General features: G+C 66.3%; 42 protein-coding genes and 3 pseudogenes (2 of these 45 only partly in view). 21 read left to right on the top strand and 24 right to left on the bottom strand.

The window, feature by feature from the left end:
• The 4 genes in view from OU419_RS13080 to lpdA are tightly spaced (at most 17 nt apart) and all read left to right on the top strand, a layout consistent with a single transcriptional unit that may run on beyond the window.
• On the top strand, positions 1–531 hold the 3' end of the coding sequence (locus OU419_RS13080) for a 3-methyl-2-oxobutanoate dehydrogenase (2-methylpropanoyl-transferring) subunit alpha (protein ID WP_254474559.1). Its footprint begins 702 nt before the window's first position; the window shows 531 of its 1,233 coding nt (coding positions 703–1,233); the start codon falls outside the window, past its left edge; its stop codon occupies positions 529–531.
• Positions 528–1,580 carry an alpha-ketoacid dehydrogenase subunit beta gene (locus OU419_RS13075; protein WP_254474560.1) on the top strand — a complete coding sequence of 351 codons (1,053 nt, stop codon included), beginning with the start codon at positions 528–530 and terminating at the stop codon, positions 1,578–1,580. Before OU419_RS13080 ends, OU419_RS13075 begins: the two co-directional genes overlap by 4 nt.
• Positions 1,581–2,876 (top strand): dihydrolipoamide acetyltransferase family protein, encoded by a 1,296-nt coding sequence (locus OU419_RS13070; protein WP_254474562.1) that lies wholly within the window; start codon positions 1,581–1,583, stop codon positions 2,874–2,876.
• A gap of 17 nt (positions 2,877–2,893) precedes the next feature.
• On the top strand, positions 2,894–4,300 hold the full coding sequence (lpdA, locus tag OU419_RS13065) for a dihydrolipoyl dehydrogenase (protein WP_254474564.1): 1,407 nt from the start codon (positions 2,894–2,896) through the stop codon (positions 4,298–4,300).
• A 48-nt stretch (positions 4,301–4,348) separates the two neighbouring features.
• Here lpdA and OU419_RS13060 read toward each other — a convergent pair whose 3' ends face one another.
• From OU419_RS13060 to OU419_RS13050, 3 genes are all read right to left on the bottom strand, one after another.
• Entirely contained in the window at positions 4,349–4,762 is a 414-nt protein-coding gene (locus tag OU419_RS13060) for a cupin domain-containing protein (RefSeq protein WP_254474565.1), read from the bottom strand.
• Between the two features lie 174 nt (positions 4,763–4,936).
• Positions 4,937–5,821 (bottom strand): Dyp-type peroxidase, encoded by an 885-nt coding sequence (locus tag OU419_RS13055; RefSeq protein ID WP_254474566.1) that lies wholly within the window; start codon positions 5,819–5,821, stop codon positions 4,937–4,939.
• 78 nt (positions 5,822–5,899) lie between these two features.
• Complete coding sequence (locus OU419_RS13050; RefSeq protein WP_254474567.1) at positions 5,900–6,496, bottom strand: DedA family protein; 597 nt, start codon at positions 6,494–6,496, stop codon at positions 5,900–5,902.
• A gap of 380 nt (positions 6,497–6,876) precedes the next feature.
• On the opposite strand from OU419_RS13050, the gene OU419_RS13045 reads away from it, so the two are divergent.
• The 6 genes from OU419_RS13045 (at position 6,877) to lysA (ending at position 16,211) form a co-directional block, all read left to right on the top strand.
• Positions 6,877–8,325, top strand: coding sequence for a sodium:solute symporter family protein (locus tag OU419_RS13045; protein ID WP_254474569.1), 1,449 nt, complete (start codon positions 6,877–6,879; stop codon positions 8,323–8,325).
• 347 nt (positions 8,326–8,672) lie between these two features.
• Complete coding sequence (gene imuA, locus OU419_RS13040) at positions 8,673–9,287, top strand: translesion DNA synthesis-associated protein ImuA (protein WP_254474570.1); 615 nt, start codon at positions 8,673–8,675, stop codon at positions 9,285–9,287.
• 7 nt (positions 9,288–9,294) lie between these two features.
• Complete coding sequence (locus tag OU419_RS13035; RefSeq protein ID WP_254474571.1) at positions 9,295–10,704, top strand: Y-family DNA polymerase; 1,410 nt, start codon at positions 9,295–9,297, stop codon at positions 10,702–10,704.
• Positions 10,701–13,790: an error-prone DNA polymerase gene (locus OU419_RS13030; RefSeq protein WP_254474572.1), complete on the top strand. Its 3,090-nt coding sequence runs from the start codon at positions 10,701–10,703 to the stop codon at positions 13,788–13,790. The genes OU419_RS13035 and OU419_RS13030 overlap by 4 nt, the downstream gene beginning before the upstream one ends.
• Positions 13,791–13,951: 161 nt before the next feature.
• A complete protein-coding gene (locus OU419_RS13025; RefSeq protein ID WP_254474574.1) occupies positions 13,952–14,887 on the top strand; it encodes a LysR family transcriptional regulator in 936 nt (311 codons plus the stop codon).
• Positions 14,888–14,966: 79 nt separating this feature from the next.
• Complete coding sequence (gene lysA / locus OU419_RS13020) at positions 14,967–16,211, top strand: diaminopimelate decarboxylase (protein ID WP_254474575.1); 1,245 nt, start codon at positions 14,967–14,969, stop codon at positions 16,209–16,211.
• 58 nt (positions 16,212–16,269) lie between these two features.
• Here lysA and fusA read toward each other — a convergent pair whose 3' ends face one another.
• A complete protein-coding gene (fusA, locus tag OU419_RS13015; RefSeq protein WP_254474576.1) occupies positions 16,270–18,378 on the bottom strand; it encodes an elongation factor G in 2,109 nt (702 codons plus the stop codon).
• Positions 18,379–18,938: 560 nt separating this feature from the next.
• Here fusA and OU419_RS13010 point away from each other — a divergent pair.
• Positions 18,939–19,598, top strand: coding sequence for a DsbA family oxidoreductase (locus tag OU419_RS13010; RefSeq protein ID WP_254474577.1), 660 nt, complete (start codon positions 18,939–18,941; stop codon positions 19,596–19,598).
• A 63-nt stretch (positions 19,599–19,661) separates the two neighbouring features.
• Here OU419_RS13010 and OU419_RS13005 read toward each other — a convergent pair whose 3' ends face one another.
• A complete protein-coding gene (locus OU419_RS13005; protein ID WP_254474578.1) occupies positions 19,662–19,997 on the bottom strand; it encodes a ribonuclease E inhibitor RraB in 336 nt (111 codons plus the stop codon).
• Between the two features lies 1 nt (position 19,998).
• The gene (locus tag OU419_RS13000) at positions 19,999–20,121 is read right to left on the bottom strand and encodes a hypothetical protein (protein ID WP_268173358.1); all 123 of its coding nucleotides are present in this window, start codon (positions 20,119–20,121) and stop codon (positions 19,999–20,001) included.
• Between the two features lie 37 nt (positions 20,122–20,158).
• Between OU419_RS13000 and ptrC the strand changes: the two genes are divergently transcribed.
• Positions 20,159–20,401: a type III secretion system co-regulatory protein PtrC gene (gene ptrC, locus OU419_RS12995; RefSeq protein WP_254500622.1), complete on the top strand. Its 243-nt coding sequence runs from the start codon at positions 20,159–20,161 to the stop codon at positions 20,399–20,401.
• A gap of 44 nt (positions 20,402–20,445) precedes the next feature.
• Here the strand turns inward: ptrC and OU419_RS12990 are convergent, their stop codons facing one another.
• From OU419_RS12990 to OU419_RS12965, 6 genes and pseudogenes are all read right to left on the bottom strand, one after another.
• A complete protein-coding gene (locus OU419_RS12990) occupies positions 20,446–22,689 on the bottom strand; it encodes a xanthine dehydrogenase family protein molybdopterin-binding subunit (RefSeq protein ID WP_326494075.1) in 2,244 nt (747 codons plus the stop codon).
• An 11-nt stretch (positions 22,690–22,700) separates the two neighbouring features.
• Entirely contained in the window at positions 22,701–23,159 is a 459-nt protein-coding gene (locus OU419_RS12985; protein ID WP_254474580.1) for a (2Fe-2S)-binding protein, read from the bottom strand.
• A 257-nt stretch (positions 23,160–23,416) separates the two neighbouring features.
• Positions 23,417–26,128, bottom strand: a pseudogene (mgtA, locus tag OU419_RS12980) (magnesium-translocating P-type ATPase); the annotation flags it as partial.
• 139 nt (positions 26,129–26,267) lie between these two features.
• The gene (locus OU419_RS12975; RefSeq protein WP_254474581.1) at positions 26,268–29,933 is read right to left on the bottom strand and encodes a translocation/assembly module TamB domain-containing protein; all 3,666 of its coding nucleotides are present in this window, start codon (positions 29,931–29,933) and stop codon (positions 26,268–26,270) included.
• 14 nt (positions 29,934–29,947) lie between these two features.
• Positions 29,948–31,684 carry an autotransporter assembly complex protein TamA gene (locus OU419_RS12970; protein WP_254474582.1) on the bottom strand — a complete coding sequence of 579 codons (1,737 nt, stop codon included), beginning with the start codon at positions 31,682–31,684 and terminating at the stop codon, positions 29,948–29,950.
• 57 nt (positions 31,685–31,741) lie between these two features.
• A complete protein-coding gene (locus tag OU419_RS12965) occupies positions 31,742–32,389 on the bottom strand; it encodes a GNAT family N-acetyltransferase (protein WP_254474584.1) in 648 nt (215 codons plus the stop codon).
• Between the two features lie 129 nt (positions 32,390–32,518).
• Here OU419_RS12965 and xthA point away from each other — a divergent pair, with 129 nt between their 5' ends.
• Entirely contained in the window at positions 32,519–33,331 is an 813-nt protein-coding gene (gene xthA / locus OU419_RS12960; RefSeq protein WP_254474585.1) for an exodeoxyribonuclease III, read from the top strand.
• Positions 33,332–33,397: 66 nt separating this feature from the next.
• On the opposite strand, the gene OU419_RS12955 is transcribed toward xthA, so the two are convergent.
• Complete coding sequence (locus OU419_RS12955; RefSeq protein ID WP_254474586.1) at positions 33,398–33,673, bottom strand: hypothetical protein; 276 nt, start codon at positions 33,671–33,673, stop codon at positions 33,398–33,400.
• 1,072 nt (positions 33,674–34,745) lie between these two features.
• Between OU419_RS12955 and OU419_RS12950 the strand changes: the two genes are divergently transcribed.
• The 3 genes from OU419_RS12950 (at position 34,746) to OU419_RS12940 (ending at position 37,752) form a co-directional block, all read left to right on the top strand.
• Positions 34,746–36,128, top strand: coding sequence for a substrate-binding domain-containing protein (locus OU419_RS12950; protein ID WP_254474587.1), 1,383 nt, complete (start codon positions 34,746–34,748; stop codon positions 36,126–36,128).
• A gap of 414 nt (positions 36,129–36,542) precedes the next feature.
• Positions 36,543–37,586 carry a TerC family protein gene (locus OU419_RS12945; protein WP_254474588.1) on the top strand — a complete coding sequence of 348 codons (1,044 nt, stop codon included), beginning with the start codon at positions 36,543–36,545 and terminating at the stop codon, positions 37,584–37,586.
• Entirely contained in the window at positions 37,552–37,752 is a 201-nt protein-coding gene (locus tag OU419_RS12940; RefSeq protein WP_254474589.1) for a hypothetical protein, read from the top strand. Before OU419_RS12945 ends, OU419_RS12940 begins: the two co-directional genes overlap by 35 nt.
• Before the next feature lie 680 nt (positions 37,753–38,432).
• Here OU419_RS12940 and OU419_RS12935 read toward each other — a convergent pair.
• Positions 38,433–39,662: an acyl-CoA dehydrogenase gene (locus OU419_RS12935; protein ID WP_254474590.1), complete on the bottom strand. Its 1,230-nt coding sequence runs from the start codon at positions 39,660–39,662 to the stop codon at positions 38,433–38,435.
• A gap of 171 nt (positions 39,663–39,833) precedes the next feature.
• Here OU419_RS12935 and OU419_RS12930 point away from each other — a divergent pair, with 171 nt between their 5' ends.
• Positions 39,834–40,766 carry a LysR family transcriptional regulator gene (locus OU419_RS12930; protein ID WP_254474591.1) on the top strand — a complete coding sequence of 311 codons (933 nt, stop codon included), beginning with the start codon at positions 39,834–39,836 and terminating at the stop codon, positions 40,764–40,766.
• 719 nt (positions 40,767–41,485) lie between these two features.
• Here the strand turns inward: OU419_RS12930 and OU419_RS12925 are convergent.
• The 8 genes and pseudogenes from OU419_RS12925 to OU419_RS12895 all read right to left on the bottom strand — a co-directional run bounded on the left by OU419_RS12925 (position 41,486) and on the right by OU419_RS12895 (position 51,685).
• Positions 41,486–42,613: an acyl-CoA dehydrogenase family protein gene (locus OU419_RS12925; protein ID WP_254474592.1), complete on the bottom strand. Its 1,128-nt coding sequence runs from the start codon at positions 42,611–42,613 to the stop codon at positions 41,486–41,488.
• Positions 42,614–42,633: 20 nt separating this feature from the next.
• On the bottom strand, positions 42,634–43,818 hold the full coding sequence (locus OU419_RS12920) for an acetyl-CoA C-acyltransferase (RefSeq protein WP_254474593.1): 1,185 nt from the start codon (positions 43,816–43,818) through the stop codon (positions 42,634–42,636).
• A 157-nt stretch (positions 43,819–43,975) separates the two neighbouring features.
• Positions 43,976–44,746, bottom strand: a complete 771-nt coding sequence (locus tag OU419_RS12915) for a 3-hydroxyacyl-CoA dehydrogenase (RefSeq protein WP_254474594.1) — start codon at positions 44,744–44,746, stop codon at positions 43,976–43,978.
• Positions 44,747–44,765: 19 nt separating this feature from the next.
• On the bottom strand, positions 44,766–46,430 hold the full coding sequence (locus tag OU419_RS12910; protein ID WP_254474596.1) for an acyl-CoA synthetase: 1,665 nt from the start codon (positions 46,428–46,430) through the stop codon (positions 44,766–44,768).
• 293 nt (positions 46,431–46,723) lie between these two features.
• Positions 46,724–47,236 (bottom strand): annotated as a pseudogene (locus OU419_RS29010) (methyl-accepting chemotaxis protein); the annotation flags it as partial.
• 393 nt (positions 47,237–47,629) lie between these two features.
• A pseudogene (locus tag OU419_RS29005) lies at positions 47,630–48,700 on the bottom strand (PDC sensor domain-containing protein); the annotation flags it as partial.
• A 252-nt stretch (positions 48,701–48,952) separates the two neighbouring features.
• A complete protein-coding gene (locus OU419_RS12900) occupies positions 48,953–49,969 on the bottom strand; it encodes an AraC family transcriptional regulator (protein WP_254472644.1) in 1,017 nt (338 codons plus the stop codon).
• A 36-nt stretch (positions 49,970–50,005) separates the two neighbouring features.
• Complete coding sequence (locus OU419_RS12895) at positions 50,006–51,685, bottom strand: AMP-binding protein (protein WP_254472646.1); 1,680 nt, start codon at positions 51,683–51,685, stop codon at positions 50,006–50,008.
• A 512-nt stretch (positions 51,686–52,197) separates the two neighbouring features.
• Here OU419_RS12895 and pbpG point away from each other — a divergent pair.
• The 4 genes from pbpG to OU419_RS12875 all read left to right on the top strand — a co-directional run bounded on the left by pbpG (position 52,198) and on the right by OU419_RS12875 (position 55,740).
• Positions 52,198–53,127, top strand: a complete 930-nt coding sequence (pbpG, locus tag OU419_RS12890) for a D-alanyl-D-alanine endopeptidase (RefSeq protein WP_254472654.1) — start codon at positions 52,198–52,200, stop codon at positions 53,125–53,127.
• Positions 53,128–53,292: 165 nt separating this feature from the next.
• A complete protein-coding gene (locus OU419_RS12885) occupies positions 53,293–53,820 on the top strand; it encodes a PaaI family thioesterase (RefSeq protein WP_254472656.1) in 528 nt (175 codons plus the stop codon).
• A 20-nt stretch (positions 53,821–53,840) separates the two neighbouring features.
• Positions 53,841–54,980: a thiolase family protein gene (locus OU419_RS12880; protein ID WP_254473479.1), complete on the top strand. Its 1,140-nt coding sequence runs from the start codon at positions 53,841–53,843 to the stop codon at positions 54,978–54,980.
• A gap of 193 nt (positions 54,981–55,173) precedes the next feature.
• Positions 55,174–55,740 carry a TetR/AcrR family transcriptional regulator gene (locus OU419_RS12875; protein ID WP_254472658.1) on the top strand — a complete coding sequence of 189 codons (567 nt, stop codon included), beginning with the start codon at positions 55,174–55,176 and terminating at the stop codon, positions 55,738–55,740.
• Between the two features lie 93 nt (positions 55,741–55,833).
• Here OU419_RS12875 and OU419_RS12870 read toward each other — a convergent pair whose 3' ends face one another.
• A complete protein-coding gene (locus OU419_RS12870; protein ID WP_254472666.1) occupies positions 55,834–56,640 on the bottom strand; it encodes an SDR family NAD(P)-dependent oxidoreductase in 807 nt (268 codons plus the stop codon).
• A gap of 246 nt (positions 56,641–56,886) precedes the next feature.
• A protein-coding gene (locus OU419_RS12865) for an HlyD family secretion protein (RefSeq protein WP_254472668.1) crosses the window boundary here: on the bottom strand, positions 56,887–57,671 show its 3' portion. It continues 256 nt past the right edge of the window; only the last 785 of its 1,041 coding nucleotides appear in the window; its start codon lies beyond the right edge, outside the window; it ends in the stop codon at positions 56,887–56,889.

Genomic DNA, 57,671 nt, shown 5'->3' with positions numbered 1-57,671 from the left:
GTGATCCTCAACGTGGTCAACAACCAGTGGGCGATCTCCACCTTCCAGGCCATCGCCGGTGGCGAAGGCACCACCTTCGCCAACCGTGGCGTGGGCTGCGGCATCGCCTCGCTGCGGGTGGACGGCAACGATTTCCTGGCCGTCTACGCCGCCTCGCAATGGGCCGCCGAGCGCGCCCGCCGTGGCTTCGGCCCGAGCCTGATCGAGTGGGTCACCTACCGTGCGGGCCCGCACTCGACCTCCGACGATCCGTCCAAGTACCGCCCCGCCGACGACTGGACCAACTTCCCCCTGGGCGATCCGATCGCCCGCCTGAAGCAGCACCTGATCGGCCTCGGCATTTGGTCCGACGAGCAGCAGGAAGCACTGCAGAAGGAGCTGGAAGCCGAAGTGATCGCCGCCCAGAAAGAGGCCGAGCGTCACGGTTCGCTGGTGGATGGCCACGTGTTCAGCGCCGCCACTCTGTTCGACGACGTCTACAAGGACCTGCCGGAACACCTGCGCCGGCAGCGCCAGGAGCTCGGGGTATGAATGCCATGAATCCGCAACACGAGAACGCCCAGGCGGTCACCAGCATGACCATGATCCAGGCGCTGCGCTCGGCGATGGACGTCATGCTCGAACGCGACGACAACGTGGTGGTGTTCGGCCAGGACGTCGGCTACTTCGGCGGCGTGTTCCGCTGCACCGAAGGCCTGCAGAAGAAGTACGGCACCTCGCGGGTGTTCGATGCGCCGATTTCCGAGAGCGGCATCGTCGGCGCCGCCGTCGGCATGTGCGCCTACGGCCTGCGCCCAGTGGTGGAGATCCAGTTTGCCGACTACGTCTACCCGGCCACCGACCAGTTGGTATCGGAGGCCGCGCGCATCCGCTATCGCTCGGTGGGCGACTTCGTCGTCCCGATGGTGGTGCGCATGCCTTGCGGCGGCGGCATCTACGGCGGCCAGACGCACAGCCAGAGCCCGGAGGCCATGTTCACCCAGGTCTGCGGCCTGCGCACGGTGATGCCGTCCAATCCCTACGACGCCAAGGGTCTGCTGATCGCCTGCATCGAGAACGACGACCCGGTGATCTTCCTCGAACCCAAGCGCCTGTATAACGGCCCGTTCGACGGTCACCACGACCGCCCGGTGACACCCTGGTCCAAACACCCCGCCAGCCAGGTGCCTGACGGCTACTACAGCGTGCCGCTGGACAAGGCGGCCATCGCCCGCGAAGGCTCGGAGCTGACCGTGATCACCTACGGTACCACGGTCTACGTGGCCCAGACCGCCGCCGAGGAGACCGGTATCGATGCCGAGATCATCGACCTGCGCAGCCTCTGGCCGCTGGACCTGGACACCATCGTCGAATCGGTGAAGAAGACCGGCCGCTGCGTCATCGTTCACGAGGCCACCCGCACCTGCGGCTACGGCGCGGAGCTGATGTCACTGGTGCAGGAGAATTGCTTCCACCACCTCGAAGCCCCCATCGTGCGCGTGACCGGCTGGGATACCCCCTACCCGCATGCCCAGGAATGGGACTACTTCCCCGGGCCGGCGCGGGTTGGCGCGGCCTTCAAGCGCGCAGTGGAGGTCTGAATGGGCACGCATGTCATCAAGATGCCGGACATCGGCGAAGGCATCGCCGAAGTCGAGCTGGTGGAATGGCACGTACAGGTCGGCGACGAAGTCCATGAAGATCAATTGCTGGCCGAGGTGATGACCGACAAGGCGACAGTGGAAATTCCCTCGCCGGTGGCAGGGAAAATCCTCGCCCTGGGCGGCGTACCTGGCCAGGTGATGGCCGTGGGCGGCGAACTGATCCGCCTGGAAGTCGAAGGCCACGGCAACCATCGGGAAGCCGTGCAGCCCAAGGCCCCCGAAGAAGCCCTGGGCACGCCACGGGAAACGCCCCCGGCACGCCCGGAACCGGCGGCCGAAGCGCCGCGGCCCGCGCCCCGCGTGGAGAGCAAGCCCGTCGCAGCGGCGGCTCGGCCCACTCCCGCACAGGCGCCGCGCCGCGCGCCGGGCGAGAAGCCGCTGGCCTCTCCGGCGGTACGCCAGCGCGCCCGCGACCTGGGCGTTGAACTGCAGTTCGTGCAGGGTAGCGGCCCGGCCGGACGCATTCTCCACGACGACCTCGACCACTACCTGACCCACGGCGGCGCAACCGTCGCATCCGGCTACGCGGCACGCCACGACGAGCAGCAGATCCCGGTCATCGGCCTGCGCCGCAAGATCGCCCAGAAGATGGCCGAGGCCAAGCGGCGCATCCCGCACTTCAGCTACGTCGAGGAAATCGACGTCACCGACCTCGAAGCCCTGCGCGTCCACCTCAACGCCAGGCACAGCGCTGCGCGCGGCAAGCTCACCCTGCTGCCCTTCATCGCCCGCGCAATGGTTGTCGCCCTGCGCGACTTCCCGCAGCTCAACGCGCGTTACGACGACGAGGCCGACGTGATCACCCGCTACGGCGCAGTGCACCTGGGCGTCGCCACCCAGAGCGACAACGGCCTGATGGTGCCGGTGCTGCGCAACGCCGAGTCGCGCGACCTGTGGGGCAACGCTGCGGAAGTGGCGCGCCTGGCCGACGCCGCGCGCCACGGCAAGGCCAGCCGCGAGGAACTGTCCGGTTCCACCATCACCCTGAGCAGCCTCGGTGCGCTCGGCGGCATCGTCAGCACGCCGGTGATCAACCATCCGGAAGTCGCCATCGTCGGCGTCAACCGCATGGTCGAACGACCGATGGTGATCAACGGGCAGATCGTCGTCCGCAAGATGATGAACCTGTCCTCGTCCTTCGATCACCGGGTGGTCGACGGCATGGACGCGGCAGCCTTCATCCAGGCCGTGCGCGCCCTGCTCGAACATCCCGCCACGCTGTTCATCGATTGACTGCCGGAGCACCAGACGTGAAACAGAACCAGACTCTGGAAACTACCCTGCTGGTGATCGGTGGCGGCCCCGGCGGCTACGTCGCGGCCATCCGCGCCGGCCAGTTGGGCATCCGCACCGTGCTGGTGGAAGGCGCCGCCCTGGGCGGCACCTGCCTGAACATCGGCTGCATTCCCTCCAAGGCGCTGATCCATGCCGCCGAGGAGTACTTCAAGGCCCGCGAATTCGCCGGCAACTCGCCTCTGGGCATCAGCGTGCAGGTGCCGAGCATCGACATCTGCCGCACCGTGGAATGGAAGGACGGCATCGTCGACCGCCTCACCACCGGCGTCGCCGCGCTGCTGAAAAAGCATGGCGTCACCGTGGTGCGCGGCCAGGCCAGGATCGTCGATGGCAAAACCGTGGAAGTCGGCCTCGCCGACGGCGGCAGCCAGCACATCCACACCGAACACCTGTTGCTGGCGGCCGGCTCGAAGTCCGTCGAGCTGCCGTTCCTGCCGCTGGGCGGCAACGTCATCTCCTCCACCGAGGCACTGGCGCCCAGGGCCCTGCCCAAACGCCTGGCGGTGGTCGGCGGGGGCTACATCGGCCTGGAACTGGGTACCGCCTACCGCAAGCTGGGCGTCGAGGTCACGGTGGTGGAAGCGCAGCCGCACATCCTGCCGACCTATGACCAGGAACTGACCAAACCGGTGGCCAATGCGTTGCGCAAGCTGGGCGTGGAGCTGTACCTGGGGCACAGCGTCATGGGCCTGGAGCCTGGTGGCGCCGGCCTGCGCGTACAGGACGGCGCGGGTTCGCAGCGGGTGATCGAGGCTGACCAGGTGCTGGTCGCCGTCGGCCGCCAGCCCAACACCACCGGCTGGAACCTGGAAAGCCTGCATCTGGACATGAACGGACGCGCCGTGCGGATCGACCCGCAGTGCCGCACCTCCATGCGCGATGTCTGGGCCATCGGCGACATCACTGGCGAACCCATGCTCGCCCACCGCGCCATGGCCCAGGGCGAGATGGTTGCCGAAATCATCGCCGGCAAGCGCCGCGCCTTTGCGCCCACGGCAATCCCGGCGGTGTGCTTCACCGACCCGGAGGTCGTCGTGGTCGGGCTGTCGCCGGAGCAGGCACAAGCCGCTGGCTTCGACGTGCTGACGGCGAGCTTCCCGTTCGCCGCCAACGGCCGGGCGATGACCCTGGAGTCGAACGACGGCTTCGTGCGCGTCGTGGCGCGCAAGGACAACCACCTGATCCTCGGCTGGCAGGCCGTAGGCAAGGCGGTTTCCGAGCTGTCCACCGCCTTCGTGCAGTCGCTGGAAATGGGCGCCTGCCTGGAAGACATCGCCGGCACCATTCACGCCCACCCCACGCTCGGCGAAGCGGTGCAGGAAGCGGCGTTGCGCGCGCTGGGCCACGCACTGCATATCTGATCCCGCCACACCTCCCTTCAGGCCCGCCACTGGCGGGCTTTTTTTGCCTCAGCGCTTCAGCGGCGCCAGCACTGGCGCCTGCTCGTCCAGCAGCATCCACACCAGCAGCCTGGCCGGCTGCGAGTTGCTCGCGTTGCGCGAGACCAGGTGCGGCGTGTTCGGCGCCTCGTACCAGGACTGGCCAGCGTGGTAGGTCACCGGCTTCTGCCCCTCCAGTTGCGAGATAACCGCGCCATCCAGCACATAGGCGAATACCGAGCCACTGTGCACATGCGCGCCGGATGCCTGCCCTGGCGCATAGGAAACAGTAATCATCAGACCTTTCTTGCCGGGCGCATCCGGCAGATTCTGCTCCTGCCGTACATCGATCTTCTCCGCAGGGGCGCTATCGCCGTGGGCGAAGGCCGGCAGGCTCAGGGCAAGGCTAGTGAACAGAACTTTCGCGGAAACGGATGGGAACATGTCGGCAACCTCGGGCAGTGGGAACATACCGCCACGCTACGCCCGCAACCTGCTCCATCCAACGGCCAATTCGGCGGAAGATCGGGGAACCATTCGCCGCTAAACCAGGCACACCCAACGAAAAGCCCCGCACGAGGCGGGGCTGGTTCGGCGAGTGGATTCGCGGCGTCAGGCTCAGGCCAGCAGCGCCCGCAAGTCCAGCGCTCCGTCCTTGAGCGGCGGGCACCAGTAGTAGCCGCCGGTCAGCGGGCGGCTGAAACGGTACAGCGCGTCGGTGATGCCATCCTCCAGGCCGCTCATGCGACGCAGTTGCACCTCGAAGGCATCCAGCGTGCAGCCGAAGGCGAGGAACATCAGGCCGGCGTTCTGGTCGTGGGTCCAGGGCATCGAACGGCGCACAATGAACGCTTCGGGATCGAAGCTCTCCTGGGCGGTGCGCTTGACGTGGGCCGACTCCGGGGCGTCCTCCAGTTCCTCGTTGTCGCTCAGGCGACGACCCATGATGTCGTCGCGCTCGGCTTGCGGCAGCGCGGCGAAATCCTGCAACTGGTGGCGCCACTGCTGGATCGCGGCAAAGCTGCCGCCAGCCAGGCCCGCCACGGGGTTGTCGACGATGGCGGCGGCGACGGCCGCTTCATCCTGCGGGTTTTCGGTGCCGTCCTCGTAGCCGGTCAGGTCATGGCCGCTGCCATGCCGGAACGCCTCGGTCAGCGACGCCAGCTCCAACGCCGGAGCCAGCAGGTTCTGCAGCTGCTGGGTGCGCAACAGCAGTTCGCCGCGCGCCTCGCCGCGCAGCCAGACCCACAGGGCATGCGGAGTGGACGGGTTGTCTACGCCGACACCGGAAATCGCCGGAAACTCCCGCAATCCATCGATGCTGCGGCCCAGGGCGCGCACCAGCGACTCGCCGAAACCAACGACGGCGGCCGAGCCGTCGGCGAACTGCACCAGGCGATCCAGCGCGGCCGGCAGTTCCTGCAACGACCTCAGGTCGAAGAACAGATGGCGGGCGTGGGCGGGAACCGGGGTGGCGAGAATGCCGGGCTGGTAGAGGCTCATGACTGCGTCCTTGAACAAAAGAGCGGCAATTCTAATCGCCACGGGCAGGAATCCAAACCGCTCTGAATCAAGGCAAGGCTATCGCCGCGACAGGTTGCCGCCACGCCTGGCCCGATGCAGCCGCCAATGTCGCCAGAATACCCCGCCACCGATCAGCAACAGGGCCACGAGCAGGATCGGCAAACGGTAGGGCCTCAAGTTGCCCAGCCAGTTTTCCAGCACCTGCCCCGCCCAGTAGCCGGCGCTGGCGAAAATCAGCGCCCAGCACAACGCACCGAGCAGGTTCAGCAGTGTGAAACGCAGCGGAGCGACACGACTGGCGCCGATCAGCAACGGTCCGGCCAGGCGCATGCCGTACAGGAAGCGTACGGCGAACACCGCCAGCAGCGGGTGCCGCTCGATCAACCCGGTGACGCGCTCCACCGCCAGGCCGCGCCGCTGGATCCACGGCAGGGCGCGCTCACCGGCACGGCGTCCGATCCAGTACAGCAACTGGTCGCCACAGGCTCCCGCCAGCCACGCCCAGAACACCACCGGCGCGAACCCCAGCAGCCCCTGGTGCGCCGCCAGACCGGCAAGAATGAGGATGGTCTCGCCTTCCAGCAGGCACCCCACGAAGAGCGCCAGATAACCGTAGCTGGAAAGCAACTGGGCCAGGTCGAGGTGGTCGAGCATGGCGATCCTTGAATGGCGGACGTGCCAAGAGCCTAGCGGGTTAGCCGACGTTCTGCTTATCGAACATGCCCTGTAAAAAATAAACGACTAATCGGTCATTGCAGATCGTTAGCATTCAATCAAATCAAACCTTTACGACCACCATCCGTCCGGCCATGTAATTTTTTTCGCTCATATGCATTTTAAGTGTTTGACATATTTGACGCATTTGGCAGACTGCGGCCCGTTGTCGCAATTGGTTACGTTTCTCCGGCTCCCCCTGCCTGGTGCACCGGATAACCGCGCCGCACAACACAACAAAAACAACTTGTCAGTCGCGGCACCTCTGCCCGGGCTCGAACCCGGCAGCCCGGTTCCCGGCGAGCCAACGGAACGAACAAATGCTGATCTGGTTTGTAGCGGTGTATCTGGTGATCACCGTAGCTGTCGGTTTCTACGCCACCACCCGCGTGCACAACTCCTCGGACTATGCCGCCGCTGGCCGGAGCATGTCCTTCCCCCTCGTCGTCACAATGGTCTTCGCCACCTGGTTCGGCTCCGAAGCCGTACTGGGCATTCCGGCGACGTTCCTCGAAGAAGGCTTCGCCGGGATCATCGAAGACCCGTTCGGCTCCTTCGGCTGCCTGATGCTGGTCGGCATGGTCTTCGCCCGCCCGCTGTATCGCCTGAACCTGCTCACCATCGGTGACTTCTTCCGCAAGCGCTTCGGCCAGCACGTGGAAATCTTCACCAGCCTGGTGATCATCATTTCCTACATGGGCTGGGTCGCCGCGCAGATCACCGCGCTGGGCGTAGTCTTCAGCGTGCTCTCCGACGGCGCCCTGACCACTACCCAGGGCATGATCATTGGGACCGTCATCGTTCTGCTGCACACCCTGTTCGGTGGCATGTGGTCCGTGGCACTGACCGACTTCCTGCAGATGATCATCATCGTCTGCGGCCTGTTCTATCTCGTCTGGCTGATCGGCGACATGGCCGGCGGCCCGGTCAACGTGATCAGCCACGCTGCCAGCGAAGGCAAGTTCACCTTCCTGCATGGCACCTCGGCCAAGGACATCGTCGCCTTCCTCGGAGCGGCGGTCACCATGATGTTCGGTTCGATTCCCCAGCAGGATGTCTATGCCCGCGTGATGTCGGCCAAGACCGAGAAGATCGCCTCCCGCGCCACCATGACCGGCGCCAGCTGCTACCTCGTGTTCTGCATGCTGCCAATCTTCCTGATCTACGCCGCGCAGATGATCGACCCGGTGATGGTCAAGCACTGGCTGGCCGAAGACTCCCAGCAGATCCTGCCGCACCTGATCATGGAGCGGACCCCGCTGTTCGCCCAGATCATGTTCTTCGGCGCCCTGCTCTCCGCCATCATGTCGTCCGCTTCCGGCGCCCTGCTGGCCCCGTCGGTGACCCTGACCGAGAACATCGTCAAGCACTTCCTGCCGAACATGACCGACCGCCAGGCGCTACTGGCCATGCGTTGCAGCGTACTGGCAATGACCGTCGCCACCTGCGTGTTCGCGCTGTTCTCCAACGCCAGCATCTACGAGATGGTCGGCAACGCGTACAAAGTGACCCTGGTAGCCGCCGTGGTACCGCTGTTCTTCGGTCTGTTCTGGAAGCGCGCCACCACCCAGGGCGCCCTGACCGCCATCGCCTGTGGCCTGATCGGTTGGGTATCGCTGGAACTGGGTCACCAGGAAGGCGACTTCTGGCCGCCGCAACTGGTCGGCCTGATCTTCAGCGCCATCGGCATGATCATCGGTTCGCTGGCTCCGCAATTCAGCGCACATCGTGGCGAAAGCGTGGCGGACATGACTGCCGCCGCCAACTGATCGCACGACAGGTAAAGAAGAAGCCCCGCCAAGCGCGGGGCTTTTTTGTGGACGGAGCATTCCTCGCAGCCCGTTGCGCCATCGCGCGCCGCTCCCCTGGGCGGTTTCGCGGGCAAAGTCCCCTCCTGCGAAACCGGCAACGCCAAGACCAGCCTGTAGAAACCGGCATGGCCACGCCGGAACGAACCGCCGACAGACCAACTGTCATTGACGACACAAATCCACCGGATAAACTGTATATCCATACAGTTGATTCCGAGTAACCCCATGCACCCTCCCGCCATCCATCTGCCCCGGTCCTCCGGCCGGACGCATGGCCGTCGCCGCTCGCCGGCCGGGAGGCCGTGATGGGCAGCGTGGTCGCGCTCGATACCCTGCTTCACCAGCGCCAGGTCTGGAAGGGCCAGCCCCAGGGCTTGCCGCCAAGCCTGCAACCTACCGGCCACGCATGGCTGGACCAGGCCCTGCCCAGCGGTGGCTGGCCGGAAGCGGCGCTCAGCGAAATACTCCCCGCAGCCGAAGGCATCGGCGAACTGCAACTGGTATGGCCGACCCTGGCGCGGCTCGGCGCCGCCGGCGAGCGCATCGTGCTGGTGGCCCCGCCCCATGTGCCCTACCCGGCGGCCTGGCAGGCCGCCGGAGTCGATCTCGACCAATTGACCATCGTGCAGGCCACCGGCCGGGATGCACTCTGGGCCACCGAACAGTGCCTGCGCTCGGGCAGTTGCGGCGCAGTGCTGTGCTGGCCGCAGCAGGCCGACGACCGCGCTCTGCGCCGCCTGCAGGTAGCGGCCGAGACCGGGCAGACCCTGGCCTTCGCCTACCGTCCGCAGCGCGAGGCCCTCAACCCCTCGCCTGCCGCCCTGCGCCTGGCGTTGGACGCAAAGCCCGCGCAACTGCGCGTGCTCAAGTGCCGTGGCGGCCTGGCGCCGGCGCGCCCGATCCCGCTGCCCTGGCACTGAGGCCGGCATGCTCTGGGCCTGCATTCTCCTGCCGCAATTGGCGATGGATGGCGCACTGCGCAATCGCCCCGAACCGGACGCCGCCCTGGCGCTGCTCGCCGGGCCAGCACAACGCCGCGTGCTGCAAGCGGTGAACCCGGCCGCACGGGCTCTCGGGCTCAAGCCCGGCCAGTCGCTCGCCGCCGCCCAGGCCCTGAGCCGCGACTTCGCCACCGCCGAGCATGACCTGCGCGACGTGGAGCGCTGGCAGAACCTGCTGGCGGCCTGGGCCTATGGCTTCAGTTCGCAAGTCAGCCAGCACTATCCGCGCGCGCTGCTGCTGGAAGTGCAGTCCAGCCTGCAACTGTTCGGCCCCTGGCCGCATTTCGAGGCACGTCTGCGCAAGGAACTGAGCGCCCTGGGCTTCCGCCACCGCATCACCGCTGCGCCCAATCCCGCTGCCGCGCGCATCCTGGCCAATGCCTACGATGGCCTGGCGGTCCACGACGACGAACAACTGCGCCGGTACCTCGGGCAGATGCCGCTGGAGCGCCTCGGCCTGGCGCGCGAAGCCGCCACCGCCCTTACGCGCATGGGCCTGCGCAGCCTGAGGCAACTGCTCGCCCTGCCGCGCGAGAGCCTGGCCCGGCGTTTCCCGCCGCAGGTGCTGCGCCAGGTGGATACCCTGCTCGGACAACGTCCCCTGGCCCTGGAGTTCTATCGGCCGCCGGACCGCTTCGAGTCGCGCATCGAGTTGAACTTCGACGTGGAGTCCACCCAGGCCCTGCTGTTTCCCCTGCGCCGACTCACCGCCGACCTCGCCGCCTTCCTCGCCGGGCGCGACAGTGGCGTGCAGCGCTTCAGCCTGTACCTGGAACACCACGAAGGCAGCGACACGCAGATGCCGGTCGGCCTTCTCAGCGCCGAGCGCGAGGCGGCGATGCTCTTCGAGCTGACCCGTGGCCGGCTGGAGCAACTGCAATTGCGCGCACCGGTACACAGCGTGCGCCTGCTGGCCGACGACCTTCCCCCCTTCGTGCCGCAGCACCGCGAGCTGTTCGACGACCGCCCGCAGCAATCGCTACCCTGGGAGCAATTGCGCGAGCGCCTGCGCGCACGGCTGGGCGACGACGCCGTGCACGGCCTGGGCGGGCTCGCCGAGCATCGCCCGGAGCGCGCCTGGCAAAACCACACCGCCCCACGCCAGCCCATCGTCCAGGCCCCACGGCCTGGCTGGCTGCTGGCCGAACCCCAGCCGCTGCGCGAGTTCGCCCCGACCCTGCTGGCCGGGCCGGAACGTATCGAGTCCGGCTGGTGGGACGGCGAGGACATCCGCCGCGATTACTACCTGGTGCGCACCCGCAGCGGGCAACGCGCCTGGATTTTCCGCCAGGTCGGCGACGAAGGGCCGCTGCTGCTGCACGGCTGGTTCGCATGAGCGCGCCGGTTGAAGGCAGCGGCTACGCCGAGCTGCACTGCCTGTCCAACTTCAGCTTCCAGCGCGGTGCTTCCAGCGCCGCCGAGCTTTTCGAGCGGGCGAAAAGGCTCGGCTACCGCGCCCTGGCGATCACCGACGAATGCAGCCTGGCCGGCATCGTCCGCGCCTGGCAGGCCTCGAAGCAACATGAAGTCCCGCTGATAGTCGGCAGCGAACTGCGCATCGAGCAAGGCCCGAAGCTGGTGTTGCTGGCCGAGAACCTCGCCGGCTACGAGAACCTCTGCCGCCTGCTCACCCACGCCCGACGCCGCGCCGAGAAAGGCAGCTACCGCCTGGTACACACGGATTTCGACGGCACCCTCGACCACCTGCTGGCAATCTGGCTGCCCCAGGATGGGCAGGACGACGATGGCCTCTGGCTGCGCCAACGCTTTCCCGGACGCCTGTGGCTGGGCGTCGAACTGCACAAGGGGCCGGACGATGCCACCAGGCTGCGCCACCTGCAGGAACAGGCCGCGCGCCTGGATATCCCCGCCGTCGCCTGTGGCGACGTGCACATGCACGCCCGTGGCCGCCGCGCGCTGCAAGACTGCATGACCGCCATTCGCCATCACCTGCCAGTGCACCTGGCCGGGCAGCACCTCTACCCCAACGGTGAGCGCCACCTGCGCCCACTGGAGGCGCTGGCGTCGATCTATCCAGCCGAGCTGCTGGCCGAAACCTTGCGCATCGCCAAGCGCTGCAGTTTCGATTTGAAGAGGGATCTGAAATACCAGTACCCCCATGAACTGGTTCCCGAAGGCCATACGCCCACCACCTGGCTGCGCGCAAAGACCGAGGAGGGCATTCTTCGCCGCTGGAAAGACGGCGCCGACGCCACAGTCCGCAAGCGCGTCGAAGAGGAGCTCGCGCTGATCGCCGAGCTGAAATACGACAGTTATTTCCTCACCGTCCACGACATCGTCGCCTTCGCCCGCAGCAGGAGCATCCTCTGCCAGGGACGCGGCTCGGCGGCCAACTCGGTGGTCTGCTTCGCCCTCGGCATCACCGAGCTGGCCCCGTCCCGGGTCAACCTGCTGTTCGAACGCTTCATCTCCCGCGAACGCAACGAACCGCCGGACATCGATGTCGACTTCGAACACGACCGCCGCGAAGAAGTCATCCAGTATGTATTCCAACGCTACGGCCGCACCCGCGCCGCGCTCACCGCCGTAGCCAGCACCTACCGGGGCGCCGGCGCGGTGCGCGACGTGGCCAAGGCCCTCGGCCTGCCGCCGGACCAGGTTGGCGCGCTGGCCGACTGCTGCGGTAGCTGGAGCCGCGAGGCACCGCCGCCCGAGCGGCTGATGGAGGCCGGCTTCGACCCGGAAAACCCGACCTTGCGCCGCGTGCTTGCCCTGACCGCGCAACTGGTCGGCTTTCCCCGGCACCTGTCGCAGCACCCTGGCGGCTTCGTCATTTCCCAGCAGCCGCTGGAAACCCTGGTGCCGGTGGAAAACGCCGCGATGCCCGAACGCACGCTGATCCAGTGGGACAAGGACGATCTCGATGCAGTCGGCCTGCTCAAGGTCGATGTGCTCGCCCTGGGCATGCTCAGCGCGCTGCGTCGCTGCTTCGACCTGATCGCCGGCTATCGCGGCAAGCAGTGGACGCTTGCCAGCCTGCCGGAGGAATGCCCGAAGACCTACGAGATGATCAGCCGCGCCGATACCATCGGCGTGTTCCAGATCGAATCCCGCGCGCAGATGGCCATGCTGCCGCGCCTCAGACCCAAGGAGTTCTACGACCTGGTGATCGAAGTCGCCATCGTGCGTCCTGGGCCGATCCAGGGCGACATGGTGCATCCCTACCTGCGCCGGCGGAACGGCGAAGAGCCGGTCGATTACCCCCATGAAGAAGTCGTTTCCATCTTCGAACGAACACTGGGCGTACCGCTGTTCCAGGAACAGGTGATGCAACTGGCGGTCAAGGCCGCCAACTACACGCCTGGCGAAGCCGATCAGTTGCGCCGCAGCATGGCAGCCTGGAAGCGCCACGGCAGCCTGGAGCCTCATCGCAAGCGACTGTTCGAGCGCATGGCCGCCAAGGGCTACCCCCAAGACTACATCGCGCGCATCTTCGAGCAGATCAAGGGTTTCGGCAGCTACGGCTTCCCCGAATCCCACGCGGCCAGCTTCGCCCTGCTCACCTACGCCAGTTGCTGGCTGAAGTGCCACGAACCGGCAGCCTTCACCTGTGCGCTGATCAACAGTTGGCCGATGGGTTTCTACAGCCCCGACCAGTTGCTCCAGGACGCTCGCCGCCACGGCCTGGAAATCCGCCCGGCCGACGTGCGCCATAGCCATTGGGACTGCACCCTGGAGCCGATTGCCGAGCGCCAACCTGCAATCCGTCTCGGCCTGCGCATGGTTCGCGGGCTGCGCGAAGACGTCGCCAATGCCATCGCCCAGGCGCGTGGGCAACGCCCCTTCACCGACGTCGCCGATCTCTGCCTGCGCGCCCACCTGGACGCCCGCGCCCGCGAACAACTGGCCGACGCCGGCGCCCTGCGCGGCCTCGCCGGCCACCGGCATAAGGCACGCTGGGCGATAGCCGGAGTGGAGCCACAGTTACCGCTGTTCGCCGGCCAGGTCACCGAGGAAGCCCGCGTCAGCCTGCCGCTGCCCAGCCGCGGCGAAGACCTGCTCACTGACTACGCCACCCTCGGCACCACCCTCGGGCCACACCCGCTGACGCTGCTGCGCGGCGCGCTCAAGGCCCGCCGCTGTCGCAATTCACGCGACCTGGCGAAACTGGAAGCCGAACGCCCGGTCCGTGTCGCCGGCCTGGTGGTTGGCCGCCAGCGCCCCGGCACCGCCAGCGGCGTCACCTTCATCACCCTGGAAGACGAGTTCGGCATGATCAACGTGATCGTCTGGCGCGACCTCGCCGAACGCCAGCGCCGCCCCTTCCTCGGCGCCCGTCTGATGCAGGTGGACGGCACCCTGGAGGCCAGGGATGGCGTGCGCCATGTAATCGCCGGCCGGCTGACGGATCTGAGCGAGCTGCTGGAAGGGCTGGATGTGCGGAGTCGGGATTTCCATTGAGCCCGGTCGAGCGGAACGAATCTCGCAGAGGCTCAGGTTCGCAGGATGGGTGGAACGCAGCGATACCCATCCTGCAAAGAGCAGTGTAGGGCGAATGGCGCCCACTGGTGCCCTGCCCCGAACAACGACACAATGACCCGCACTCCAGCATCGGACCCAGCATGATCACCCTCCGCCACATCGAAGTCTTCCGCGCGGTCATGACCACCGGCAGCGTCACCCGCGCGGCGGCGTTCCTGCATACCAGCCAGCCCACCGTCAGCCGTGAGCTGGCAAGGCTGGAGCAACTGGTCGGCTTCGAGCTGTTCCTGCGCGAGCGCGGGCGGCTGGCGCCGACGGCGCGGGCGTTGATGCTGTTCGAGGAGGTGGAGCGCTCCTTCACCGGGCTGGACCGCATCGTCGCCTTCGCCGGCAGCCTGGGGCAGTTCGCCGAGGGCAAGTTCTCCATCGGCTGCCTGCCGGCGCTGTCCCAGGCGCTGCTGCCGGAAGCCTGCAAGCGTTTCAGCCGCGAGAACCCGGCCATCAGCCTGGAAGTGGCGGCGCTGGAGTCGCCGCACCTGGAGGAGGCGCTCAGCGCCCAGCACCACGACATCGGCCTGATCGAGAACGACGACGCCCCCCGCGGCACCGAGCTGCAACCGCTGCTGGCGGTGGATGAGGTGTGCATCCTCCCGGACGGCCATCCACTGCTGGCCCGCGAGCGCCTCGAAGCGGCGGACTTCGCCGGCCAGCCCTTCGTCAGCCTGGCCACCAGCGACCGCTACCGGCACCTGATCGACGCCGTGTTCGTCGGTGCCGGCGTGCAGCGGCAGATGCAGGTGGAAACCCACAGTGCCGTCTCGGTGTGCAGCATGGTCCGCGCCGGATTGGGCCTTGCCGTGGTCAACCCGATCACCGCACTGATGTTCCAGGACCAGGGTATCCAGTTGCGCCCGCTGGCGTTCTCGCTGCCGTTCCAAGTGAGCGTGGCGAAGCCGCTGTACCGTCCCGCCACGCCCCTGCGCGAACGCTTCGTGGCGGCGCTTCAGGCAGAAGCCGGGGCGCTGGTGCAGTGCCTGCGCGAGGCCGGCGTGGGCTGCACCCTATATCAAAATTGAATCGACCAACCAACAAGCGGCATTATTCAGCTCCGTAAATGGCCGGTAGACTAGCGCCATCTACCTTCGGAGCCCATTCATGCCCTTCCTCGCCCTGCCCCGCGCCGAACAGCTCGCCCTGCAATTCGGCACCCCGCTGTGGGTCTATGACGCCGCCACCATCCGTGGCCAGATCGAGCGCCTGAAGAGCTTCGATACCATTCGCTTCGCGCAGAAAGCCTGCTCGAACCTGCACATCCTGCGCCTGATACGCGAACAGGGCGTTAAGGTCGACGCCGTGTCCCAGGGCGAGCTGCTGCGCGCCCTGGCCGCCGGCTACTCGTGCCGCGAGGATGAGTCCGAGATCGTCTTCACTGCCGACCTGCTGGACCGCGCCACCCTGGAAACCGTGGTCGAGAATGGCATCCCGGTGAACGCCGGCTCCATCGACATGCTCCGCCAGCTCGGCGAAGTCGCCCCCGGCCACCCGGTATGGCTGCGCATCAACCCCGGTTTCGGCCACGGCCACAGCAACAAGACCAACACCGGCGGCGAGCACTCCAAGCACGGCATCTGGCACGCCGACCTGCATGACGCCCTGGCGGTGATCCGCGAGCGCGGCCTGCGCCTGGTGGGCCTGCACATGCACATCGGCTCCGGTGTCGACTACGGCCACCTGGCCCAGGTCGGCGAGGCCATGCTCGGCCTGGTGCGCCTGGTGAAGGAAGCCGGCCACGATCTCAGCGCGCTGTCTGCCGGCGGCGGCCTGTCCATTCCCTATCGCGACGGCGACCCGGAAGTGGACACCGCGCACTACTTCCAGCTCTGGGACAATGCCCGCAAGGCCGCAGAGGCCGTGGTCGGCCACCACCTGCACCTGGAAATCGAGCCGGGCCGCTACCTGGTCGCCCAGTCCGGTTGCCTGCTCAGCGAAGTCCGCGCCACCAAGGACGCCGGCCGCAATCACTTCGTACTGGTGGATGCAGGCTTCAACGAGCTGATGCGTCCCTCCATGTACGGCAGCTTCCACGGTATCAGCGTGCTGGCCGGCGACGTCGACAGCCGCGAAGTGATCGACACCGTGGTGGCCGGCCCGCTGTGCGAGTCGGGCGACGTATTCACCCAGGGCGACGGCGGTGTGGTCATCCCTCGCGCGCTGCCCCGCGCCCAGGTCGGCGACCTGTTGCTGATCCAGGATACCGGCGCATACGGCGCATCCATGTCGTCGAACTACAACAGCCGCCCGCTGATCGCCGAGGTGCTGCTGGAAGGCACCCAGAGCCGCCTGATCCGCCGCCGCCAGCGCGTGGAAGAGCTGCTGGCCCTGGAAGAGAACCTCGACTGAGGTTCGTTCCCGCCATGAAGAACGGCGCCCTCGGGCGCCGTTTTTCGTTCAGGCCGGGTCAGCCATTGCTCTTCTTGATGATCGCCTCGGCAATGTTGGCCGGCGCCTCGGCGTACTTGGTGAACTCCATCGAGTAGCTCGCGCGCCCCTGGGACATCGAGCGCACATCGGTGGCGTAGCCGAACATCTCGCCCAGCGGCACCTCGGCGCGGATGACCTTGCCGGCCGGGGTGTCTTCCATGCCCTGGATCAGGCCCCGCCGGCGGTTGAGGTCGCCCATCACGTCGCCCATGTAGTCCTCCGGGGTCACCACCTCGACCTTCATCACCGGTTCCAGCAACACCGCGCCGCCCTTCTGCGAGAGCTGCTTGGTGGCCATCGAGGCGGCGATCTTGAACGCCATCTCGCTGGAGTCGACGTCATGGTAGGAACCATCGAACACGGTGGCCTTGAGGCCGATCAGCGGGTAGCCGGCGAGTACGCCGTTCTGCATCTGTTCCTCGATGCCCTTCTGGATCGCCGGGATGAACTCGCGGGGAATCACGCCGCCAACCACCTCGTTGACGAACTCCAGACCGTCCTTGCCCTCCTCGCCGGGCTCGAAGCGGATCCAGCAATGGCCGAACTGGCCACGGCCGCCGGACTGGCGCACGAACTTGCCTTCGATCTCGCACTTCTTGCGAATCGCCTCGCGGTAGGCCACCTGCGGCTTGCCGATATTGGCCTCGACGTTGAACTCGCGGCGCATGCGGTCGACGATGATGTCCAGGTGCAACTCGCCCATGCCGGAAATGATGGTCTGCCCGGTTTCCTCGTCGGTCTTCACGCGGAACGAGGGGTCTTCCTGGGCCAGCTTGGACAGGGCGATGCCCATCTTCTCCTGGTCGGCCTTGGTCTTGGGCTCCACCGCCACGGAAATCACCGGGTCCGGGAAGTCCATGCGTTCGAGGATGATCGGCTTGTCGATCGCGCACAGGGTGTCGCCGGTGGTGACGTCCTTCATGCCGATCAGCGCGGCGATGTCGCCGGCGCGCACTTCCTTGATCTCCTCGCGCTGGTTGGCGTGCATCTGCACCATCCGCCCGACGCGCTCCTTCCTGCTCTTCACCGAGTTGAGCACGGCATCGCCGCTGGTCAGTACGCCGGAATAGACGCGGGCGAAGGTCAGGGTGCCGACGAAGGGGTCGGTGGCGATCTTGAAGGCCAGCGCGGAGAATGGCTCGGCATCGTCGGCGTGGCGTTCCAGGTGCTTCTCTTCGTCGTCCGGGTCGGTGCCATTGATCGCGGGAATTTCCGTGGGTGCCGGCAGGTAGTCGATCACCGCGTCCAGCACCAGCGGCACGCCCTTGTTCTTGAACGATGAACCCAGCACCGCGGGAACGATCTCGTTGGCCAGGGTGCGCTGGCGCAGACCCGCCTTGATTTCCTCGATGCTCAGTTCCTCGCCTTCGAGGTACTTGTTCATCAGTTCCTCGTTGGCCTCGGCGGCGGCCTCGATCATGTGCGCGCGCCACTCCTCGGCCAGCGGCAGCAGCTCGGCGGGAATCGCTTGCTCGGTATAGCTGGTGCCCTGATCGGCGTCGTTCCAGACGATGGCCTTCATCTTCACCAGGTCGATCTGCCCGGCGAAGGTTTCCTCCGAACCGATGGCCAACTGGATCGGCACCGGGGTGTGCCCCAGGCGCTGCTTGATCTGCCTGACCACGCGCAGGAAGTCGGCGCCCTGGCGGTCCATCTTGTTCACGTAGGCCAGGCGTGGCACGTGGTACTTGTTCGCCTGGCGCCAGACCGTCTCGGACTGCGGCTCCACGCCATCGGCGCCGCTGAACACCACCACTGCGCCATCGAGCACGCGCAGCGAGCGTTCCACCTCGATGGTGAAATCGACGTGGCCGGGGGTATCGATGATATTGAAGCGATACTTGTGGTCGTACTGCTTGCTGGAGCCCTGCCAGAAGGCGGTGGTCGCAGCCGAGGTAATGGTGATGCCGCGCTCCTGTTCCTGCACCATCCAGTCCATGGTAGCCGCGCCATCATGCACTTCACCCATCTTGTGGTTCACACCGGTATAGAAAAGGATGCGCTCGGTGGTCGTGGTCTTGCCGGCGTCCACGTGGGCGACGATGCCGATATTGCGGTAAAGCTCGATGGGGGTGGTGCGAGCCATGGTGTGCTCCGTATCTGCTGGATGACTGCCGGCCTGCAGCCGCGAATCCCTTGCCTGCGCGGGAACGGCGGGAAGACGTGCGACGTCAGAAAATTCTGCGCACAACAGGCTCAAGGTAGCGCGTCCTTGTGGCAATTCCAGTTACACCGCGTCGCATCCGTACCTGTCCGACCGGCAGCGCCGCCGGCACGACCTGCAGAACACACTCGGCGATTCCGGCGAAATCCTCCCTGGGCAGGGCTTTGGCGGGTGCTATCGAAGCGGATACGACGAATTAAAACAAAAATAGTTATAAATCATATAGTTACGCAATAATTCTAATATTCAACACAAAGATGGATTCATCCAGTGATCGCTACAGCCCGCTGTTTTCGGGCATCCGGGGTGAATTACAGAGTCATGACTTGATGTGAAATCTAGAATAGATTTATTCGTTATATATCAATAACTTACGACTTGAAGTTAATCCATATAGAAAAGAAAAGCCGCTGCCGGCACTGGATTCCACCCGCCAACCGGGTCCATTCTTGAGCACTGCCCAATTGCCGGAGATCGCCGCCATGCGCGATGCCATTACCATCGATTTCGTCTCCGACGTGGTCTGCCCCTGGTGCGCCATCGGCCTCAACGGCCTGCTGCAAGCCATCCGCCGCGTCGACGGCGAACTGACCGTCGAACTGCACATCAAGCCCTTCGAATTGAACACGGACATGCCCAGCGAAGGCGAAGACCTGGTCGAACATCTGCAGCGCAAGTACGGCAGCAGCGCCGAAGAGATCGCCCGCAACCAGGAACATCTGCGGGCGATGGGCGAGGAAGTCGGCGTGCATTTCGACCTCAGGAAGCGCAGCCGCATCTACAACACCTTCGACGCTCACCGCCTGCTGCACTGGGCGGCGGAATCGCACCGCGACCTCGCTCTCAAACAGGCGCTGTTGCACGCCTACTTCGGCGAAGGGCGCGACCCGAGCGATGCCGAGGTCCTGCTGGAGCTGGCGGTCAGCGTGGGCCTGGATGCGGTGCGGGCCAGGGAGGTTCTCGACAGTGACGCCTATGGCGACGAGGTGGTGGCGGAGGAAGACTTCTACACCAGCCACGGCATCCACGCGGTGCCGGCGGTGATCCTCAATGGCCGCCAGCTGATCTCCGGCGCGCAGAGCGTGGACTATTACGAGCAGGCGCTACGCCAGGTGGCACGGCAGGCGCCGCTGCCGGAGTGATCCGCGCCGCCCGACAAACAAAAACGGCGCCCGCAGGCGCCGTTTTCATGAGGCAGCAGCCGCTCAGAGAGCCGACCAGCCATCCATCTGGCCGCCCAGGTCGGCGGAATGCTCGGACAGCAACGCGGCATAGCCACTGATGTGCTCGTGGCTGAGTTCCATGACCGGATAGGCCAGGACCTGCCACGGCAGCTGGTCGTTGCCGTCGTATTCGGAGTACGCCACTTTCTGCCCGTTCTGCAGCAGCATGATGGCGAAGTCCAGAGCCGACTGTTCGTCGGGGAAGATCACTGCGAACTCCACCTCGTGCTCGACGGAAAGGTCCTCGCCGTCTTCCTGCAAGGCCCACAGGGCGTCGCCGATTTCGTCATCCGGGAAAAGCTGCTTGTCGCGGCTCATGTCACTGCTCCAGTTGTAGGTCAGCGTGGCCGGTCTGGACACGCCCGCGCAGGATACCCGTCCTGCGCACCGGATGCCGGAAAATCTCGCCGGCACCATCGTCGGCCGTGATGATCACCATCACGGCGATTCACTTCCACCCTAGCTCACCCGGCGCGACCATGCCGCAATCGGGCCTGCGCCCCTCCCACATCGAGTCGCCGAACATGACCAGCATCGACGAGGCGTACCGCATCACCTACATCACCCTGGACGATCTGCAACTGCATTTCGAGACCGAGATCGCCGTCACCGAAGAGGACGGCAGCCTCGCCCTGCACCGCACAGCGACCCTGCCGGCGGAACGCCAGGCCCTGCGCGAGCTGATCCGCGAGGAACACGGCCTGCAGGCCTCCGCCGCCTGAGCCAGTGAACGAGAGAAGGCGCGCCGGCGCCCTCTCCGGTTACCTCACGCCTGCAACTGGCTGGCGATCGGCAGGCTGCGGATGCGCTTGCCGCTGGCGGCGAACAGCGCGTTGGCCAGCGCCGGCGCCAACGGCGGCACACCGGGCTCGCCAACGCCGGTAGGCGGTTCCGCCGACGGTACGATGTGGACCTCCACCTTGGGCATCTCGTTGATGCGCAGGACCTGATAGTCGTGGAAGTTGGACTGGTCCACCTTCCCATCCGTGAGGGTGATCGCGCTGTGCAGCGCCGCCGACAGGGCGAATCCGATGCCGCCTTCCATCTGTGCCCTGATCACATCCGGATTGATCGCCAGGCCACAATCCACCGCGCACACGACGCGGTCGACCCGGAAGCTGCGGTCTGCCTTGCAAGTCACCTCCACCACCTGGGCGACGAAGCTGCCGAACGACTCGTGCACGGCAATGCCGCGCCCACGCTGCTCGCCCTCGGCGCCCTTCTCCAGCGGCGCCTGCCAGTTGGCCCGCTGCGCCGCCAGATCCAGCACGCCGCGGTGGCGCGGATGCTTGTCCAGCAGTGCCCGGCGGAACTGGTACGGATCCTTGCCGGCGGCGATGGCCGCTTCATCGATCAGCGTTTCGGTGGAAAACGCCGTGTGGGTGTGACCGACCGAGCGCCACCACTGGGTCGGCACCGTCACGTTGTCGGCCAGCGCCTGTTCGATGCGCAGGTTGGGCACGGTGTACGGCAGGTCATCCGCGCCTTCCACGGCGATCTTGTCCACGCCGTCCTTGACCAGCATCTTCTCGAACGGCGTGCCGACGATGAACGACTGCCCTACCAGCCGCTGCTCCCAGCCCACCAGGTTGCCCGAGGCATCCACCGCCAGCCGCGCGCGATGCAGGAACGCCGGGCGATAGTAGCCGGCACGGGTATCGTCCTCGCGGGTCCAGACCATCTTCACCGGCGCCTTGATGCCCTGGTCATGGGCGGCCTTGGCGATCGCCACCGCTTCCAGCACATAGTCCGAATGCGGGTTGGCGCGGCGGCCAAAGCTGCCGCCGGCATACAACTGGGTAATCGTGACTTTCTCGACGGGCACGCCCAGCAGTTGCGAGACCGCCATCTGGTCGCCGGTCTGCCACTGCTCGCCATTCCAGATCTGGCAACCGTCGTCCTTGAGTTGCACCACACAGTTCAAGGGCTCCATCGCTGCATGGGCAAGGAACGGGAACTGGTACTCCGCCTCGATCAGCTTGGCCGGCTGCTGCAGGGTCTTGTCCACGTCGCCGTCGTTGCGCGCCACCAGGCCGGGCTTGCTGGCCAGCTCGCGGTAGTGCGCGAAGATTTCCTTGCTGCCCAGCTTGAACGCCTTGCTCTCATCCCATTCGACCTGCAGTGCGTCGCGTCCCTGGCGGGCGGCCCAGGTGTTCTTCGCCAGCACCGCGACCCCGGCGGAGCGCGACGGGCTGCCGGCGAACTCCACCACCGCGACCACGCCCGGCACCGCCTTGGCCTTGCCGGCATCGACCTTGGCCGGCACCCCGCCGAAGCGCGGCGGATGGGCAACCACGGCCACCAGCATGTCCGGAAGATGGATGTCCTGGGTGAATACCGCAGAGCCGTCGGTCTTGCCGTTGCTGTCGGTCCGCGCCAGCTTCGCCTGGCCGATCAGCCTGAAGTCCTTTGGATCCTTGAGCTTCACCTCGGTCGGCAACGGTTGCTTCGCCGCCGCGGCGGCCAACTCGCCGAAACCGGCCTTGCGCCCGGAAGCGGCATGGGTCAGCACGCTGTCATGCACCTCGATCTGCTCTGCCGGCACCTGCCATTGCGCCGCGGCGGCCGACACCAGCATGGCGCGGGCGGAAGCTCCGGCCTTGCGCATCTGCTCGAAGGAGTTGGCCATCGCATTGCTGCCGCCAGTCCCCTGCAAGGTGCCGAACGCCAGGTTGGCGTAGCGCTTGGCATCGGCAGGCGCACCCTCCACGCGCACATGCGCCCAGTCGGCATCCAGTTCCTCGGCCACCAGTGTGGCCAGGCCGGTATAGCTGCCCTGGCCCATCTCCACGTGCTTGGCGATCACTGTCACCGTGCCATCCGGGGTAATGCGCACGAAAGCGTTGGGTTCGAAATCGGCGGCCGCCTGCGCCTCGCCGAAATGGCCGAGCAGCGGCGCGAAGTAGACGCCCAGCGCCAGGCCGCCAGCGCCGCGCAGAAAGTGCCGACGGCTGAAATTGAAGATGCCGCGTTCGTGCGTCTGGTCCTGATCGATGCGGGTATCGAGCATGTCGGTTCTCCTCAGGCCAGGGTCTTGGCAGCGTCGTGAATGGCTTCGCGAATCCGCGCATAGGTGGCGCAGCGGCAGATGTTGCCGCTCATCGCGGTATCGATGTCGGCATCGCTGGGGGCCTTGTTCGAGGCCAGCAGCGCAGTGGCCGACATGATCTGCCCGGACTGGCAATAGCCGCACTGCACCACGTCCAGCCGCCGCCAGGCTTCCTGCACCGCCTTGCCGGCGGGCTGCTCGGCCACCGCCTCGATGGTGATGATTTTCTTGCCCTCCACCGCCGCCAGGGGGGTGACGCAAGAGCGTGTCGGCTGACCGTCGATGTGCACCGTGCAGGCACCGCACAGCGCCATGCCACAGCCATACTTGGTGCCGGTCAGCCCGGCGACGTCGCGCAGGGCCCAGAGCAGCGGCATTTCGCCGGGCGCGTCGAGTTCATGGTCCTTGCCATTCAGGTTCACGGTAATCATCTGCGAGTTCACCTCTTTCGCGGGTGATGGGGGGAGCCGGAGCCGACAGGTTCCGTCACGGATGGATTCAGCCTAGGCGCAAGGCCCGGCACACGCCGCGACGATACGTCAGGAAAGCGCCGAGCGGTTTGCCTGGTCCTGCGCAGACTTGCCTGAAACTGCCCGGCGAGGCTCCCCTGCGAGCCTCAGGCCGCCCTCGAATCGGCGTGGGCGCCCAGCGGCAGCGTTGCCCGCGCCGCCGGCCGCTCGCTGCGATCCCAGCCATAACGTCGGGCGAACCAACCTTTTACCGCCTGTGTCAGCACCATGTACCCCAGCAGGATGCCCGCCAGCCACGGCCAGTAGGCCAGCGGCAGCGCCTGCATGCGGAACGAATGCGCCAGCGGCCCCATCGGCAGGAACACCGCCACCGCGACGATCAGCAGCGTCATCCCCAGCAACGGCCACGCCGCGCGGCTCTGCAGGAAGGGAATGCGCCGCGTGCGGATCATGTGCACCACCAGCAGCTGCGAGATCAGCCCTTCGACGAACCAGCCGGACTGGAACAGCGCCTGGTGCTCCGGCGCATTGGCGCCCAGCGCGAACCACAGGACCAGGAAGGTAGCGATATCGAACAGCGAGCTGACCGGCCCGAAGAACACCATGAAGCGCCCGAGCCCGTCCGGGTTCCACTGCTGCGGCCGGCGCAGTTGTTCCTCGTCGACGTTGTCGAAGGGGATGGCGATCTGCGACAAGTCGTAGAGCAGGTTCTGCACCAGCAGCTGCAACGGCAGCATCGGCAGGAAGGGAATGAAGGCGCTGGCCACCAGCACGCTGAACACGTTGCCGAAGTTGGAGCTGGCGGTCATGCGGATGTACTTGAGCATATTGGCGAAGGTCCGGCGCCCTTCGATCACCCCCTCCTCCAGCACCATCAGACTCTTTTCCAGCAGGATCAGGTCGGCCGCCTCCTTGGCGATGTCCACCGCCGAGTCCACCGAGATACCGATATCCGCCGTGCGCAATGCCGGCGCGTCGTTGATACCGTCGCCCAGAAAGCCCACCACGTGCCCGCGCTCGCGCAGCACGCGCACCAGGCGTTCCTTGTGACCGGGCGTGAGCTTGGCGAACAGCGTGGTGTGCTCGGCCAGCTCGCCCAGCGCCGCGTCGTCGAGGCCGTCCAGTTGCGGCCCGACCAGCACGCCCTCCACGGCCAGGCCAACATCGCGGCAAACCTTGAGGGTGACGCGCTCGTTGTCGCCGGTCAGCACCTTCACCGCCACACCGTTGTCCGCCAGTGCGCGCAGTGCCGGCGCGGTAGTTTCCTTGGGCGGGTCGAGGAAGGCGATGTAGCCAGCCAGGCACAGCCCCGCCTCGTCGGCCACGCTGTAGCTCTCGCGGGTGGTCGGCAGCTCGCGGGTCGCCACCGCGACCACCCGCAGGCCCTCCTGGTTGAGTGACTCGGCAACGGCGCGGATGCTCGCCAGGCGTTCGCCGTCCAGCGGCTCGACATCACCGGCGGCTTCGACCGTGACACAGACGTCGAGCACTTCCTCAAGAGCGCCCTTGCAGATCAGCAGGTGGTGATCGTCATGTTCGCTCACCACCACCGACATGCGACGACGGGCGAAGTCGAAGGGAATCTCGTCCACCTTGTGGTAGCGGCTGTCCACCCGCAGCGCGTGGCGCAGCTCGACATGTTCGAGCACAGCGACGTCCAGCAGGTTCTTCAGCCCCGTCTGGTGGTGGCTATTGAGGAAGGCCAGTTGCAGGACCCGGTCCTGGGCATGGCCGAAGGCATCGGTGTGCCGCTCCAGCACGATGCGGTCCTGGGTCAGGGTGCCGGTCTTGTCGGTGCAGAGGATGTCCATCGCGCCGAAGTTCTGGATGGCGTCCAGGCGCTTGACGATGACCTTGCGCCGACTCAGCGCCACCGCGCCCTTGGCCAGGGTCGAGGTGACGATCATCGGGAGCATTTCCGGGGTCAGGCCGACAGCGATGGACAGCGCGAACAGCGCGGCCTCCAGCCAGTCGCCCTTGGTGAAGCCGTTGAGCAGCAGCACCACCGGCGCCATCACCAGCATGAAGCGGATCAGCAGCCAACTGACCTTGTTCACCCCGGTCTGGAAGGCGGTCGGCGTCGGGTCCGCCGCGATCACCCGCTCGGCCAGCGAACCGAAGTAGGTTCGCGCGCCAGTGCCCACTACCACCGCCTGCGCCGATCCGCTGATTACGTTGGTACCCATGAAGCACAGGTTGTCGCGCTCCAGAGGGTTGCCCTGGCGGGCATCGCGAAGCTGTGGAAACTTCTCCACCGGCAGGGATTCGCCGGTCAGCGCCGCCTGGCCGACGAACAGGTCCTTGGCGCTGAGCAGGCGCACATCCGCCGGCACCATGTCGCCCGCCGACAGCCACAGCATGTCACCCGGCACCAGTTCGCGGATCGGCACTTCCAGGCGCAGCGCAGCGCCTTCGTTCTCCTCGCTGCGAAACACCGTCGCGGTGTTGCTGACCATCGCCTTCAGGCGTTCCGCCGCACGGTTCGAGCGCTTTTCCTGAACGAAACGCAGCAGCGTGGAAATCGCCACCATGCTGCCGATCACCACGGCGGCCTCGGCGTCCTCGGTAAGCCAGGAGATCGTCGCCAGCACGCTCAGCAACAGATTGAAGGGGTTGCAGTAGCAGTACCACAGGTGCATCCAGGCACCGATCGGGCGGTCCTGTTCCACCTCGTTCGGCCCCTCGCGCAGCAACCGCTCCCGGGCCTCCACCTCGCTCAGACCTTCGCGTCGGCTACCCAGCCGCTCCAGCGCAGCCTGCGGTTCGAGCACCGACCATTCCAGCAGCGCACTGGCCAGGGGCGGCGACGCATGACGGCCCGCCGCCGAGCCACGCAGCAGGTCGCGCGCGGCCAGACGGCGCAACTGGCGGGCCGGGAAGCCCTTGTTGATGAATTCGAGCAGGTGGGTCCTGATGAGGTCCAGACGCATGGCGATTCCCCTTTTCCACCACGACATTCGATGGCAGGGGAAGTCTGTTCCCGGTTTCTTAAGACGCCATGAAGGCCATCGGAATGAAGCCCGGGACTTTCCGACAGCGCCCTGTCGGGGGCGCGTGTCGGGCCTGGGGTCAGAAATCCCGTTTGTAGAAGATGTCCAGGGAGCTGGCCAGGCCACTGGCCGCTTCGAGATAGACCTTCTTGCTCAACAGGTAGCGCAGGGCGATGGTGTTGGCCGGCTCGAACACACCAACCCCGTAGCGCAGGCTCAGGCGGTCCGACAACTGGCCGCTGGCGACCACGCTGGTCTGGTTGCCGGTACCTTCGGTGTCCAACTGGAAGTCCTTGATGCCCAGGCGCTCGGCCACCTCGCCGGTCAGCGGCGCGCTGCCGGCCAGCCCCAGGGCCAGCGCGGCCTCGCCGAGCATGTTGCTGTCTTCGCCGCTGCTCATTGGCCGCCCCAGCACCAGGTACGACAGCGCCTGCTGCTGGCTCATCGCCGGCTCCGAGAACACTTCGCTGCGCGGCTGGTCGGCGCTGCCGGTCAGGCGCAGCCCGGCAATCACGTCGTCGACCTTGCGGATCGCCTCGATGTCCAGGTACGGCTGGTCGATGGGGCCAGCGAACAGCAGCCGTGCGCGGCGGATGGTCAGCTTCTGCCCGTAGGCCCGATAGCGGCCATTCTCCAGGCGCAGCTCGCCACGGGTGTCGAGGTTGTCGCCAACGTGCACCTGCCCCGCCAGCTCGGCGCTCAGGCCAAAGCCGGTGAAGGTCAGCTTGTCCTTGCCGACGATCACATCGATGTCCATGTTCAGCGCGGTCGCGGTTTTCTGCTCCTGTTGCTGGCCGACCACCACCGTGTCATCGGAAACCTTCACCGTCGAGGGCGGCAGTTGGCGGATGGTGATCGCGCCGCTGGGCACCTGCACCGTGCCGGAAATCGCCAGGCGCTCGCCGGCCATGCGGATCGCCAGGTCCGGCTCCACTTCCAGCTCCGCGTAGGGGTCGACAGTCACCGGCAGGCGGTTGCCGCGGATGTTCAGGTCCACATCCAGCGCGTTGCTCCAGGCGATGCGCCCGGACAGGTTGCCGCTGCCATGTCCGCCGGCGGTCCAGTTGCCGCTGAGGTCCACCTGTTCGCCGGCGATTCGTGCGTCCACCTGCAAATGCTCCAGGCGGGTCGGCAGGTCGCCGCCGGAAATTTCGCCATCGCTCAGGCGCAGGTCGCCATCCACCCGTGGCGCCAGCAGGCCGCCGGAAATCCGCCCGTTGCCGTTGAGGCGGCCCTTGAGCGTGTCCACGGCGGGCACGAAGGGCCGCGCGATGGACAGGTCCAGCCCGTTGAGGCTGAAGCTGCCGCTCAACGGCTTGGCGCGCGGGCGCGGGTCGAGCTGCACCTGGGCGTCGAGCGTGCCCAGGCGTTCGCCGTGGAATTGCAGGCTGGTGTCGATGCGGCGCGGCGTCAGGCGGCTTTCCAGTTGCAGGCTCTGGTAGGGGAAATCCACCCATTCGTCCTGCTCTTTCAGGCGCAGCGTGCCGCTGCCGGCGTTGAGCAGGATCGACCCGTTCGGGCCGCTGGCCGGCAGGTCCAGCTGAACGTCGCCGTCCAGTTGCCCGCGCCAGGCGAAGTCTTCCGGCAGCCAGCGCGCCAGGCTGTCCAGCGGGAATTGCCGCAAGTGCAGGCGCAGGCGTGGGTCGGGCAGCAGGCGCTGGTCATCGGCGCACAGGCTTGCCGGCCCCGAAGCCCAGCAGTGTGCCCCCAGGGTCAGGCGGCCATCGGCCAGGCGCTCCAGCTTCGCCGGCTGTTGCAGGCGCCAGTCCTGCCCGCCGCTCTGCACGTCGCCCTGGGCGAGGCGTCCGCGCCAGTCGCGGCCATTCCAGGTGCCGTCCAGCCCAAGGGCCAGGACGACCGGCTTGCCTTGCAGATTCAATGTCGCCTGCTGGCGCTGGCGGTCGCCGCTGCCCTCCAGACGCAGGGTGCCCAGCGCGGTGTCGCCGCTGCGCAGGCCCTGCACCTGCAAGTCCAGCCGTCCACGCTGGGCGGCATCCAGGCGAGCATCCAGGGTCAGGTTGCGCAGGCTCTGTTCGGCATAGGCGACGCGCTGGCCGTTCAGTGTCAATTGCCCCTGTGGAGCTTGCAGGCTGCCGGCCAGGTCCAGGCGACCGCCCAGTTGGCCGGAGAGTTGCGGCCACAGTTGGCCCAGCCGGTTCAGCGCCAGGTCCAGCCGTCCGGTCAGGCGCTGGTCGAGCGTGGCCTGCCCGCTGATGCGGTTGTCGCCCAGTTGCAGCAGCAGCTCATCCGCCTTCCAGGCTTGCCCCTGCCCTTCGGCGCGCGCCTTGAACAGCGCCGGCTGGCCTCGCAGGCGCCCTTGCAGGTCGAGGGTCGCGGACAGGCTCAGTTCGTCGCCCTTGAGCGAACCCTGGCTGCGCAACGGGCCGGCCAGACGGCCGGGCATCTGCTCCAGCCAGTAGGCCGGGTCGAGGTCGCGCAGGTCCAGCGCCGCATCCCAGCTCAGAACGTCGGCGAAAGCCAGACGCAGATGTCCTTCGGCCTTGCCCTGCCCGGCCACCAGTTGCAGCGACGGCAGGAAGACTTCCGACAGGTTGCCCGAAACCGGGCTGGCCAGGGTGAAGGCGCCCGCCGGGCCGGTCAGCGCGGCATCGAAATTGCCCAGGTAGGCGCCGTCGCGGTACTGCACCTCGGCCTTGAGGCCATGCAGGTTCACCGGCGGTTCGTCGATCTGCGGGTACAACCGGCGCCAGGGGAAGTCCAGCCAGTCCAGCCGGGCGTCGGCGGCAAAGCCTTCCTGCCAGTCCAGGCGGCCACTCACACCCACCCGCTGGTCCTTCGCGGCGCTCAGGTCGAGTGCGGCGATGTCGGCACCCTGGGCGTCGACACGGCCGCGCAAGGTCAGCACCACCGGGGCATCCTCGGCTGGCAGCAGCGCGGCGCCTGCGATGTCATAGCCCTTTTTCAGGTCGCCGCTGGCATCCAGCCGCACCTGGTTCAGCGTCAGGGTGTCGGGCAGCGAGGCGTCCGCCTTGAAGCCGTCGGCCACGACCTGCGCCCTGGCCGGCAGGTTCTCCGCCAGCGGCTGCACGTCGCCCTGCAGTTCGCCGGCGAGGTAACCGCTGCTCTGCGCTTGCAGCTTGAGATGACCTTGCAGCTCACCTTCCACCTGCAACTTCAGCGACCACGGCTGAGCGCCCGGCGCCGGCAGTTCGAGCTGCCCCTCGGCCTTCAGCGGCCAACCCTGCGACGGCTGCAGCAGCCCGGCGAGCGACAGGCGCAGATCGCCACGCGCCAGGGTCGCCGACTCGATGTGCAGCCCTTCGCGATCCCAGTGCGCGACCAGGTTGGCGTCGCGCAGTTGCTCCTGGTCGTCGAGTACCAGGCGCCCAAGGCGCACATCGCCGAGTTCCAGCGACAACGGCAAGGCGAGGCTCGGAAGCTCGATGGGCGCGGTGGATTCGCCCGGCTCGCCGGGTGGCAGCATCAGCAGCACCTGGTTCGCCGCCACCCGCTCCAGGCACAGCGTCATGCGCAGCAGGCAGCTCGGCGACCAGGCGATGTCCGGCGCGTCGAGCACCACCCGAGTGGCGCCATCGCTCCACTCCAGGCGCTTGGCGGTGAATGCCGCGCCCAGCCGGCCACTGAAGGCTTCCACGCTCAGCCCAGGCACCCAGCGCAGCGCCGTGCGGCTGCCCGCCTCGGTGCCCAGCAGCGCTGCCAGCGCCACCACGAGCAACAGAACAAGCCCCAGCAGCGCACCCAGCACGCCACGCAACGTTCGCATCCAGCCTGCGCGACTCACAGTTCAGGCCCCATCGAGAAGTGAATACGGATGCCACCGTCCTCATCCAGGCCGTCGGCGAGGTCCAGGCGCAGCGGGCCAACCGGGGAAATCCAGCGCACGCCGATGCCCACGCCGGTCTTGATCGACGGGAAGTCCAGCGAATTGAAGGCATTGCCCTGGTCGACGAACGCCGCCAGGCGCCAGCGCTCGGCGATGGGGTACTGGTACTCGACGCTCCCGGCGACCATGTAGCGCCCGCCGATGCGGTCGCCATCGGAGTTCTTCGGCGACAGCGTCTGGTAGTCGTAGCCGCGCACGCTCTGGTCGCCGCCAGCGAAGAAGCGCAGCGATGGCGGGATCGACGAGTAGTCGCTGGTGGCGATGCCGCCGAGCTGGATCCGGCCGAGCAGGCGCTGGCCGCCCCAGAAGCTGGTCAGGCCCTTGGCCATCGCATTGACGTGGGCGACGTCGGCATCGGCCAGCAGCCCCTGCTTGGCGCCCTTGACTTCGAATTGCAGGCGATAGCCGTGGCTGGGGTCGATCTTGTTGTCCGCCTGGAGAATCGAGTAACCGATGCCCGGCATCAGGAAGCTGCTCAGGCCAGAGTCGTCGCCCAGCTTGTATTCCTCGCGCTGCCAGTTCAGCGAGACGACCCGCTGCCAGCCGCTGTCGAGCTTGTGGTGCCACTCGCCGCCGAGGGTGAGCAGCTTGCTCTCGGTGTCCACCAGGTCTTCGTACTGGTAGCCGCTGGTGAAGCGCAGCTTGTCGGTCAGCGGCGGGTCCAGGGGGACTTCGTACCAGGCGCCGATATTCTGCCGTGGCGCGGAAAGCTCCGCCTCCCAGCCCAGGCTATGCCCCTGGGGGTTGACCCAGTGGCGCGTCCAGGTGGCCCGCGCGCGCGGCCCGACGTCGGTGGAGAAACCAAGGCCCAGGCCCATCGTGCGCGGCTTGCGCACTTGCAGATGGACGTTAACCGGGATCACGTCGGCGTTGCTCTTGTTGCTCTGCGACGGCGCGGCATCGACGCGCACGCCATCGAAGTAGCCGCTCGATTGCAGCGACTGGTTCAGGTCGGCGATCAGTTCCGAATCGTAGGGCGTGCCGTCCTTGAACGGCACCATGCGTTGCAGGAGCTCATCGTCGAACGGGTAGTCGCCGCTGAATTGCACCTTGCCGAGGGTGGAACGCGGCCCGCTGACATACACCAGCTCGATGTCGGCGACGCCGGCGGCAGGGTCGACACGCAATTGCTGCCGGGTGAACTGCCCACTGAAGAAGCCAAAGCGCGACGCCTGATTCTGGATCAGCCGCTTGGCATCCTCGTAGGCGCCGTGGTTGAGCTGCGCGCCGGGCTTGAGGGCATCGCCACCCGGTATGCGAAAGCTCTTGAGCCTCGCCGCCGGCCCTTCCACGCGGACGGTCACGTTGCGCAGGCGCGCCGGTTCGCCCGGCGTCACATTGAGGCGCAGGGTGGGCGGCTGCTCGTCACGCACCCGGCTGCGAATGCGCGCCTGGTAGTAGCCAAGCGCCTGTGCGGCCTTGCGTGCCTGTTCTTCGGTGGTGCGCCGCATGCGCCGCAACGCCGCCTCGTCACGCTCGCCAAGGCTGCCCACGTAGGCCTCGATGTTGGCCTTGAGCGCAGCGTTGGCGGGGGTGATTCGTACGTCGAGCCGGGCCTCCGCCGCCAGCGCCATCCGCAGACAAAGCGCCATGACCAGCAGCAGCCCAAGCAATCCTTGGACAACTCTCATGGCGCGAAATGCTAGCACGGGAAATCCACGAAAGGCCCGCGCAAGGGCTGTAGCCCGCTAGCCGCCGCCCGCCAGGGATGCCTCCGGGCGCGGGTTGGGATGAAACAGCACATGCTCGCGGATCGGCCCCAGCGCAACCTCCCCCAGCTCCTGGTAACCATGCCGCTGGTAGAACTCCAGGTAGCGCGCATTGCCGGTATCCAGCACCAGCCCCTGGGAACCTCCGTCCTCCGCGCACCAGGCGTGCAGCGCATCGAGCAGTCGCTCGCCCAGGCGCTTGCCCTGGAACTCCGGGTGCACGCCCAGCAGCGGCAGAATGTGATACGGGCCCGGCGGCAGGCAGCCAAGCACCGCAGCGTGATAATCCAGGTAACGCCGTGTGCAGCCCAGCCCGGTTGTCAGCAGCATGCGCATGCGCCAGGCCCAGCTTTCGGTGATGTCCAGCCTGCGCTGTGGCGGGGCGATCAGTGCCACGCCAACCAGGCGTTCCTCGATCAGCAGGCCGATGGCCGGCAGGTCTTCGAGGAAATGCCGGTTGACCAGTTCCCGCACCGTGGCGCGCACGCGCTGGTCGAAACCGGGGCGATCGGCGTCGAACAGGTAGGCGAAGGTGGGCTCGTGTCGGTAGGCGTGGTAAAGCAGGGAACGGACTTCGCGGCTGTAGCCGCTGTCGAGCAGCCGGACTTCGGCAACGGTATCAGGCATGCAGCCCCCTATTCTTATGGTCTCTTGTTATGGTCGGCATCCCACTGCGGAACACTAGCAGCGAGCCATCGGGGTCGCCAGGATTCACCGCCTTGGGCTAGCATCGTGATTTTTGCGAGGGCGTCCTGGATGAAAATCGTCTCCTTCAATATCAATGGCTTGCGAGCACGTCCCCACCAACTGCAGGCCGTCATCGAACGTCATCAGCCGGATGTGATCGGCCTGCAGGAAACCAAGGTCGCCGACGACCAGTTCCCCCAGGCGGAAATCGAAGCCCTCGGCTATCACGTGCACTACCACGGACAGAAAGGCCACTACGGCGTCGCCCTGCTCTCGCGCCAGGAGCCGCTGGAACTGCAGCGCGGCTTCCCCAACGACGGTGAAGAGTCGCAGCGGCGCTTCATCTGGGGCACCTTCAAGGATGCCCAGGGCCAGCCAGTAACTGTGATGAACGGCTACTTCCCCCAGGGCGAAAACCGCGACCATCCGGTGAAATTCCCGGCCAAGCAGCGTTTCTACGCCGACCTGCAAGCCCTGCTGGAAAGCCGCTTCCAGCCCAGCCAGCCGCTGGTGGTGATGGGCGACATCAACATCTCGCCCGAAGACTGCGACATCGGCATCGGTGAAGAGAACCGCAAGCGCTGGCTGAAGACCGGCAAGTGCAGCTTCCTGCCGGAAGAGCGCGAGTGGCTGGCCCGCCTGAAGAACTGGGGCCTGGTGGACAGCTTCCGCCTGCTCAACCCCGAGGTGAACGACCGTTTCAGTTGGTTCGACTACCGCAGCCGCGGATTCGAAGACCAGCCCAAGCGCGGCCTGCGCATCGACGTCATCCTCGCCTCCGAAGCGCTGCGCAGCCGCATCGCCGACACCGGCGTGGACTACGACATCCGCGGCATGGAAAAACCATCGGACCACGCGCCGATCTGGCTCCGCCTGAGCTGAGCAGGAAACACCCGCCCAGAAGAAAGGCTGCACTCGCAGCCTTTTTCCATGCGCTTCGCTTGCCGGTCAGGGCGTGGCCGGTGCCAGCAGCTCGCTCACTTTCGGCTCGAAGTACGCGACTTTCAGCGGGTACTCCTGGCCCAGCAGCTTGCCCTGGCCGAACCAGACGACACTGTTCTGACGCAGCGTCAGGCCATCACCGTCGAATTCGAACAGGCTGCCCTCGCTGGAGCTGAAGGCGAACAGATCGGCGTCCAGCCGCAGCACGCGGTAATTCGTGCCGGCGCGCGGCAACTGAGCCTTGACACGCTCCAGATACACCGGCGCAAGCCGGGTGAACAACTGGCGAGCCTGTTCACGGCACTCGGGGACGGTCCGTCCCAGGCGCCGCTGCAGCTCCGCCGCGATCAGCGCATAGATGTCGGCATTGACCCCGGGCCAGCGTCAGCTTCACCGGCAATACCAGCGACAGTGCAGCCGGCTCGATGCGCAGGGCCGGCTCGTTCGAGTGCTGGGCGGCCTCTAGTCCTGAGATACTCCTGACGCGAGCTGGTGCTGCGCGCACTGGTGCAAAGGAAAGGTTGAAGGGGGGTGAGGGTTTCTAGCCGGCTGGTTGCCTGAGTCGCCGCGAGAGTCTGGAGGGGTACGGCCCGAATCGGCAGGGCTGTGCCGCCTCGGCGGGGCTCGAACGCGTGTAGGGGAAGCAGAAGCAGACCTTTGCGCGGGCCTTGTGCCAGCGGAAACGGTTGCGGGTGTGTGCGAGCAGCCGGAGGTAGGCTTCGGCCTCGGGCTGGCGCACGCGGCTTTTGCCGCCTAGCGCCCGGCCATTGGAGAAGAAGGGCCGGGCATCGCCCTTGCGTGGCCCGAAGATGGGCGCGCGGTTGCTGCGGCGAACGTTGAAGAAGGTGAAAGGAAGGCGAACAACGAGTCTGGGGAGCTGGTTGTTGGGACCTCTCCAGAGGCGGCTGAACATATTAAATGGCTCACACAATTCGATGAGCCCATGCTATGAAGGCGCTCTTCCTCAGAAACCCAGCGAATCCCGAGATACTCGCAGGAATATTCCCTATTCAGAAGTTCGCCAACTTGAATGGCGCTGTCGTCCCCTCCTCTTTTCGGTCGGTAGAACTCAATAAAATCAGCAGGCTTGCGTATCGCGCGCTGGCCAGGCGATGCCGCTGCCTGCTTTCTTCGCGCCTTTCATCACGCCCCTGCCGACGCCCAGCGTGAAGGTTGCCGCCCGGCAAGCCGGACGATTGGCCAATGCTGCGCGGAACCTCCGGTCCTGCGCCACGCCGGGGTACCGGACGCCGCTCTGCAACGGCGTGACCGCCGGCTCGGTGGGCCGTCACTTATCTGAAACCTTTCCGTCTTACGCTGCCGCGCATCGCAAACCTTTCAGGGAAGTCGTTTCATGTTGCACGAGTCGCCCCGGCGTGGCGCGGAAGCCTGGCCCATCACCATTGCCTGGCTGGTCATCGGTTTCGCCTGCTATGCGTTCCCCTGGCAGGCCTTCGCCGCCCTCCCATCCTCGCAAGGCGGTGAGCCGGTGTTGCGCATCCAGGGTTCGAATACCATCGGCGCGCACCTGCTGCCGGAGCTGGTGAAGGGCCTGATGGTGGAGGAAGGTTTCAGCGAGGTGAGCAGCGAGCCGGGCAAGGCGGATAACGAGCAGCGCATTCGCGGCCGTTCGGCCAATGGCCGGGAAGCCATCGTGGAGCTGGCCGCACACGGTTCGAGCACCGGCTTTGTTGCGTTGAAGGACAACAGCGCGGAACTCGCCGCGGCATCGCGCCCCATCAAGGACGCGGAGGCCGCCGGGCTGTCGGCCTCGGGCAACCTGCGCAGCGCGAAGGCCGAGCACATCATCGGTATCGACGGCCTGGCGATCATCGTGAATCCGGCCAACCCGCTGACGGAGCTGACGTCGGACAATCTGGCGCGCATCTATGCCGGCGAGGTGAAGACGTGGGAGGAGCTGGGCGGACGCGGCGGCGAGATTCATCTGTACGCGCGGGACGATAATTCCGGCACTTTCGATACCTTCAAGGAGCTGGTGCTGGCCAGCCACGGCAAGGCGCTGGCCGGCACGGCGCGGCGCTTCGAGTCGAGCGATCAGTTGTCGGCACAGGTGAGTACTGACCCGCAGGGCATCGGTTTCGTGGGGCTGTCGTCGATCCAGAAGGCGAAGGCGCTGGCGATTGCCGACGGCGAGTCGCTGGCGATGCCGCCCTCTGCGGCGCTGATCGCCACGGAGGACTATCCGCTGTCGCGCCGGCTGTTCCTCTATATGAAGCCGGAGGAAAGCAATCGCTGGGCGCGTGCGCTGCTGCAGTTCGCCCAGGGCGACCAGGGGCAGGCACTGGTGAGCGCGAACGGGTTCGTCGGTCAGCGCGTGCGCGCGGTGAAGATGGAGCCGAACGCGGGCATGCCGGAGCCTTACCAGGCGCTGGCCCGTGATGCGCAGCGGCTGTCGGTGAACTTCCGCTTCCGCGAGGGCAGCGCGACGCTGGACAACAAGGCCCAGCGCGATCTGGATCGCTTGCTGGCGTACTTGCAGCAGCACGGCAAGATGAACAAGCAGGTGGTGCTGGTGGGCTTTGGCGATCCGAAGCAGGACCCGGCACGCGCGGAGCTGCTGTCGAAGCTGCGGGCGATGGCGGTGCGCCGCGAGCTGGCCAAGGATGGGGTGATGTTCCGCGAGATCAGCGGGATGGGTGCCGCACTGCCGGTGGCGGCGAACAGCGACACGGACGGCCGGGTGAAGAACCGCCGTGTCGAGGTGTGGGTCTACTGACCCTCGGCGGGGGCGAGCCGCGCCCCGACCTGCGCATCGAAACACGCCGGTTGCAGGCGCATGTGGTGGCCGGGCAAGCGGCCTTGCCCGTATTGCCAGGGCACCAGGCCATTCTCCGGCGTGCAGCCGAAGCGCTTGCCAGGCAGCTCGGCGCCAGGCGGGCGAGCAGCCGCCCCGCTTCGCTGTGCGCCTGCCCTGGGGTGAGAGCCGCGCCATCGTCTGCCGTTCAGTGAATCCCTGAGCAAGGCAGGACTACTCTTATATATGTCCTGATCCGTAGGAATTTGTTACGAGCGTCGTTTTTCCAGCATTACGCCGCTCTGCTATGTTTCGCCTGTGACGCCGGGCCCCTCTGACGGTCGCCAACCGCCATGTCGGAGTCACTTTCGACAACGACACTAAGGGAGGGGCCACATGACAGCTCTGCACGCCTTTTTGACCGAACCATTCCTCGGAACCGCCACCTGGTTCTGGCTGGCCTTCCTGGCCATCGTCATCACTCTGCTCGTACTCGACCTGGGCGTTCTGCAACGCGATCACCATGAGATCGGCGTGCGCGAAAGCCTGATGCTTTCCGCCGGCTACTTCGCCTGCGGTCTGGCCTTCGGCGGCTGGGTCTGGTACGAGTTCGGCCCCACCAGCGCGGTGGAGTACTACACGGGCTTCCTGGTCGAGCAGTCGCTGTCGATGGACAACGTGTTCGTCATGGCGATGATCTTCGGCTTCTTCGGCATCCCCCGCCGCTACCAGCACCAGGTGCTGTTCTGGGGCATCCTCGGCGCCATCGTGATGCGCGCGCTGATGATCGGCCTGGGCGCCGCGCTGGTGAAGGAGTTCGAGTGGATCATGTATGTGTTCGGCGCCTTCCTGCTGTTCAGCGGCGTGAAGATGCTGTTCTCCAGGCATGAGGCCGAACCGGACTTGGCGAACAACCCGGTGCTGAAGTTCCTGCGCAAGCACATCCGCATGACCGACAAGATCCATGAGCACCACTTCTTCGTGCGCATGCCGGACGCCTCGGGCAAGGTGGTGCGCTATGCCACGCCGCTGTTCCTGGCGCTGATTCTGATCGAACTGGCCGACCTGGTGTTCGCGGTGGACAGTGTGCCGGCGATCTTCGCTATCACTCAGGACCCGTTCATCGTCTATACCTCGAACATTTTCGCGATCCTCGGCCTGCGTGCCCTGTACTTCTCGCTGGCGGCGATGATCCACCGCTTCGTGTACCTGAAGTACGCTCTGGCGCTGGTGCTGGTGTTCATCGGTACGAAGATTTTCCTCCACGGCTTCATCGGCAAGTTCCCCGCCGCCCTGTCGCTTGGCGTAACCTTCGGCCTGCTCGCCGGTGGCATACTGCTATCGTTGATCAAGACACGTCGTACCGGCGAGGAACCGCTGGAGATCGTGAGCCAGGAGAATATGCATGCAGGCGCTGGAGGTGAGGATCGAGGCCGTTGAGTTTCGCGGCCACGCCTATTGGCAGGTCCGCCTCGGACGACGCGCGCTGCGCTTCCCCCACGAGGCCGCCGCCCGCGCCTTTGCCGCCCAGTTGCATGTAAGGCGGCAGTGGTGGCTGACGCAACAGGCGGCAGCGGAACTCCCGGAGTCCTCACCCGAGCAGTAAGACGACAAGGCCAGCGCAAGCTGGCCTTGTTCGTTGGGCGCCGGATGTTTTGCCCGGTGTTGGGTATGGCTTTTGTAGGATGGGTGGAGCGCAGCGATACCCATCGGTGGGTGGCGGGCCAGGTGTTGTGTGCGGTTTTTCTGGTGGGTGCACTGGGGCTTTGTTGTTTGGTGGGTATGCCTGGCTTTGGAGTGGCGTGGGAGATTTTGTTTCGCCCTCCCGGGCGAGTCACTTTCTCAATCGCGAGAAAGTAACCAAAGCGCTTGCCCCTGCATCCGGGTCCGGCTGCGCCGGACTTCCCTCGATCCATCGAAGTTTCAGGGGCACGCGTCGACGGGCCATCCGTGGCCCGGCGACGCTCTCGCGGCTTCCATGCCGCTCAACCCCTGAGCCTCCGATTCCTCTCGGCCTCCTGAAGGGGCGCTCGGCGTGTGCGGGCGGGTCTCTGGAAGTCCCAAGAGCAAAAGCTCTCACGTCCAGCGGACTCAGCCCGCGATACCCCTGGTAGGGCGAATAACGCGCAGCGTTATCCGCCTTCCTACGGAAAGCGGTGCGACGCACGGAGCAGCCAAAGCCGGGGCGCGGATGGGGTCCGCTCCTGTGGGACGGTAATGACCTCTGCTTTCGAGGCCCCATGAAAAAGGCCCGCATGTGCGGGCCTTTTTCGTTTCGGCGAGCGGTCAGCGGCTGCTGCGCATCGCGTCGCGCGGGACGTATTTGCCGATTTCGAACTTGCCGATGGCGGCACGGTGTACTTCGTCCGGGCCGTCGGCCAGGCGCAGGGTGCGCTGCATGGCATACCAGTAGGCCAGCGGGAAGTCGTTGGAAACACCGGCGCCGCCGTGCATCTGGATGGCGCGGTCGATCACTTGCAGGGCAACGTTGGGCGCCACGACCTTGATCTGGGCGATCTCGCTCTGGGCGATCTTGTTGCCGGCGGTGTCCATCATGTAGGCGGCATTGAGGGTCAACAGGCGAGCCTGGTTGATCTCGATGCGCGAGTTGGCGATGTGGTCGATGTTGCCACCCAGGCGGGCCAGCGGCTTGCCGAAGGCGGTGCGGCTGACGGAGCGCTTGCACATCAGTTCCAGCGCGCGCTCGGCCATGCCGATGGAGCGCATGCAGTGGTGGATGCGGCCTGGGCCGAGGCGACCCTGGGCGATCTCGAAACCGCGGCCTTCGCCGAGCAGTACGTTCTCGTAGGGTACGCGGACGTTCTCGAACAGTACTTCGGCATGGCCGTGCGGGGCGTCGTCGTAGCCGAACACCGGCAGCGGGCGGAGAATCTTCACGCCGGGCGCGTCGGTCGGCACCAGGATCATCGAATGCTGCTGGTGGCGCGGTGCGTCCGGGTTGGTCAGACCCATGAAGATCATGATCTTGCAACGCGGGTCGCAGGCGCCGGAGGTCCACCATTTGCGGCCATTGATGACCCACTCGTCGCCATCGCGCACGGCGTTGGCCTGCATGTTGGTGGCATCCGAGGATGCAACGCCCGGTTCGGTCATGGCGAACGCGGAGCGGATCTCGCCGCGCAGCAGCGGTTCGAGCCAGGTGCGCTTGTGCTCTTCGCTGCCGTAGCGCACCAGCACTTCCATGTTGCCGGTATCGGGCGCTGCGCAGTTGAACGGCTCGGAGCCGATCAGCGAGCGGCCCATGATTTCGGCCAGCGGCGCGTATTCCATGTTGGTCAGGCCGGCGCCCAGTTCGGACTCGGGCAGGAAGAGGTTCCACAGGCCCTCGGCCTTCGCCTTGACCTTGAGGTCTTCCATGATTTGCGTGGGCTGCCAGCGGTCACCCTCGGCCACTTGCTCCTCGAATACTTTCTCGGCGGGATAGACGTAGGCTTCCATGAACGCGGTGAGGCGCTCACGCAGGTCCTGTACCTTGGCGGAATAAGCGAAATCCATGAGTGGCTACCTTCTGGCGGCTGTTGATGTATGTCGTGGTGGTGATGCTAGATCAGCCGGGAGGATTTACCCAGCCTATTATCCGAATCAATGAACATTCATAACCCGTATGGACCTGCGCTTTCGTTCGGGTATGATCGGGGCCAGAACAAATACAAGCGGAGCCCTGGAATGAACCTAAGCAAGGTCGATCTGAACCTGTTCATCGTCTTCGATGCGATTTACACCGAAGCCAACCTGACCCGCGCCGGACAGATCGTCGGCATTACCCAGCCCGCTGTCTCCAATGCCCTGGCCCGCCTGCGCGAAACCTTCAATGACCCGTTGTTCGTGCGTACCGCGCAGGGCATGGTGCCTACGCCGATGGCGCAGAACATCATCGGCCCGGTGCGCAACGCGCTGCAGCTTCTGCGCGTCTCGGTGCAGGAGAGCCGCACTTTCACGCCGACCCAGGCGAGCAAGACCTACCGCATCAGCATGACCGACCTCACCGAGGCCATCGTGCTGCCGCCGCTATTCCAGCGCCTGCGCCGCCAGGCGCCGAACGTGCACATCGAGAGTTTTCTCTCCAAGCGCCGCGAAACCACCAAGGAGCTGGCCGCTGGCCGCCTGGACTTCGCCGTGGACGCGCCGCTGAACACCGACCCACAGGTGCGCCACGTGAAGCTGATGGAGGACCGCTACGTCTGCGCGATGCGCCAGGGCCACCCGCTGGCCAAGGAAAAGGTGACGCTGGAGGAATATCTGTCGGTGGCGCATATCCAGATTTCCAGCCGCCGCAGCGGCCTGGGCTACGTCGATCTGTCGCTGGGCAAGATGGGCCTGCAACGCAAGATCGCCCTGCGCTCGCAGCACTATCTGATGGCCTCCACCGTGGTGCAGCAGACCGACATGGTGGTCACCGTGCCGGAGCGCTTCGCCCGCCACCACGGCCTGCATTTTGTCGACCTGCCGGTGAATGACGTGCCGAAGCTGGAGACTCATATCTACTGGCACGAAAGCACCGACCAGGACCCGGCGAACCGCTGGATGCGCGAGCAGATCATCGAGCTGTGCCAGCAGGTAACGGCGCGGGAAGCCCGCGAGGCCGCAGAGCGCGCCTGAGGTTTCGGGCGATGCCGGTCGATGGGTATCGCTTCGCTCCACCCATCCTACGAAAAGCCATACCCAACGCCGGGCAAAACATCCCGCGCACAAACGAACAAGGCCAGGCGGATAACGCTGCGCGTTATTCGCCCTACCGGGGGTATCGCGGGCCGAGTCCTACGGACGTGAGAGCTTTTGCTCTTGGGACTTCCAGAGACCCGCCCGCACACGCCGAGCGCCCCTTCAGGAGGCCGAGAGGAATCGGAGGTTCAGGGGTTGAGCGGCATGGAAGCCGCGAGAGCGTCGCCGGGCCACGGATGGCCCGTCGACGCGTGCCCCTGAAACTTCGATGGAACGAGGGAAGTCCGGCGCAGCCGGACCCGGATGCAGGGGCAAGCGCTTTGGTTACTTTCTCGCGATTGAGAAAGTGACTCGCCCGGGAGGGCGAAAAAAAATCTCCCACGCCACTCCAAAGCCAGGCATACCCACCAAACAACAAAGCCCCAATACACCCACCAGAAAAACCGCAGACAACACCAGGCCCGCCACCCACGATGGGTATCGTTTCGCTCCACCCATCCTACGTTTGCGGCTTGGCCGGTCTACTGGTCGGGGCGCGGATAGGGTCCGCTCCTGCAAAGACACTACGTCCCGATGCCTTCCCCCAAGCCACCGGCAGACCCCGCCCTGCCGAAGTGCCTGTCCAACGAACAGGCCGGGGTCTGCCGGCGAACCCTTCAAAGACTCCGCGCGATGACCAGCCGCTGCACGTCGCTGGTGCCTTCGTATATCTGGCACACGCGCACGTCGCGGTAGATGCGTTCCACCGGGTAGTCCTGCAGATAGCCATAGCCACCGAGGGTCTGGATCGCCGCGGAACACACGCGCTCGGCCATTTCCGAGGCGAACAGCTTGGCCATCGAGGCTTCGGTCAGGCATGGCAGGCCGGCTTCGCGCAGGCTGGCGGCGTGGTGGACCATCTGCCGGGCCACGGCGATATCGGTGGCCATGTCGCTCAGGCGGAAGGCCACGGCCTGGTGCTGGATGATCGGCTTGCCGAAGGTTTCGCGCTCGTGGGCGTAATCACGGGCGTACTCGAACGCGGCGCGGGCCATGCCCACCGCCTGCGAAGCGATGCCGATCCGCCCGCCCTCAAGGTTAGCCAGGGCGATGGCATAGCCCTGGCCTTCTTCCCCCAGCCGATGACTGGCGGGAATGCGCACATCGTCGAAAGCGATCTGGCAGGTGTCGGAGGCGTGCTGGCCGAGCTTGTCCTCGACGCGCACGACACGGTAGCCAGGAGTATCGGTGGGGACGATGAAGGCGCTGATGCCCTTCTTGCCCGCCGACGCGTCAGTCACGGCGAAGACGATCACCAGCCCGGCATGGCTGCCGGAGGTGATGAACTGCTTGCTGCCGTTGAGCACGTAATGGTCGCCATCGCGGCGCGCGCGAGTCTTGAGGAAGCTGGCGTCGGAGCCGGCCTGCGGCTCGGTCAGGGCAAAGGCGCCGATCATTTCGCCACGGGCCAGGGGCACCAGGAACCGGCGCTTCTGCTCGTCGCTGCCGAACTTGGCGATAGGCATGCAGCCCACGGAGTTGTGCACGCTCATGATGGTCGAGCAGGCGCCGTCGCCGGCGGCGATTTCTTCCAGCGCCATCGCGTAGGCCAGGTGCCCGGTCTGCGCGCCGCCCCACTCCTCCGCCACCAGCATGCCGAGGAAGCCGAGGTCGGCCATTTCCTTCAACGCTTCGGCGGGGAAACGGTGCTCGCGGTCCCAGTCGGCGGCGAAGGGTCGGAGGCGTTCCTGGGCGAACTGGCGGGCGACGTCGCGGATCTGGATGTCTTCTTCACTGGGAATCATGGAATTCTCCTGGGATCGCCTCAGCTCAGCCGCTCGACCGCGATGGCCGTGGCTTCGCCGCCACCGATGCACACCGAGGCGATGCCGCGCTTGAGGTCGTACTGCTTCAGCGCCGACAGCAGGGTCACGATGATCCGCGCGCCGGACGCGCCTATCGGGTGGCCAAGGGCGCAGGCGCCGCCGTGGACATTGAGTTTGTCGTGGGGGATGTCCAGTTCGCGCATGGCGGCCATTGCGACCACGGCGAAGGCTTCGTTGACCTCGAACAGGTCGACCTCGCCCAGCCCCCAGCCGGTGCGCTGCAGAAGGCGGTTCACCGCGCCCACCGGGGCGGTCGGGAACAGATTGGGTGCATCGGCGAAGGATGCGTGGCCACGGATCGCCGCCAGCGGCGTGAGACCTCGTTGCTCGGCTTCGGACAGGCGCATCAGCACCAGTGCCGCGGCGCCATCGGAGATGGAGCTGGCGTTGGCGGCGGTGACGGTGCCGCCGTCGCGGAATGCTGGCTTGAGGGTCGGAATCTTGTCCGGCCGGGCCTTCGGCGGCTGTTCGTCCTGGCTGACTTCGCGGGTTTCCTTGCCGGCCTTCACCGACAGCGCGACGATCTCGTCGGCGAAGCGCCCTTCGCTCATGGCCTTCTGCGCGCGGGTCAGGGAGGCAATGGCGTAGTCGTCCTGCTGCTGGCGGGTGAAGCCGTAGCTCTCGGCGCAGTCCTCGGCGAAGGTTCCCATCAGGCGGCCCTTGTCGTAGGCGTCTTCGAGGCCGTCGAGGAACATGTGATCGAGCACCTTGCCGTGGCCCATGCGGTAGCCGCTGCGGGCGCGTTCCAGCAGGTACGGGGCGTTGGACATGCTTTCCATGCCACCGGCCAGGGCCACGCGGGCGCTGCCGGCGAGCAGCGCGTCATGGGCCATCATCGCGGCCTTCATGCCCGAGCCACACATCTTGTTCACCGTGGAGCACGGCGTGCCGCGCGTGAGCCCGGCGCCAAGCACGGCCTGGCGCGCCGGCGCCTGGCCCTGGCCGGCGGAGAGCACGCAGCCGAGCACGGCTTCATCCACTTCTCCCGCTCCCAGGCGGGCACGCTGGACGGCGGCGCGAATGGCGGCCGCACCGAGGGTGACGGCGTTGACGTCCTTGAAGTCGCCAAGGAAGCCGCCCATTGGCGTGCGGGCGGCACTGACGATGACGATGGGATCACTCATGACTCTGTCCTCCTGTGGAGCCTGTCCGTAATCTGCCTGCGCTTGTCCAGTCAGCGTTGGAGACAGGCTCGAAATGCTCATTTGCAGTTGCAAACTGCGCTTTCTCGCCGGCCTCCGCCTTGACTGGCCGGCGCTCGGCGAGATTCCGAACAGACTCCTACTTCGCGGCCATGCGGATGGCGCCGTCGAGACGGATCACCTCGCCGTTGAGCATGCTGTTCTCGATGATGTGCCGGGCCAGCGCGGCATATTCGTCCGGGCGCCCCAGGCGCGGCGGGAACGGCACGCTGGCGCCGAGGGAGTCGCGCACTTCCTGGGGCATGGCGGCCATCATCGGCGTCTCGAAGATGCCGGGGGCGATGGTCATCACGCGGATGCCCGAACGGGCCAGTTCGCGGGCGATGGGCAGGGTCATGCCGGCCACCGCGCTCTTGGAGGCGGAGTACGCGGCCTGGCCTATCTGGCCATCGAAGGCGGCCACGGAGGCGGTGTTGATGATCACCCCGCGCTCGCCACCGGCGTCAGGCTCGTTGCGCGACATGGCTTCGGCGGCCAGGCGCAGCATGTTGAAGGTGCCGACCAGATTGATGTTGATGGTGCGGGCGAAGCTTTCCAGCCCATGCACGCCGTTGCGGCCCAGGACTTTCTCGGCAGGCGCGACGCCTGCGCAGTTGGCCAGGCCGTGCAGCGCACCGAAGGCGTCCAGCGCAACCTGCACTGCGGCCTTGCCGTCGGCCTCGCTGCATACGTCGGTACGCACGAAGCGCGCGTTGGCCTCGCCGAGCTCGGCAACCTGCGCCGCCCCGGCCTCGGCATTGACGTCGGCCAGCACCACCCTGGCGCCGGCGCCCACCAGCATTTTCGCGGTGGCCGCGCCAAGGCCGGAGCCGCCGCCGGTGATGAGGAATACCTTGTTCTGGATCTGCATGGAATCTCTCCGCTGTACTTCAGTGAGCCGCCGAACGCTCGGCCGCTTCGCGTTGCCGGGCTATCTCCTGGTTGCGCAGGAGGAAGCGCTGGATCTTGCCGCTGGGGGTCTTGGGCAGTTCGTCGACGAACTCCACTTCCCGCGGGTAGCTGTGCGCCGACAGGCGCTTGCGCACGTACTGTTGTAGTTCCTCGGCCAGCTCCGCGCCCGGCCGGTAGGACGAACAGAGCACCACGAAGGCCTTGACCAGTTCGGTGCGCTCCGGGTCGGGCTTGCCGATCACGGCGGCCTCGACCACTGCCGGGTGCTCGATCAGGGCACTCTCCACATCGAACGGGCCGACACGGTAGCCGGAGGTGGTGATCAGGTCATCGGCGCGGCCCACGAAGCTGATGCTGCCGTCGTCGTTGAGTTCGACGGTATCGCCGCTGAGGTAGTAGTCGCCGACGAAGGCCCTGGTTTCCATGCCCTGGTATCCAGCGAACCACATCAGCGGCGACTGGCGGCGATCCATCGCCAGCACGCCGGGCTGGCCGGGCGGCAGTTCGGCGCCCTGCTCGTCCAGCACGACGACACGATGGCCGGGAATGGAGAAGCCGGCGGCCCCCAGGCGCACCGGATGTTCCAGCGCGTGGTGGTTGGCCAGCACCATGCCCAGTTCGGTCTGCCCGTAGTGGTCGTGGATGGTCACGCCCAGTTGCTCGGCGAACCAGCGGATGACCTCGGGCGTCAGCGGCTCGCCGGCACTGCTCACGGCGCGCAGGCGCCCCTTGAGCGGTTTGGACACGGCTTCGCCGGCAGCGATCAGCAGGCGGTACGCGGTGGGCGAACCCGCCAGGTTGGTGATGCCGTATTTGCGCACGATGCGGCAGGTGCTTTCGACCGTGAAGGCACCCTCGTAGAAGGTGATCGGGTGTCCCATCGCCAGCGGTCCGGTGACACCGTAGTAGAGGCCGTAGGCCCAGCCCGGGTCGGCGAGGTTCCAGAAGGAGTCCTCGGGGCGCAGGTCCACCGCTTCGCGCAGGTAGCCGACGAACGCGACGATGGCCTTCAGCGGCACCGCCAGCGGCTTGGCCAGCCCGGTGGTGCCGGAGGTGAACATCAGCAGGAAGGGGTCTTCGCCACTGCGCAGCACCGGCTCGAAATCCGGCGAATGGCGCTCCAGTTCGGCCCAGAAGCTGTAATCGCCATGACGGATGCCCTGCCCTTTCGGGCCGCCCACGGTCACCAGGGTGGGCGCGTCGGGCACATCGTCGAGCTTGCTGCGGTTGGCGCCGTCGGTGACCACCACTTTGCTGCCGGCGAGGGTGACGCGGTGTTCGATGGCCTTGGGGCCGAAGGCGGTGAACAGCGGCTGGTAGACCGCCCCCAGGCGCCAGGTGCCGAGCACGGTGATCAGCAGTTCGGGGGTGCGCGGCAGCATGCCGGACACGCAATCGCCCGGACGTACGCCGAGGCTGTGAAGGAAGCTGGCGAAACGCCCGGACAGCTCCTTGAGCTGGGTGAAGGTGTAGGTGGCACTATCGCCGTCCTTGCCCTCCCAGAACAGCGCGACACGGCCGGGAATGGCATGGCGGTCGCAGCATTCGATGCAGGCGTTGAGGGCATCGAGATTGCCGGCCAGGGTGGCGGCAGCGGTGTCGCGGTAGTCGAACTCGGCCACGGCGGCGGTATGGGAACGCATCGCAGGACTCCTGGGTTGTTCTTGTCTGGAGTCCCTTGATGTTCCTGCCACGCCGCCGCGCGGGCAATGTCGAAAGTCGCCAATATGGATGAGCGGATTGGACAGCCGGCGCTGGTTGGCCGGGCGTCAGCCACCGCGGGTGCATGGCCGATTGGCTTTCGCAGGCTGGCGTGGGGCGGAGCGATGCCCATCAACACGGTTACGCGACTATCGATGGGTATCGCTTCGCTCCACCCATCCTACGGCCGTGCAGACGGGCTGGTGCCGCTCCTGCGGCAGCGTTGCGGGCCGGGTCAGACGCGGAACTGATCCATCAGGCCCTGCTGGTGGTTCGCCAACTGATTCAGCGAGTGGCTGACCTGCGCCGACTCCTGGGCCTGGCTGGACAACGATTCGGTGACGTCGCGGATGCCGGCCACGTTGCGGTTGATCTCCTCGGCCACCGCGCTCTGTTCCTCGGCGGCGCTGGCGATCTGCAGGTTCATGTCGGTGATCACGCTCACCGCGTCACCGATGCGTTTCAGCGCGGCCACCGCCTGTTCGACCTGGGACACGCTGTCCTGCGCCTGGCGATGGCTGTTGTTCATCGCACCGACCACTTCGCGGGTGCCGTTCTGCAAGCCTTCGATGACCTGGCGGATTTCCTCCACCGAGTCCTGGGTGCGCCTGGCCAGGTTGCGCACTTCGTCGGCAACCACGGCGAAACCGCGCCCGGCTTCCCCGGCGCGGGCGGCTTCGATGGCGGCGTTGAGGGCCAGCAGGTTGGTCTGCTCGGCGATGCCGCGGATGACTTCCAGGACCGAGCCGATCTGCTCGCTGCTGGCGGCCAGCCCTTCGACCTGGCTCATGGCGCTGCTCATGTCGCTGGCCAGCTCGTCGATCATCCGCGTGGTGTTGTCGATCACGCTCAGGCCATCGCGGGTCGCGCCGTCGGCGCCGCGGGCGGCATCGGCGGCCATCGCGGCGCTGTTGGCAACGTCGTGGGCGGTGGCGCTCATTTCCTGCGAGGCGGTGGCGACCTGGTCGACTTCGCGGAACTGCTGCTGCATGCCGGCACTGGTCTGGCTGGCGATTTCCGAGGACTGGTCGGCGGTGGCGCGGGCATCCTGCACCGAGGATTTCACGTCGCGGATGATCGGCTGGAGCTTGTCGAGGAAGCGGTTGAACCAGCCGGCCAGCTCGCCGAGTTCGTCCTTGCCGGTGTAGTCCAGGCGCTTGGTGAGGTCGCCTTCGCCGCTGGCGATGTTGCGCAGCATGGCGGCGACGTTGAGGATCGGCCGGGTCACGCCGCGGGCGGTGAGCCACACCAGCAGCAGGCCGACGACGGCGGCGATCAGGCCGAAGATGGTTTGTAGCAGCGCCCCGCTGGAGTTGCGTTCGTCGAGCTGCTTCTGAAGTTGCAGCGCCGGCGCCAGCAGCACGTCCTGGGGCACGTCCAGTATCACGGCCCAGGGCTTGCCGGCATCGGGGGTGGGCAGCAGCGGTTCGACGACGCGTAGCTGGCCATCCTTTTCCAGTACCTGCGGGCGGCCCGCGGTCTGCACGGCAAGCAGTTCGGAGGCCTGGCCGGGGAAGGCTTTCTCCAGCGGCTGACCGAGCAGTTGATCATTGCTGCTGTTGCCGGCGAGCAGGCCCGCCGGGCTGACGATGCTGACGCTGCCGGCGCCGTCGTACAGTTCGCGGTCGCCGTCGAGGGCGAGTTGCTGCAGGCGGCTCAGGTTGATGTCGACGCCGATCACGGCGATGACCTTGCCCTGGTCCAGCAGGGGGAAGGTCACAGTGGTCATGAGCACCTTGGAGCCGGACGCGCTGTCGAAATACGGGTTGAGCACACACGGCTTGCGGGTCTGCAGCGGGCAGAGCTGCCAGGTGTTGAACGGGCTGCCGTCGAGCATCGGCGTGGTGTCGGCGATCATGTCCTCGGTCACCGCCAGACCGGTCATCTCACCACCGGTTTTCTGCGCCCAGTAAGCACCGAAGCGCCCCTTCTCGTTGCTGCCGGCGTCGGGCTGGTCGTGGAACAGAGCGTCCTGGCCATCCAGCGCATCGGGCTCGAACACAACGTAGAGACTGAGCAGGTTGGGATTGCTCCGGAGGCTGTCGTGTACCAGTTGGTTGAGGTCCTTGCGCACCCCACTCGCGTCGCCGCCGTGCCTGGCGGACTGTTCGCGCAGTTGGCTGACTTGGCGGGAGAACTGGTTGCCGAAGTGATACACGTCGGTGAAGAAGCGCTGGATGATCTCCGCCTGCTGCTCGCTGCGCGCCTGCATGCCCGCCTTGGCGGCGTCCTTGAGCATCTCGGCGTTGGCCGTCTTGATCAACTGAGCGTCATGGTTCATGCGGTACAGCGAGAGGCCGACCAGCAGGCAGACGATACACAGCAGGCACAGGCCGGTCAGCAGCGTGATTTTCCACTGGATCGAAAGGCGGGACAGGGGCATGGCGGGACGTCCTTGGGCGAGAGCGATTCTGTGATGTTCTATCGGCCTTAAAGGCGGCTACTTGAGCTGAGCCCTTAAATTTCAGGGCTCCTGGCGGACCAGCGCGCGGTATTGCCCGGGCGTCGATCCGGTCCATTTGCGGAACGCCTTGTAGAAGGCGCTGGTGTCGGCGAACCCCAGCTCTTCGGCCAGGTCGGCGAAGTTGCCGTCGCCGCTGTCGAGCCGGGCGATGGCCAGGTCGCGGCGCAACTGGTCCTTGAGCGCCTGGTACGACTGCCCTTCGGCGGCCAGCTTGCGGCGCAGTGTCGAGGGCGCCATGTAGAAGTGCCCGGCGAGGGCGTCGAGGTCGGGCCAGCGCTCGAACTTCAGGCTGCGCAGGTACGCCTTGGTGCGCGCCGCCAGGCTCTGCGGGTCGCGGTAGCGCACCAGGATGTTCGCCGGTGCGCCGGCGAGGAAGCGGCGTAGCTCACGCTCGTCGCGGCGTACCGGGAGGTCGAGCACTTCGGCGTTGAACAGCAGGCGCGACTGGCGGCGGTCGAAGCGCAGGTTGTCGGTGAACATCACCCGGTAGTCCGCGAGGTAGTCGGGCTGCGGGCAACGCAATTCGATGGCGAGAATGGGGATGCGCCGGCCCACCAGCCAGCAGGCCAGCCCGTGCAGCATCAGCCACAGGGTGAAGTAGCAGAACGCGCGCGGGGCAGGCCCCTGCGCTTCGTCGAGGGTGATGGCGGCGAGGCCGTCCTGGCGGGTCAGGCGCGGAGCGAAGTCGTCGAAGATCAGGCCCATGAAGCGCAGCGCGGTGTCCAGCGCGGCCTGTAGCGTGGGCTCGCGGATCGCGGCGGCGGCCATGAAGTTGAAACTGCCGGACTTCATGCGCCGCGCATTCATGCCGAAGAACTCGTCGTCCATCCGCTTCGCCAGGCGCAGCCAGAGCCGCGCATAGGCGTGGCTGGAGACGCGCGCGTAGGGCTTGCCGAACAGCTCCGCGGCGATGCCGGACTCCGCCAGGATCGGCGCGGCATCACCGCCCTGGCGACGAAACTCGGCGAGCGCCTCGGCAACCAGCCGGATCGAGATGGTGCCCTTCTCTACGCCCATGCGCGTTCGCCGCCCGGCGGCGCTCCGCAGGTTCGATCAGCCACGCTGGTTGCGCACCTCTTCAATGCTGATCTCGCGCATGCGGAACTTCTGGATCTTGCCGGTCACTGTCATCGGGAACTCGTCGCAGAAGCGGAAATGACGCGGCACCTTGAAGTGGGCGATGGCGGCCTTGCAGAAGGCGCGCAACTCGTCCTCCGCCACGCTGTGACCGGGGTGGAACTTGACCCAGGCCACCAGTTCCTCGCCGTATTTCTCGTCGGGAATGCCGATCACCTGGGCGTCGGCCACGGCGTGGTGGGTGTAGAGGAATTCTTCGATCTCGCGCGGATAGATGTTCTCGCCGCCGCGAATGATCATGTCCTTGCTGCGGCCGACGATGCGAACGTTGCCGGCCTCGTCCATCTCCGCCAGGTCGCCGGTGAGCATCCAGCGCGCCGGGCTGATGGCCTCGGAGGTCGCCTGCGGGTTGTTCCAGTAGCCGAGCATGACGCTGTAGCCACGGGTGCACAGCTCGCCAATGGTGCCGCGCGGGACGATACGGCCGTCGGCGTCGATGATCTTGCTTTCCAGGTGAGGCTGGGTGCGACCGACCGTGGTGACACGGGTTTCCAGATCGTCGTCCGGGCCGGTCTGCAGCGACACCGGGCTGGTCTCGGTCATGCCGTAGGCGATCTGCACCTGGGCCATGTTCATCTCGTCGATGACCCGGCGCATCACTTCGATCGGGCAGGTGGCGCCGGCCATGATGCCGGTGCGCAGGCTGGAGAGGTCGAAATCGCGGCGGTTGGGGTGGTCCAGCTCGGCGATGAACATGGTCGGCACGCCGTAGAGCGCGGTGGCTTTCTCTTCCGCTACCGCCGCCAGGGTCGCCTCGGGTTCGAAGCTGGGCGCCGGGTAGATCATGGTGGAGCCGTGGGTGAGGCAGCCGAGGTTGCCCATCACCATGCCGAAGCAGTGGTACAGCGGCACCGGGATCACCAGGCGGTCATGCTCGGTGAGGCCGAGGCTGTCGCCGACCATCAGGCCGTTGTTGAGGATGTTGTAGTGGCTGAGCGTGGCGCCCTTGGGGAAGCCCGTGGTACCGGAGGTGTACTGGATGTTGATTGGCTCGTCGAACTGCAGCAGCGCCTGGCGCTCGTTCAGTTCGGCGGCGGAAACCTGCGTGCCCAGGGCGTCGAGCTGGCTCCAGCGCAGGAAGCCGGCTGGTGCGTCGTCCGACAGGCTGATCACGCCGCGCAGTTCCGGCAGGCGCTCGCTGGCCAGCTCGCCCGGGCGGCCCTGCCCCATCTCCGGCAGGAGGCCGGTGAGCATGCCGTGGTAATCGGAAGTCTTGAAGGCGTCGGCGCACACCAGCCAGCGACAGCCGGACTGCCTGAGGGCGTACTCCAGTTCGCTGACCCGGTAGGCCGGGTTGATGTTCACCAGTACCGCGCCGACCTTGGCGCTGGCGAACTGGGTGATGCACCACTGGGCGCAGTTGGGTGCCCAGATGCCGAGGCGGTCGCCCGGGCGCAAGCCCAGGGCGAGAAATGCGCGAGCGACGCCATCGACCACCTCGGCCAGCTCGGCCCAGGAGTAGCGCAGGTTCTGGTGACGGACGACCAGGGCCTCGCGCTGCGGAAAACGTGCAACTGTGGCATCGAAGGCAGCGCCGACGGTCATGGCCAGCAGGGGCTTGTCCTGGCGGCCGCGGGTGTAGCTCAGGTGGTTCATGGCTTTCCCTTGTTGTGCTTGTTCTCAGGATCAACGCTGAACGATCGGCCCGGGCAGCGGCGCAAAGCGCCTGCGGCCGATCCACCGCACCGGCCTGACTGGCCGGTCGCGAGCGGCGGGTTATGTTTACGTTAACGTAAAGGTAAACGCAACCCCGGTTGATCTCCGTCGATTGCGGACGGGAAATCCGCATATTGAAGGATAGTCAGTCACGAACCATGCCATCAGACCGAAAGCCCATGAACGACGGGGCTTTGACACATTTTCAACCTGGTTCGGCGCAACCTCGCCCCGTTGCATTTCGCAACAGCTACCCTGCCGCCCCACCGTTCGCCACCCCTGAGCATCCGCCGCCGTGCCGGCTGTCGAGGCTGGCGTCTCAGGGCGTCGCAAAGTGATACAGCGCATGCCCCGCGCGGCCAGGTGCGCTGGATCAGGGCATGAATTAGAATCCTGCGAAATTACCTACATGGATGTAGATACTTTCCCACTCACGCCTGCGAATTACATTCATGACTACTCGTCGTTCGATACTGAGCCTGCTGTTTGCCTGCGCCGCTGTTGTCTGTTCATCGAACACCTTCGCCGCCACCAAGGCGGCCACCCCAAATGAGTTGGTCCTCGCCTCCGGCAGCGCACTGGTCGTCGACCTGCAGACCGGCAAGACCATCTATTCCAGCAATCCGAACCTGGTCGTGCCGATCGCCTCGGTGACCAAACTGATGACCGCGATGGTCACGCTGGATGCCAAGCTGCCGATGGACGAGATGCTCACCGTCGACATCTCCGAAACCGCCGAGATGAAAGGCGTGTTCTCTCGCGTGCACCTGAACAGCCAGATCAGCCGCGAGAAGATGCTGCTGCTCGCGCTGATGTCTTCCGAGAACCGCGCCGCCGCGAGCCTCGCCCACCACTATCCGGGCGGTGCCAAGGCCTTCGTCGCGGCGATGAACGCCAAGGCGAAATCCCTGGGCATGACCCATACCCATTACGTCGAGCCGACCGGCCTGTCGATCCACAACACCTCCAACGCCCAGGACCTGATCCGCCTGGCCAAGGCCGCCTACACCTACCCACAGATCCGCCAGATGAGCACCACGGCGACCAGCGATGCACGTTTCAGCAAGCCCGGCTATTCACTGAGCTTCTTCAACACCAACCCGCTGGTGCGTAACGGTAAGTGGGACATCCGCCTGACCAAGACCGGCTTCACCAACGACGCCGGCCACTGCCTGGTGATGGTCACCATGATGAATGGCCGCCCGGTCGCCCTCGCCCTGCTCGATGCTTTCGGCAAGCGCACCCACGTCGCCGACGCCGGACGCATTCGCCGCTGGGTGGAAACCGGCAAGGCATCCCCGGTTCCCGCCGTTGCCCTGCAATACAAGGCCCAGCGCAGCCAGGCCCGCGCGTCCAGCGTGACCGCCGCCGCCACCGAGTAAGCCCCTGGCCGGCGGAGTTGTCTCCGCCGGCCGTTCTCGACTCCCCCCTTCGATCCTGTCGCTTCCGCCCTGCTGGATGGCGCCTTCGCCGCTTATATGTCGACCATCATTCAGTGATAACATGACAGACGTAATATTAAACATCGAAACACCTGGAGCCGAGCGATGAACGACCGAGAACAGAAGATCGCAAACTGGGAGGCCGCCGCCGCAGATATCCGCCGGCGCCTCGCCGAGCCGGGAGTGATCGCCCTGCAGGAACTGCGCAATGCCACGCCACAGGCATTCTTCGATGGCATCGGCAACGGCGACCTGCCTTCGCCGCCAATCAACGCGCTGATCGGCTTCGTCCCGCTGGAATGGGGCCAGGGCCGCTTCATCTTCCAGGGCACGCCGGACATGCGCCACTACAACCCGCTCGGTACCGTCCACGGCGGCTATGCCGCGACGCTGCTGGATTCGGCGATGGGTTGCGCAGTGCACACCATGCTCGAACCGGGCCTGGGCTACACAACCACCGACCTGCGCATCAGCTACATCCGCGCGCTGACCCGTGATACCGGGCCGATCCGCGCCGAAGGCACGCTGATTCACCTCGGACGATCGACGGCCCTGGCCGAAGGGCGTCTCTACGATGTGGACGGCCGGCTCTACGCCACCGGCTCCACTACCTGCCTGATCCTCGGGCGCTGATAGCGTTTCACTGAAGGAGAATCACCATGACATCCGTGGTCATCGCGGGTTACGCCCGCTCCCCCTTCCACTTCGCGAAAAAGGGCGCGTTGGTCGATGTGCGCCCGGACGAACTGGCCGCCCGAACGGTGAGAGGCCTGGTGGAGCGCAGTGGTCTTGATGCCAGCCTGATCGAGGATCTGATCATGGGCTGCGCCTACCCCGAAGCCGAACAGGGCATGAACCTGGCACGCATCACCGGCTTCCTCGCCGGTCTGCCGGAAAGCGTGGCCGGCGCGACGGTGAACCGTTTCTGCGGCTCGTCGATGACGGCCATACACTTCGCCGCCGGGCAAATCCAGCTCGGCGCCGGCGACGCCTTCATCTGCGCCGGAGTGGAGTCCATGACCCGCGTGCCAATGGGTGGCTTCAATGTCTCGCCGAACCCGCGCTTGCTGGCCGAGTTCCCGCAGGCCTATATGCCAATGGGACAAACCGCCGAGATCGTCGCCGAGCGCTTCGGCATCTCCCGCGCGGACCAGGAAACCCTTGCGGCAGGGTCCCACGCCAAGGCCGCCCGCGCCCGTGAACAGGGGCTGCTGGCCGGCGAAATCGTCGCCATCGATACGCCTGCCGGGGTAGTCAGCGAAGATGGCTGCATTCGCCCCGGCACCAGCCTCGACGGGCTCGCCCAGCTCAAGCCCGCCTTTGGCGGCAGCGTGACCGCCGGTACTGCCTCGCCGCTCACCGACGGCGCGGCGGCGGTACTGGTGTGCAGCGAGGACTTCGCCCGCGCCCACGGCCTGGGCATCCTCGCGCGTATCAAGGCGGTCGCCGTGGTCGGCTGCCCGCCGGAAATCATGGGCATGGGCCCGCTCCACGCCACCCGCAAGCTGCTCGACCGCGCCGGCCTGCGCATGGCGGACATCGATCTGGTGGAGATCAACGAAGCCTTCGCCAGCCAGGCGCTGGCCTGCCTGCGCGGCCTGGAGCTGGATGTCGACCGGGTCAACCTGCACGGCGGCGCCATCGCCATCGGCCACCCGCTGGGCGCCACCGGCGCGCGGATCACCGGCAAGGCGGCGGCGCTGCTGAAGGAAAGCGGCGGGCGCTACGCCATCGCGACCCAGTGCATCGGCGGCGGCCAGGGCGTGGCAACGCTGCTGGAGGCTGTCCGCTAGCCCGGCGGGAACGTGCCCTGCGGACGGTTTCGCAAGGCAGCATCGCCCTCCTGGTGCATCGCGCAGAGTCCGCTGCCGCTCATCGCAGCGGACTCTGCCTGCGATCATCCTTCAGGCCTGCCGCGAATCACCTGCCTCATCAACCCTGCGTTAGAATGACATGCAGCATTCCATGATCCGCAGGAGATCGGTCATGCGTTACTCCGAAGACCACAAGGCCCAGACCCGCGAGCGCATCATCAATGAAGCAGCACAGCGCTTCCGCCGCGACGGTGTCGATGCCACTGGCCTGCAGACCCTGATGAAGGCCCTGGGCCTGACCCACGGTGGGTTCTACGCGCACTTCAAGTCCAAGGACGAACTGGTGGAGATCGCCCTGCAACAGGCCGCCGAGCAGTTGCGCCCGGTGGTCGAGCAGCAGTTCGAGAAGAATGATCCGTTGCCCGGCTTCATCGACCAGTACCTCTCCCCGGGCCATCGCAACACGCCAGGCAAGGGCTGCCCGCTGCCGACCATTTCCGCCGAGCTGGGCGCGCGCGGCCAGGCCAGCGCCACCACCGACGCCATCGTCAAGGCGCGCCTGGGGTCCATCGAAAAGGCTCTGCCGAGCGAACACGCCAAGGACGAGAGCGTCGCCCTCCTCGCCACCCTGATCGGTGCGCTGGTGCTGTCGCGCAGCGTGGCCGACGAAGAGCTGTCCAACCGCATCCTGGAAAGCACCCGCCGCCATCTCAAGCGAGAGATCGGCGCGGCGGAGTGAGCGCATTCGGCGGCCAGGCGCACCTGGCTGCCGCACGCATAAGAAAGCCCCGGCGCATGGCCGGGGCAAGCCTTTCGCCACTCAGGCAAGCACTTACGCCACGGCGATCCCATAGCGCGGCGCCGGAGTATTGCGCGACAGGTTCGGCGCCATTCTCAGCCGGGCCGCGGTGAAGGCGTCGAACTCGCCGGCATCGGGCAACGCCGGCAGAGTCACCACTTCCCCCTGGGCAAGGCCGGCCAGCGCCGCATCCACCATGTGATTCACATCCATCAGCATTTCCGCCGGCATGGCCGAAATGTCGGTGCCGGCGCGCTCCCAGATTTCCGTGCGGGTGGCGCCCGGCAGCACGACTTGAATGCGCAGGCCCTGTGGCGCCAGTTCCTGCTGCATGGAAAGACTGAGGTTGAGTACGAATGCCTTGGTGGCGCTGTAGCTGCCGTTGAACAGTTCGGGAGCCAGGGCCAGCACCGAGGCCACGTTGATGATGGTGCCGCGGCCACGCCCGGCGAAAGCCTTTGCGGCGGCACCGGCCAGGCGCGCGGTGGCGGTGACGTTCAGCTCGATCATGCTTTCCAGGCGGTCCAGGTCGGTCTCAAGCAGGGTGCCATTGACGGCTACACCGGCGTTGTTCAGCAACAAGCTGATGCTGGCGTCCTCGGCCAGTCGGGCCTCGATGCGGGCGCGCTCGTCCTTGCGGGTCAGGTCGGCACTCAGTACGTCCACCGATACCCCGTGCCGCTCAGCCAGGCTTGCGGCCAGGGCTTCCAGGCGCTGCTGGTCGCGCGCCACCAGCAGCAGGTCGTAGCCCTGGGCGGCGAGGCGCTGTGCGTAGGTCGCGCCGATGCCCGAGGAAGCGCCGGTGATCAGTGCGCGGCCCAGTTCGGATTTGGCATTCATGGTTCTTCTCCAGAGGCGCGATGCGCCCCGCATGTAAGGTCATCAGGGCCCAAAGGCCGCCTGGAATGCCCGGCCCTTTCAAATTACAGCCGTCATCTGATGATTGATATTATGCTCGTAATATTATCTGTCAATACCTTCGCCGACATCCGGGCCGGGAGAAATTACGGCATACAGAGAGAGGAAAGACGACGTCGACGGCTTGCAGGGGCGGCCGGCGTCAGCCGAGGCTGACGCCCACAGGCGTCACTCCTTGACCGCCCATCGGTTCAGCCAGTCCCAACGGTGCGGGAAGCGCGCCTTGAGGCCCAGGCGATCGACACGCCAGAACGCCGGCCACTCGCCCTTTACCCGCGCCAGCAGGCGCAGGTTACGGTTCGGCGCACTAAAGGCTTCGCGCAGCTCCACGGGTACCGGAGCTGCGTCTTCCACCATGCGTACCACTTCCGCCGGCAGCCATGTTCCGTCCGGCAGGCGCACCCGGAATGGCTGTCCAGGCGAGGCGTACTCGGCAAAGCGCGGATCGAGATAGATCCAGATCTCGGCCTCGCCCAGCCGTTGCAGACGCATCAGCAAGGTGCCGGGGCCCACATTCTCGCCCTCGCCGACCAGCACTTCGCTGATGACGCCCGAGTCACTGGCCTTCAGGTCCAACCCTTGCAGGCGTGACTGCAACCAGTCGCTTTCCAGGCGACGCTGGCGATCGAGCGTGTCATCGCCCGGCAGCGCTTCGCGGCGATCGAACTCCACGAGGTCGCGTTGGCGGCGATCGCGCTCGTCCTGTGCCTGCAGCACTTCTCCGCGCGTTGCCGCGTTGGCCGCGAGCAGACCACGCAGTTGCTGCAGACGGCTTTGCGCAGTGTTCAGCAGGCGCACGAGGGATTCGCGCTCCCTTTCGCCAAGAGTGCGCCGCCCGGTTTCATCCTGTGCCGCCTTCGCCGGATCGGCCAGCAGAGCCAGGCGAGAACGCCACTCGGGATTGTCCATGCGCAGCAGCAATTGGCCGGCCGCTACCTTGTCCCCGGGCCGGA

Origin of the sequence: Pseudomonas triclosanedens (assembly GCF_026686735.1) — a bacterium.
Lineage (GTDB): Bacteria > Pseudomonadota > Gammaproteobacteria > Pseudomonadales > Pseudomonadaceae > Pseudomonas > Pseudomonas triclosanedens.
This window is presented reverse-complemented; position numbering and strand designations above follow the sequence as displayed.

Coding starts and splice junctions, on each gene's coding strand:
- xthA (WP_254474585.1), top strand. CDS start 32,519: ATGAAAATCGTCTCCTTCAATATCAATGGCTTGCGAGCACGTCCCCAC.
- OU419_RS12935 (WP_254474590.1), bottom strand. CDS start 39,662: ATGGATTTCGCTTATTCCGCCAAGGTACAGGACCTGCGTGAGCGCCTC.
- OU419_RS12975 (WP_254474581.1), bottom strand. CDS start 29,933: ATGCGAACGTTGCGTGGCGTGCTGGGTGCGCTGCTGGGGCTTGTTCTG.
- OU419_RS12990 (WP_326494075.1), bottom strand. CDS start 22,689: ATGCTCGATACCCGCATCGATCAGGACCAGACGCACGAACGCGGCATC.
- fusA (WP_254474576.1), bottom strand. CDS start 18,378: ATGGCTCGCACCACCCCCATCGAGCTTTACCGCAATATCGGCATCGTC.
- ptrC (WP_254500622.1), top strand. CDS start 20,159: ATGCCGCAATCGGGCCTGCGCCCCTCCCACATCGAGTCGCCGAACATG.
- OU419_RS12870 (WP_254472666.1), bottom strand. CDS start 56,640: ATGAATGCCAAATCCGAACTGGGCCGCGCACTGATCACCGGCGCTTCC.
- OU419_RS12930 (WP_254474591.1), top strand. CDS start 39,834: ATGAACCTAAGCAAGGTCGATCTGAACCTGTTCATCGTCTTCGATGCG.
- OU419_RS13060 (WP_254474565.1), bottom strand. CDS start 4,762: ATGTTCCCATCCGTTTCCGCGAAAGTTCTGTTCACTAGCCTTGCCCTG.
- OU419_RS12940 (WP_254474589.1), top strand. CDS start 37,552: ATGCAGGCGCTGGAGGTGAGGATCGAGGCCGTTGAGTTTCGCGGCCAC.
- OU419_RS12970 (WP_254474582.1), bottom strand. CDS start 31,684: ATGAGAGTTGTCCAAGGATTGCTTGGGCTGCTGCTGGTCATGGCGCTT.
- OU419_RS12900 (WP_254472644.1), bottom strand. CDS start 49,969: ATGGGCGTAGAGAAGGGCACCATCTCGATCCGGCTGGTTGCCGAGGCG.
- OU419_RS12925 (WP_254474592.1), bottom strand. CDS start 42,613: ATGATTCCCAGTGAAGAAGACATCCAGATCCGCGACGTCGCCCGCCAG.
- lysA (WP_254474575.1), top strand. CDS start 14,967: ATGCCCTTCCTCGCCCTGCCCCGCGCCGAACAGCTCGCCCTGCAATTC.
- OU419_RS13025 (WP_254474574.1), top strand. CDS start 13,952: ATGATCACCCTCCGCCACATCGAAGTCTTCCGCGCGGTCATGACCACC.
- OU419_RS13010 (WP_254474577.1), top strand. CDS start 18,939: ATGCGCGATGCCATTACCATCGATTTCGTCTCCGACGTGGTCTGCCCC.
- OU419_RS13070 (WP_254474562.1), top strand. CDS start 1,581: ATGGGCACGCATGTCATCAAGATGCCGGACATCGGCGAAGGCATCGCC.
- OU419_RS13005 (WP_254474578.1), bottom strand. CDS start 19,997: ATGAGCCGCGACAAGCAGCTTTTCCCGGATGACGAAATCGGCGACGCC.
- OU419_RS13075 (WP_254474560.1), top strand. CDS start 528: ATGAATGCCATGAATCCGCAACACGAGAACGCCCAGGCGGTCACCAGC.
- OU419_RS12885 (WP_254472656.1), top strand. CDS start 53,293: ATGAACGACCGAGAACAGAAGATCGCAAACTGGGAGGCCGCCGCCGCA.
- OU419_RS12875 (WP_254472658.1), top strand. CDS start 55,174: ATGCGTTACTCCGAAGACCACAAGGCCCAGACCCGCGAGCGCATCATC.
- pbpG (WP_254472654.1), top strand. CDS start 52,198: ATGACTACTCGTCGTTCGATACTGAGCCTGCTGTTTGCCTGCGCCGCT.
- OU419_RS12920 (WP_254474593.1), bottom strand. CDS start 43,818: ATGAGTGATCCCATCGTCATCGTCAGTGCCGCCCGCACGCCAATGGGC.
- OU419_RS12945 (WP_254474588.1), top strand. CDS start 36,543: ATGACAGCTCTGCACGCCTTTTTGACCGAACCATTCCTCGGAACCGCC.
- OU419_RS12985 (WP_254474580.1), bottom strand. CDS start 23,159: ATGATTACCGTGAACCTGAATGGCAAGGACCATGAACTCGACGCGCCC.
- OU419_RS13030 (WP_254474572.1), top strand. CDS start 10,701: ATGAGCGCGCCGGTTGAAGGCAGCGGCTACGCCGAGCTGCACTGCCTG.
- OU419_RS13055 (WP_254474566.1), bottom strand. CDS start 5,821: ATGAGCCTCTACCAGCCCGGCATTCTCGCCACCCCGGTTCCCGCCCAC.
- OU419_RS12895 (WP_254472646.1), bottom strand. CDS start 51,685: ATGAACCACCTGAGCTACACCCGCGGCCGCCAGGACAAGCCCCTGCTG.
- OU419_RS12965 (WP_254474584.1), bottom strand. CDS start 32,389: ATGCCTGATACCGTTGCCGAAGTCCGGCTGCTCGACAGCGGCTACAGC.
- OU419_RS12915 (WP_254474594.1), bottom strand. CDS start 44,746: ATGCAGATCCAGAACAAGGTATTCCTCATCACCGGCGGCGGCTCCGGC.
- OU419_RS12910 (WP_254474596.1), bottom strand. CDS start 46,430: ATGCGTTCCCATACCGCCGCCGTGGCCGAGTTCGACTACCGCGACACC.
- OU419_RS13050 (WP_254474567.1), bottom strand. CDS start 6,496: ATGCTCGACCACCTCGACCTGGCCCAGTTGCTTTCCAGCTACGGTTAT.
- OU419_RS12950 (WP_254474587.1), top strand. CDS start 34,746: ATGTTGCACGAGTCGCCCCGGCGTGGCGCGGAAGCCTGGCCCATCACC.
- OU419_RS13035 (WP_254474571.1), top strand. CDS start 9,295: ATGCTCTGGGCCTGCATTCTCCTGCCGCAATTGGCGATGGATGGCGCA.
- imuA (WP_254474570.1), top strand. CDS start 8,673: ATGGGCAGCGTGGTCGCGCTCGATACCCTGCTTCACCAGCGCCAGGTC.
- OU419_RS13045 (WP_254474569.1), top strand. CDS start 6,877: ATGCTGATCTGGTTTGTAGCGGTGTATCTGGTGATCACCGTAGCTGTC.